This is a genomic window from Mycobacterium sp. FW102-FHT13B02 (assembly GCF_058790275.1).
This window is the reverse complement of sequence record NZ_JBYTCM010000004.1, coordinates 402031-459264: the sequence shown is the minus strand read 5'-3', so window position 1 is coordinate 459264 and position 57234 is coordinate 402031. Positions and strand designations below refer to the sequence as shown.

Genomic DNA, 57234 nt, shown 5'->3' with positions numbered 1-57234 from the left:
ACCCCGGCCTGATCGGAGGCAGCGATGATCGCGTCGATACGTTGCTCCATCTTCGGTTTCGACAGCCGACCCCACGCCACGATTTTCGCGGCCAGGTCCGCGTCGACCTGTTGGGCGACGTCGTCGTCGATGATCAGGTCGGTGCGCGAGGCGATCATCGCGACCATCACCGCATCGATCAGGCCCTCGGCATAGACCGCTGCCACTTTCGGCAGGCGGGTGCGCAGCGTCACCGCGCGGTCCACCTGCGCCTGCGCGCGTTTGCGGGACACCCCGAGCGCGGCGGCCACTTCCACGATCAGTCCGGCATACCCGTCGATCGCCCAATACCGCTTTTCCACATCATCATCGGGAGCCCGCAGCGCCCACAGATCACCGATCGCCGCCAGCCGGCGCGCGCCGGCCGCGTTCTCCTCACAAGTGGCGAGGGTGATCGCGTCGACCGCCGCGGTCGCGGCGTGGGGATCACTATTTGATTCGAACATACTTGCGACGTTACCCCTGCCCACCGACGAGAAATCCATCACAGCAAGAGCCCGGCATCGGCGACGGTTAGAGTGCCTAAGCAGAAGGGCCGCAGCAGGATTGGCGCCACGCGGCACTGTGGGGCGGGGATCGTCGTCGCTTAGCCCGACTGGCCGAAAGTGGCAGATGAGTAATTAGAAGAACTAACCGTCGAGGCTCCGAATGCGTCGGGGAGCACGACCGGCGGCGTCTCAACACGCGCACGGCGGTTAGATCAACTAAGCGCCGACGATGGGGGACGACAGACCCACCGGCCGAACGCTAATCTCCCACCATGAGCTACGCCGACCAAACAGCCTGGCGCACAATCCAACAGCACCTGCCCGCTGAATACCGGATCAAGCCCGGTATGGAGCCGACCGAGGAATGGTGGGACTGGCAGGGGCACCACATCCACCTGGATACGTACCGCAACCCGGACGCGCCGGTGAAGGTCGTCCTGTTCCACGGCGTCGGCACCAACGGTCGGCAGATGAGCACCATCGCCGGCGCTCCCCTCGCCAGGCGCGGATACGAGACCATCGCCGTCGACATGCCGGGCTACGGGGTCACCGAGGTCGCGCCGGGCGCGCTGGTCACCTACGACGACTGGGTCGCCGCCGGAGTCGATCTCGTTGCAGCCGAACGCAAACGCGACGACCGCCCGATCCTGCTGTACGGCCTCAGCGCCGGCGGGATGCTGACTTACCACGTCGCCGCGATCAGCCCGCACGTCGCGGGCATCGTGGGGATGACGTTCCTGGATCAGCGTAATCCCCAGGTCCAGGTCGAGACGGCGCTCAACCCCACCATGGGTCGGCTCGGCGGACCGATGATGAGCCGCGTCGCCCGGACACCACTGCGCCGCATGCGCATCCCGATGTGGGCGGTGAGCAAGATGCACACCCTGGTCAATGACAAGACGGCGCTGCGGGCCTGTCTCGCCGACCGCACCTCGGCCGGGAACTGGGTCACGATGGCGTTCCTCGCCTCGTACATGGCCTACCAGCCGGCCGTCGAACCCGAGGACTTCACCACCTGCCCGGTGCTGCTGACCCAACCCGGCGCCGACCGGTGGACACCGCAGCATCTCAGCGACCCGTTCCTGGACCGGATCACCAAGGTGCCGGTCACGAAGAAGGTGCTCGACGGCGCCGGCCACTACCCGCTCGAGCAGCCGGGCCTGGATCAGATGGTCGACGCCATCGACGAGTTCGCTCAGACCCTCGCCACCCGGTAAGCCGGGCCTGCGAAACCCGGCATGGACACGGCGTCGCGGATTTAGAGTCAGGTACACCCGCCGGACCGGCAAAGGAGTGCCCATGACAACCACCGCTCCCATCGACGTCCTGGTCGTCGGCGCCGGGATTTCCGGCATCGGAATGGCATATCACCTCAAGACTTTTCGGCCCGGTACGTCGTTCGTGGTTGTGGAGGGACGAGACGCGATCGGCGGCACCTGGAGCCTGCATCAGTATCCGGGCATCCGGTCCGACTCGGACATGCCGACCTTCGGCTTCGGCTTCAAGCCGTGGACGCACCGCAAGTCCATCGCCGACGGGCACATCATCCTGGACTATCTGCAGCAGACCGTGGAGGAGAACGGCCTCGCCGGCCACATCCGATTCGGCTACCACGTGGAATCGGCGAATTTCGATTCCCAGCAAGCACTTTGGACCGTCACCACCACCCACGAGGGCCAGACCGAGACGTTCACGTCACGCTTTCTGTTCCTCGGCACCGGGTACTACGACTACGAGAATCCGTATCTGCCCGACTTTCCGGGTCGCGAGGATTTCGAGGGTCCGGTGATCCACCCCCAACTGTGGCCGAAGGATCTGGACTACGCCGGCAAGAACGTCGTCGTCATCGGCAGTGGCGCCACTGCCGTCACACTCATCCCGAACATGGCCGACAAGGCCGCGCACGTCACCATGCTGCAGCGCTCCCCGAGCTACGTTTTCTCGATACCGGCGTCCGACCCGATCGCCAACGTGCTCAACAAGGTGCTCGGCCATGAGCGGGCATACAAGATCGTGCGGCGCAAGAACATCGCGCTGAACCGCGGGCTGTTCAAGATGTGCATGCGCTACCCGAAAGTGATGCGAAAACTGTTGATCGCCAACGTGGCTCGGCAGCTGCCCAAGAACTTCGATGTCGACACGCACTTCACCCCCAAGTACAACCCGTGGCAGCAGCGCCTGGCCATGGTCCCCGACGGCGACCTGTTCAAGATGGTCGCGTCCGGCAAAGCCTCGATCGTCACCGACCACATCGAACGGTTCACCAAGCGCGGCATCCTGCTGAAATCCGGGCAGGAACTGGCCGCCGACATCATCATCTCGGCGACCGGCCTGAACATGACGCCGTTCGGCAAGATCGCCCTGAGCGTCGACGGGCACCTGCTGCATCTCCCCGACCTCACCGTCTACAAGGCGATGATGCTCTCCGGCGTGCCCAATTTCGCATTCGCGGTCGGCTACACCAACATCGCCTGGACGTTGAAGGTCGATCTGGTGTGCGAGCACTTCTGCCGGATGCTCGACTACATGGACGAGCATGGCTACGACAAGGTGGTGCCCGTCCTGGAAGACGGGACCATGGAACGAGTTCCGTTGCTGGACATGACCTCCGGGTACGTCCAACGGGCCGTCGCCAAGTTCCCGCGCGGCGGCACCTATGGCCCGTGGGCGTTCAAGCATGCCTACGAAATGGATCAGGAACGGTTGCGCAACGGGCCCATCGAGGACCCCGCACTGGTCTTCACGCCCGCCGCCGCCCCGCTATCCGTGGCCTGACCGAAGGAGCGATCATGAAAACCGACTTCTTTTTCATCAGCCACGGCGAGCGTTGCGCCGCTTGGCATCTGACCGCCGAGAGTGACGCGCTGGCCGGTCAGACCGGCCGGCCGTGCGTGGTCATGGCCCACGGCTTCGGTGGGACCCGCGACTCGGGCCTGATGGCGTTTGCGGAGCCGTTCGCCGCCGCCGGGATGGATGTGGTGGTGTTCGACTACCGCGGCTTCGGCGATTCGGAAGGCGAACCACGCCAATACATCTCGGTGAAGAAGCAACGTCAGGACTACCACGCCGCCATCGACGTCGCCCGGAACCTGCCGGGCGTCGACCGCGACCGCATCGCGTTGTGGGGCACCTCGTATTCGGGAGGGCACGTCATCGCTGTCGCCGCCGAAGACCAGAGGGTGGCCGCAGTGGTGTCGCTGTGCCCCGCTACCGACGGCCTGGCCGCGCTGGTACAGGCGTATCACGAGGCCGGGGCCGGGCCGCTGGCCCGCATGGTCGCGCACGGAGTGCTCGATGCCGCGGGAGCGTGCCTCGGCCGCCGCCCGCACAACCTGCCACTGACCGGGCACCATGGTGACACCGCGGTGCTCACCACGCCCGGCGCCGAAGAGGCGTATGTGGCCATGGCCGGCCCGACCTGGCGCAACGAATTCACCGCCCGCACGCTGCTGGAGATCGCGTTCAACCGACCCACCGTGCACGCCAGTCAGCTGGAATGCCCGCTACTCGTCCAGATCGGCACCAACGACCTCATCGCGCCGCCGGACGCCGCACGCCGCGCCGCCAAAAAGGCGGGGTATCTGGCCCATTTGTGCGAATATCCCGCCGACCACTTCGACTTCTACGACGGGCCTGTCCACGAGGCGGCCCTCGCCGATGAAATCACCTTCCTGACCCGCGTCCTCGATCCGGTCCGGTCGACCGACGTGCATCTGCGGTCGACGCACCCACCGACACCCAGGCTGGCGGTCAAACTGCCGTGGTGAACGGATCCGCTTGGCATGATCTGCACCGAGTGTTGATCGAAAGGGCGGGCTGAATGTTCGACAGGGTTGTGGCGACGACTCGCAACTGGCTGGAAGTGGCCCGCTACGGCGGACTCGAGACTGGCGAAGAGCCGTCGCCGTACGACGTCGTCGCACAGGGCCGGATCCACAAGCTGCGGCGGTACCGCACCAGCGGTGAGAAGGGCCGCCCTCAGGTGCTGCTGGTGCCGCCGCTGATGCTGACGGCCGACGTGTTCGACGTGTCTCCGCAGGCCAGCGGCGTGCGTACGCTCATCGCGCACGGTATCGACCCATGGGTCATCGACTTCGGCTCGCCGGAGAAGGAAGCCGGCGGCCTGGAGCGCAACCTGGCTGATCACGTGCTGGCAGTGGACGCGGCCATCGACGAGATGTGTGCCCTCACCGGCGGCGACGTGCACCTGGCCGGCTATTCGCAGGGCGGCATGTTCTGCTACCAGGCCTCGGCGTACCGGCGCAGCGTCGGCATCGCCAGCGTCATCACCTTCGGCAGCCCGGTGGACCTGAGCAAAACCGCACCGATGGGTGTCCCCGCAGAAATCGCCATTCCCGGCATGGGATTCGTCATGGAGAACGTCCTGCGGGGCCGGTCCGTGCCGGGCTGGGCGACCCGGCTGGGGTTCCAGCTACTCGACCCCGTGAAAGCAGTGACGGGCCAGCTGCAGTTCCTGTTCGCGCTGCACGACCGCGACGCCCTGTTGCCCCGCGAAGGGCAGCGCCGCTACCTGATGAACGACGGCTGGGTGGCGTGGCCCGGCCCGGCGCTCGTCGAGTTCCTGCAGCAGTTCCTGGTGCACAACCGGATGTTGACGGGCGGATTCAGCATCGCCGGACGGCCGGTGACGCTCGCCGACATCACCTCGCCGATCTTGGCGTTCGTCGGAGATGTCGACGAAATCGCCCCGCCCGCCTCGGTACGCGGAATCCTGGGCGCTGCGCCGCGTGCGGAGATCTTCGAAAGCACCTTGCACGCAGGGCATTTCGGGCTGGTTGTGGGCAGTACCGCGACGTCGCACACCTGGCCGCTGGTGGCCGACTGGATGCGGTTTGCCGAGGGCAAGGGCCCGCAGCCGGAGCACGTCACCAAGGTCGACGCAATGACCACCGCCGCCGAACCGGCGCCGGCGGGGCCGGGTGAGGGCGTCCAGGCACTGATCGATGCCGGCCGCATGGTCGCCGGCTCCGTCGCACGTTCGGTCGGTGACGTCCGCGGCATGTTCGGCACGGTGTCGCGCCAGATGCCCCGGCTGGCGCGCATCCGGAGACTGGACGCGAGCACGCGAATCTCGTTGGCGCTCTTGTTCGATGAGCAGGCCCAGCAGGCGCCCAACGACGTCAGCTTCATGTACGAGGACCGCAGCTACACCTACGGCGAGAACAAGGTGCGCATCGATGCGGTGGTCCGCGGTCTGCTCGCCGCGGGCGTGCGTGCCGGTGAACACGTCGGTGTGTTGATGGGTACGCGTCCGTCGGCACTGGCGGTAGTAACGGCGCTCAACCGCATCGGCGCGGTGGCCGTGATGCTGCGCCCCGGCGCCGACACCGCGCGCGAGGTCGAGCTCGGCAAGGTCAACCGCGTCATCGCCGATCCCGAACATTCCGAGGCCGACTTCGCCGGCCGACCGCTGCACACCTTCCTGCTCGACACGCCCTACCTCAACCGGGACCGCACCCTGACCGCGCTGGAGATCGGCGAGACCAACGCCGTGCGCATCCCCGACTGGTACCGCCCCAACCCGGGTCGTGCCGGGGAGCTCGCGTTCATCTTCTTCGGCGGCCCGGACGACGACCCCCGCCCCATCCGAGTCACCAACGGCCGCTTCGGTTTGTCGGCGTACGGCACCGCGACGTCGGCGACGCTGAACAACTCCGACACCGTCTACAGCATCAACCCGATCTACCACACCTCCGGCCTGCTGACGGGCATCGGCGGAGCGGTCGCGGGTGGCAGCCGACTGGCGATGGCCACCGACCTGGACCCGACGACATTCTGGACGGAAGTACGCCGGTACGGCGTGACCATCGTCTGCTACACCTGGGCGCAGCTGCGGCCGCTGGTCAACGCCGCCCCGCAGCCCGCCGAGCGCAACCACTCGGTCCGGTTGTTCGTCGGCTCCGGTATGCCTCGCGGCCTGTGGCGCCGGGTCCTCGACCGGTTCGCCCCGGCCGGCGTCCTCGACTTCTGGTCCACCAGTGAGGGCGAGGCCATCCTGGCCAACGTCAACCCGGCCAAGCCAGGATCGCTGGGCCGGCCCCTGCCGGGCAGTGCCACCGTCGAGGTCGTGCGGTGGGATCCGGAAGCGCAGCAGGTTGTTTCGGGTGCGGACGGTTACGCGATCCGCTGTGCCGACGACGAGACGGGCCTCCTGTTGGTGAAGATCAGTTCCGCGACCACCGCGTCCGCGCCGCCGCTGCGCAATCTGTTCGAGGCCGGTGATGCCTGGTTCTCCAGCGGCAGCCTCGTCAGCCGGGACAGTGACGGCGACTACTGGCTGATCGACTCCGTCGACACTCAGATCCACACCGCCGGCGGGATCGTGGCCTCGTTGCCGATCACCGCAGCCCTCGGGAAACTGCCCAACGTCGACCTGGTGCACACGTACGGAGTCGCATCCGACGACCACGAGGTGGCTGTCGCGGCCCTGTCACTGCTCGATGGGCAGGACATCTCCGCCACCGACCTGGACGAGGCGCTCGCGAACCTACCTGCCGAGGAGCGGCCCGCATTCGTCCGCGTTGTCGATGAGCTGCCCATGACACCGTGGCACCGCCCCGTCGCCGGCCCGTTGCGCCACGATCCGCTGCCGCCCCCGGGCCGCTACTTCACCCGTATGGACGACGGCAGTTACCAGAAAAGCTGAGACAAGCCTGACGGATCTGTCAATAATTTGTCGCAGGGTCGGGCCTACGGAAGTTGGAGACATGAAGAAGTCCGCAGCTGCAGTGCTGTTCCTGTTGGCGTCCGCGGCCGTGCCGGCCGTCAGTACGCCTGTCACCCACGCTGATGTGTGCGCCAACGTCGGCGGTCGGCACGTCAGCGCCGGTGGCTGTACCAACGTCGCCGGTGACGCCGCGGTGGCCGCGGCCGTCGCAGCGCCGGAGGACGCGGCCGCCCAGGCCGCCTCGGGCCGGCCGCCGTGCTACACCCCGGCCGGGGTGCCCTACTACACGCCGGGCGACTTGCCGTGTAACTGAAGGCCTTTAGGGTGAGTCCATGCACAAGTCCCTGCAGCGGGCCGCCGTCATCGCCGCGGCTGCCTTGGCGCCCATGGCACTCACCGCGGCGATCGCCCCTGCCGTGAGTCACGCGGACTGCGACAACGGCACCTGGTGGGACCCGGTGCAGAACCGGTGCCAGGCCCCGCTGGTGCAGAACTGCCCCGGCGGCTGGTGGGACCCGAACATCAACAGCTGCCGTCCTCCGGTCTCGACGACGCCGCTCGACTGTCGTGACGGCGCGTGGTGGGACCCGATCAACAACATCTGCCGTCCGCCGGTACTGCCTCCGCAGTAACCTGTTAGCCGATGAACCACCATCGGCTGATCGCCCTCGTCGCTGTCTCCGTCGCGCTGCTCGCCGGCTGCGACGGCACCACCCCCGGAAGTCCGAAGTCGGGGCTGCCCAGCGGAGAATCACCGTCGGCAAGCACACCGACACCGAGCTCGAAGGCCATCCGCCCCGTCCCGGTCAGCCCGATCCCGGTCCCCAGCGCCGTGCCGCCCACCGCGCAGGCCCTCGCTCCGCAGAACGGCTACGTCTTCATCGCGACCAAGTCCGGCCAGACCCGGTGCCAGCTCAGCAAGGCCGAGGTCGACTGCGAGTCGGCCTTCACCAACGCGCCGAAGCTCAACGGGGAGTCGGCCAACGGCGTCCGGGTCACGGCAGCTGGCGAATTGTCGTGGGTGGTGGGCAATCTCGGGGCCATCCCGACGGTGACCATCGACTACCAGACCTATTCGGCGGTGGGCTGGACCATCCTCGCCGGAGCCGAAGGCACCCGCTTCACCAACGCCGGCACCGGCCACGGGATGTTCGTCTCGACGGCGAGTGTCAAGGCGTTCTGATCACTAGGCTGGGCGGCATGGACTTCCGGGTATTCGTCGAACCGCAGCAGGGTGCCACCTACGCCGACCAGCTCGCCGTCGCGCAGGCCGCCGAGAGACTCGGCTACTCGGCCTTCTTTCGATCCGACCACTACCTGGCCATGGCCGGCGACGGGCTGCCCGGCCCGACCGACTCCTGGGTGACGCTCGGTGGCATCGCGCGCGAGACCAGCACCATCCGGCTCGGCACCATGGTCACCTCGGCGACGTTCCGGCATCCCGGCCCGCTCGCCATCGCCGTCGCACAGGTCGACGAAATGAGCGGTGGCCGTGTGGAATTGGGCCTCGGCGCCGGCTGGTTCGCCGAAGAGCACGAGGCCTACGCCATCCCGTTCCCGCCGCTGGGCGAACGCTTCGACCGGCTGGACGAGCAGCTGCAGATCATCACCGGCTTCTGGGACACCCCGGTCGGAGAGCACTTCGACTTCGACGGCAAGCACTACACCGTGAAGAATTCCCCGGCGCTGCCCAAACCGGCGCAGGCCCACCCGCCGGTGATCATCGGTGGCGGCGGCGCCAAGCGGACCCCGGCGCTGGCCGCCCGGTTCGCCTCGGAGTTCAACATTCCGTTCGTCGACATCGACACCCTCACCACCCAGTTCGGCCGGGTCCGGGCCGCCGTGGCCGAAGCCGGCCGGGCACCCGAAAGCATCACGTACTCGGCGGCTTTCGTGCTGTGCGCGGGCAAAGACGACGCGGAGATCGCCCGCCGAGCCGGCGCCATCGGCCGCGAGGTCGACGAGATGCGCGGCAACTCCCCCACCGTCGGCACTCCGGCGGAGATCGTCGACAAGCTGGCGCCGTTCGTCGCGGCCGGTGTCGAGCGCATTTACCTGCAGGTGCTGGACATGTCCGACCTCGACCACATCGCCTTCTTCAGCACGGAAGTCATTCCGCAGCTACGCTGACCGGCCATGACCGAGCGGCCGTGGCATGAGCGCACTCCGCACGTCGTCGGCGCCAGCATCGCCGCGCTCATCGCCATCGGCCTGCTGTACTTCGCCGGCGCGTGGCTGACGCGGCACTACAACCAGCCGCAGCCGGCACCCGTGCCCGTCATCATCGATAGCTCGACCACCCCGGGCACGGCGGCGAGCACAACGACGAGTTCAGCGACCACCAGCTCGTCGACAACGCCGCCGTCCACTACCGACATCGACCTGCCGCCCGCCACGGACACCACGACGACGTCGACCGAAACGTCGATCACCCAGTCACGGCAGAGTCACACGACCACCGACCCGCGCTGGCCCTACCCGTTCACGTCGAGGCCGCACACCACGGTATTGCCGCAGCCGCAGCACTAGTGCGTGAAGAACTCGATCATCAGCACCTGGAGCTCACCGACGCAGCCACCGAGGATGGCACCGATGGCGACCATCAACGGCTCGTCGTCCTTGAACACCGGCCGCAGAATCGACTCGTACTCTTCGTTGGAGAGCTGATTCATCTTGTCGATGATGGTCTGCTCGAGGTCGATCTTGCTCATGGCATAGTCCTGGGCGTCCAGCAGCGTGGCCGGCAGCCGCTCGACGACGAGTTCGACGACCTTGTCCTTCAGCGCGTTGTACTTCGCCGTGCCGACCGCGAACTTCACGACCGTGCCCGTCCACCCACCGACTTCGCTGTCGATCGCGAGTTCGACCTCGCGGGCGACCATGGAGAACAGCTTGTCCGCACCCGGGCCCTTGAGAATCCCGTCGAACAGGATGTCCGGCGCGAACAGGTCTTCGGACAAGATACGGGCGTAATCCGCGGTGATCTTCTCGCGCTGCGCATGTAGCAGCCCCTGGAACTTGATGAAGCCCAGGAACTTCGTCGGCTTGATGGGCCGGAACAGCATGTTCAACGCGATGTAGTCACTGACCAGGCCGATACCGAAACCGAAGGCCGGCATGATCCACGGCAGTTTGAAGATGGCCCACACGAACATCTGGGCGGTACCGATGATCAGGCCGAAGTAGATGCCGCTGCGCCGGACGAACGCCATGGCGTCGTCGGACAGGCCGCGCATCAGCTTGTTGAGCTTCTCCTTGTTGCGCACCAGCGTGGTGACAGAGAGGAACTGCAGGTCGACGAACCGGCTCAGGTCCGCCTGCATCTCGTTCAGCATCTTCTCGGTGATGCGCGGCGCCTGGGAGTGGATGCGGTTCAGGATCGCCTGCCGCCCGGCCTCGGGCAGGGAATCCCACAGACCCGGGCGGATCTCCTCGGCGACGTCGCGCGCGATGTCGTTGATCGACGCCGCCAGCGGTTCACGCAGCACCTCGACGGCCTCCTTGGCGTCGATCCGGGAGACCAGTTCCTCGGGCTTGAGCAGATTCGAGGTGAGCAACTCGATCGTGGTCGAGCCGACCTTGCCGGCGCGCCGCGGAATGATGCCCTGCCAGCCGATGGGCCCGATGCCCTTGAACTCCAGCGGCCGATAGATCATCTCCATCGCGACGATCTTGGTGCTCCAGCCGACGAACGCGGCCACCAGCGGCATGGAGAAGTAGATGATCCAGTGGGCACGGAAGTCAGTGAGGATCTCGGTCAAAGACATCAGTGCCACCCGTTCTGGTCGTCCTCCGCGGTAGCGGCGGCCCACAGCGACCGGCCCAGCGGCGACAGCGTCAGGGTCAGCTTCTCCACCTTTGCGGGCAGCGGGCCTTTCGACGCGGCCTTGATCGCACTGAGCACGATGGTCTCAGCCATCAACACCTCGTACTCGGTTTTCAGCGCGGAATCCTCCGGACCGATCTCCACGAGGCGCAGTGCCAGCAAATGCCCGACGTACTGCGGCGTCATCTGTGGCAGCGCGACGTTCGCGGTCCGGCCCACCAGGGCCGCGTTCTCCAGGACTGCCTTGCGGGTTCGGTCGAACACGTTGACCAGAGGAGAGACCGAGCCGTCGGACAGCGCGCCGACGATGCGGGCCTCGTCGGCGACCAGCTGATCCAACAGATGGTGGTACAACTCGGTCTGGCTGCCGGCGGTGTTCTGGTCGAGCGCCCGGTTCAGCAGCTGGCTCATCTTGGAGTTGAGCGAGTCGTCGGTGGCCGCCGGCTTGGTGCTCGAAGGCGTCGACACATACGTATCAGCTGCCGAGACGTCGTCTTCGGTGTCTTCCGGTTCAAGTTCGTTGAGGCCTTTGCGCAGGGCGCCGACGATCTGCTGCTCGGTCCAGCTATACACATCCAGGCCGAGACGAGCAGCGTCGACCGCGCGTCCTACCAGTCCGAAGGGGTCAAACGATTGAGCCACCCGCAAACGGTAGCCGCGCAGGGTACCGCTTGGCCAACGATCACGAATATCTCACCTTCCTTGCGCCGCATAGTCGGCCACCAACGCCTCGGCACTACGCACAGCGGCCCGACAGGCGCGTGCGGTAAAGGGATCGTTCAGCGGATGATCGGCCCGTCGGCGCCACCGCTGCACCGCCGCGAAGGCTGCCCGCGGACCGTCATACGGCGCATCGTTGCTCAGCCCCAGCCGGCTCGCCGCGTCGGTGCCCGAACCGCCGATGATGCGGCGCAGCGAAGCCATTTCATCGTCGTTCAATGTGGTTGGCCGGGAACGTAATTGACCGAGTAAGCGCAATTCTTCGAACGCGTGCGTGTCGGCCAGCAGCGGGTCGATGTCCGCCAGGATGAACGGAGTCGCGTAGATGGGATTGTCCTCCACGAAGCGGCGCAGCGAGCGCAACGCGGTGTGCGCCTTGAGCATGTCGGCGCGCTGCGCGAACTGCTGGTCGATGACGTCGCGCAGGGCCACCAGCCCACTGCGGTCCAGGAGCTCGTCGGCCAGCCCCACCGAGTCGGTGACACCGGCGCGCAGGACCGCGATGGCGATCCGGATCCCGAACATGCCGAACCGGTCCAGCAGCCCGGCTCGCGTGATGGCGTCCACCGGCAGCGAATCATCTTGCCGGGCAAAGCGATCCGCCGACAACATGGCCTTGGTCAGCGCGGCGGCAGCGTCGCCGTCCAGGGCGGCCAGTTTCTGCAGCGCCGCGAACTCACTCTGCTGTAGCGTGCGCGCGGTCAGCGCCAGCAATCCCGATACCGGGACGACAGCCTGACACACGCCAGTGCGGTCCAGTTCCGTGGTGAACCGGGTGGCCACCTCGCGGGCCGACATCATCGCGTCGATGCGTCCGGCCCCGATCTCGTCGGCCCGCGACGCGACCCCGATCACGCCCAGGGCGCCCGAGCCGCTGCCGACGAGTTCCCCGATCTGCTTGAGCAGCGCGATGTCTGGCGCATTGAGGGTGCGCAGCAGGAACACGACGGCGTCCACCCGAGGGACCCCGTCGCGCGGCACCAACAGTTGCAGGGTCCGGTCGGAGACGTCACGCGACAGTGAGGACGTGCCCGGCGTGTCGATGATGGTCATCTGTTCCAATTCGGCAGCGGGCCACTGCACGTCGAGGTCGACGATGTCCCCCACGTTGGCCGCGCCCTGCGCGCCGGAGTACCGCGCGAGGTCGAACGTCAGGCCGCCATCGCGGGTGATCGGCACGTCGGTGCGGCGGCCGTCGCGGTGGTTGGCCGTCACGCGCGGTGTCAGACCGTGCCGGAACCAGGTGACCAGGCGGGTGGCCTCGGTGGCGTCGGTGGGCGCAATCTCCTCGCCCACAAGCGCATTCACCAACGTCGACTTGCCGGCCTTGAGCGTGCCGGCCAACGCGATGCGGATCGGCTGGTCCAGCCGACGGGCGATCCAGTCCAGTTCGGCCAGGGCCTGCGGGCGGTGCTGGTAGATGGGGTCGGACCGATAGGCCGACATGACGCCGCCCAGGATGGCGCGGACGCGTGCGCTGGTACTCACCGCGCGAGTGCCGGAGTCAGCTTCACCGCGTTGTCGATGACCTGACGCAGAATGTTCAACTGCCGCTCCAGTTCCCGCACCCGGTTGTCGCGTTCACCCGCTTCGATCTGCGCTGCGGCAAGGGTTGCCTGCAGCGATTCGTTGAGCGATCGCGTGGTCTGGTTGGCGATTTCGCGGTAATGATCCCGCAAGTGGCGCTGGATGTTTCGCAGCCGGTCCCGCGACTCCTTGCCGACGGCGAACGACACGTCGTCGACGAACCGGCGGACGTTCATCTTCGCCTCGCCCCGCACGCGCAGCATGCGATTCTCCATGTCTTCCTTGTAGGCCTTGCGGCCCAGTACCAGTCCGGCACCCAGTGACAGCGGGTTGAACATACCCAGCCCGGCGAACGAGGTCAGCATGCCGAACATCAGCACACCGCCGTAGGACCCGCGCATCCCGGTGATCACCTTGTGCCCGGCCCTGATCGGCTCGGACTCGAGCCGCGCCACGGGGTTGAAGTCGCCCAGGCCGGCGCCCATGTCGCGGGCCCTGACCTCGGCCAGTTCCACCGAATCCAGCCCGGCCTGGACGAAGGTGCGGGCCACCTCGGCGGCCAGCGCCTCGGCGCGCTGGTGGGCCCAGACGAAGTTGTCGCCGACCGCGGTGGCGACCACGTTCTCCAACTCTGCGCCGATCTCGGCCCAGTGCTGGGTCGGGTCGCAGCCGTCGATGATGCGCTCGGTGTGCGCGGTGATGTTGCGGAACCGGTTGCGCAGGTCGTGGTCGACGTCGGCGGTCAGGTCGGCGATGCCGTCGTTCAGCACCTGCTGCCACAATGCGGTCTGCTGCAACGCGTTCTGGGCGTCGTCCTTCTTCTGCTCCAGCTCCGCCTTGATGCGCTCGATCTTGTCGGGGTCGTTGATCGCGGCCAACTCCGTGGACACGGCGAGGGTGAGATGTTCTGCGGCCGCGTGGATTTCGGTGACGACCTCGTCCTTGATCCGGTCGTTCTCGCGACTGAGCACCTTGTCGGTGAGGAACTTGATGATCGCGGGGAAGTTGGATTCGTCGTTGAGTTCCTTGTCGTTCAGCGCCAGCGCGTGGGTGCGCAGCGCCGACGACACGGGCACCACGGGCACGTTCAGCCGCGCGCGCTGCAGATGTGCGGTATTGGCCGCGACGATCTCCCGCCAGTGCGGGTATAGGTCGGTCTTGGTGGCGACAATCGTTGCCACCGGGCAGATTTCGAGGGCCTGCCGGATGAACGTCAGCTCGGGCGCGGTGAACTCCTGGCTGGTGTCGCTGATCATCAGGAGGGCGTCTGCGTCGGGCAGCAGCCCTAGGGTGGCCGACAGGTGGGGCTGGCCCAGCCCGCCGACGCCCGGGGTGTCGACGAAGGTGAGTCCGCCCTTGAGCATGGGGCTCGGCGCCGCCACCTCGACGCGCAGCACCCGACGGCCCTGGGCCTGCGGGGCCTGCCGCAGATCGGCCGACAGTTGGTTGGGTGGGATGGCCACGACGCTCGGCTCCAGCGCACCATCGGTCGGCGCCAGCACGAGTTCCGCAGCCGCCGCGTCGCCGTAGTGGACGACGGTGGTCAGCACGGTGCTCTCGTCATCCCCGACGCGGGCCACGGGCATGTTCAGCAACGAGTTCAGCAACTGGCTCTTGCCTTGCTTGAGCTGCCCGGCGATCACGACCCGGATTTGCGGATCGCTGATCCGCGTCTTGGCCGCCAGCAACCGCTGCGCCAGGTCATCGCGGTCATTGAGGCCCGCGATCCGGCTGGTGTGGTCGATCAACTCGACGATCACCGCGACCGGCCGCGGATTCGCCTCGTTGGGTTGCGTCACTGGACTCTCCTCGACTGCATGCTCGATAACCAACGGTATGCGCAAACATCCGGCGGGGCCTGCAAGAGGCCCCGCCGGACGGTTTGTCGCGATCGATCAGTGCATGTGCGGATCGATGTGGGTGGTGTGGCTCATGTCGGTGGTGGTGTGGGTTTCGACGGGTGCATAGGTGTTCATGCTGGCCTCGTGCACCGAGCTGTCGGCGACCGTGCTGTGCACCGAGTTGTCGGAGCTCAGATCGGTGTGGGTGGTGTTCCCGCTGCCGATGTTGGTGTGGGTGCTGTTGCCGCTACCGATGCTGGTGTTGGCAGTGTTCCCGCTGTTCAGGCTCGTGTTCACGGTCGAGGAGTGCGACGAGTCGTCGATCACGCTGCTGTTGCCGCTGCCCAGGTCGTGGCCGACCGTGGTCTGGTTGCCACCGACGTGCGTCGACGAGGTGTTGCCGTCGTTGATGACGATGTTGCCACCGCTACCACCGCTGCCGCCGCTGGCGTGACCGCCACCGATCAGGCCGCCGCCGGCACTGGCGCCGCCGCCGTTGCCACCACCGGTGTTGACGTCGTTGACCACCGGGCCGGAGTTGCCCTGGATGATGTGGCCGCCGGCCGTCTGCGAGTTGTCGGTCGCGTGGTTGCCGGTCCCGACGATCACCGGGGAGTGGCTGCCGGTGAGGATGTCGCCGTTGGTGACGGTGTTGCCGTCGCCCTGCACGGCACCCTTGCCGCTGGCGATGTCACCGTGGTTGTTGCCGGCGATGTTCACGCCGCCGTCGCCCTGCTGGACGTGGCTGCCGCCGAGGGTGATGTCACCGAAGCCCAGGTTGAAGGCACCCTGCTGGGCATTGGCGCCGGCGTGCTGGTCGGGGCTCAGGACCGGGATGCTGTTGCCGCTGGCCACCGGCACGTTGTTGTTGCTCGCGAAGTCGGTGTTGGGAGCGAAGGTCGGCTGCGAGACGAAGCCGGTCTGCGGGGAGAACGGCGAGGACATGCTGTAGTAGTCCGAGACCGCGTTCTGCAGGCCGACGACCGGGTCGCCGCCACCGAGCACGACGCCGGCGGGCACCGCGCTGGCGGCCACCGAAGCCAGCTGTGCGGAGGTGACACCGGCGAGGCCGGCGTCGCGCATGGTCTGCTCGGGGTTCGCGACGAACGAGCTCGCGACGGTGGGGAAGCGGAACAGGTCGATGATGAATTCGATCAGGCTGGTCATTGGAGTCCCTTTCTTTGGGGTCTTGCTCTTGTGAAGTTCGGGTCGCCTTCGCGTCTGTCCGGCGAACTGACAACAACGTTAGGGGCCGGCAAGAACCCTGCAAACGGGGCGACCACCCCTACCCCCAACGGAACATAGTGGGGTCCCACAGCTCCCCCTATTAGGGGATTAGGGGATTACTAGGGTGTTTGCTGAGGACGGGATGAGAGAACGCAAAACGCCGGTGGCCATGGCGGCCACCGGCGTTTGTCGGGTGTGCGGTGCTCAGCTGAAGAAGTCGAAGCCCTGATGGTGCTCGAGCGGGTCCGCGGTATCGACGGGATGCCAGTCGAATGCACCCGGATCCGAGAGGTGCCCGGCGTCGACGACCGGGATGTCGTTGTGCAGGCCCAGATCGTCGGACACGGCCAGGTCCGGCACGGCGGTGTGCACCGGAAGGTCCGGTGCACTGGCGAATCCACCCAGGTCAGGATCGGAAATCACGTGCGGGGACACGACCGTCGGCACGTGGGTGTTGACGGCATCGAAGGCGTCGAAGGCCGCCGTGGCGGCACCACTGGTCCAGACGTTGACGCCGGGATCGTCGAATCCGGCGGTCGGCACGCCACCGGCCGCGGCGGACACCGTCCCCAGGGATTCGGACACCACCGGGATGAGGTGCGCGACGTCCGCTGTGGTGACCCCGGTGAGGTTGGCGTCGGCGATGGCACCGGCGGGGTCGGCGGCGTAGTGAGCTGCCACGTCGGGATCACGGACCACCGACATGACAAAATCCAGTAGCGGATTTGCCACGGCACCTACTCCCTTCTGGATACGCCTCGATAACTATTTCGATGCTATCGCCGATATAGCCCCCAGAGATCGGTGCTGACCCCAGTACCCGACACCTGCCATTAGGGGCACGCCCATTAGGGATTCACCAATCGTTAGGGGATTGTGTCCCACCCCTAGGCCGCCAGCACATAGGGTGGCCTGAGCTTGGCAGCGCATCGAAGGAGTGGACGTTTATGAGCAACGAGCTCGGTTTGTCGATCGGCCAGACCAACCTGGTGGCCGTGCCGGCCGGGCGACCGCCGGTGAGCCGTCGCGCCATCCTGTCCCTGTACCCGGATCGGCCCGCCGAAGTCGGCATCCCCGCGCAGCCCGGCGGCCTGGTGCTGACCGGTTTCGTGGAGCGCGTCGGCGACCCCATTCCCCTGATCGCCCCGGACGGTTCGGCGCATCGCGGCGAGGCCGTCCTGGCCGAGGCTCTCGATGCCATGGCCCGGACCGTGGGCGGCGGCAGCCCCATCGTCATCGCCGCCCCCGCCCATTGGGGGATGTCGACCATCGGCGCACTCACCGCCGCCCTGCGCGGCAAGCCCGGCCTGGCGGCCGCACCGGTGGTCTCCGACGCGGCCGCAGCGCTGGCCGGCCTCAAAGCCGGGCCCGGGCTACCTGACCACGGCGTGGTGGCGCTCTGCGATTTCGGTGGTAGCGGCACCAGCGTCACCCTCGCCGACGCCGCGACCCTGAGCCAGATCGGCGAGACGGTGCGCTACCCGGAGTTCTCCGGCGACTTGGTGGACCAGGCGCTGCTGAACCACGTCATCGCCGGCATCACCGAGTCCGCCGACGCGGACCCGGCCGGCACGGCGGCGGTCGGCTCACTGTCCCAGCTGCGTGACCAGTGCCGGCAGGCCAAAGAGCGGTTGTCGTCGGAGACGGCGACGTCGGTCAACGCCAACCTGCCCGGTTTCGCGTCGGCGCTGCGCATCACCCGCCCAGAGCTGGAACGACTGCTGGAGCCGGCCCTCGCCGGGCTGGTCGCCGTCGTCCAGGACACCCTGCAGCGCAACCAGATTCCCGCCGGCGTCCTGACGGCCCTGGCGACCGCCGGCGGCGGCGCCTCGATTCCGATTGTCACCCAACGACTTTCAGAGCACTTCCGGGTTCCGGTGGTGACCTCGCCGCAGCCCGCCCTCACCGCGGCCGGCGGCGCACCGTTTGTCGACCAGAGCACCATGAGCGCCGACGCCCCGACGGGAATGGCGCCCACGATGGGCTGGGCGGCCGGCCCCGCGGGCTGGGCGGGCGGCCCCGCCACCATGGCTGCTCCGGTGCCGCCGGCGGACGCGAACCCGTCCTCGACCGTCGGGCCGTCGCTGGCCTGGTCTGACGACGAGGAACCCGGTGCCGCCGTCGGCGCGGACTACCCCGCGGATTTCGCGACGGGCTACGCCGAGGCAGCGCCTTTCGGCGAGACCACGGCCCGGCCGGCGATGGACTTCGCCCACGAAGAAGAGGACAACCTGCCCGACGTGGCGCCGCTGCCCTGGTACCGGCGCCCACCGCTGCTCTTCGGCGCTGCCGCGGCGGCGTTCCTGGTTGCCGGTGGCAGCTGGGCCGCGGTCGGGCTCACCAGCAACGACACCCAGTCGGGTCCGGTGACGGTCGACGTCACCACCACCATCACCGGCCCTGACGGCTCCATCACCACGAGCACCTACAAGGCCACGAAGTCCGTTGTGACGCAGACGAATCCGAATGGCCAGGTGGAGACGTCGACGGTGACCAACCCGGTCACCACTACGCCACCGCCGACGACCACGACGACCACCGATCCGTCGACCACCAGCTCGACGACGACCACCACAACCACCACCGACACCACGACCACCACCACGACGACCACTCCGTCGACGACGACCACCACAACCACGACGCCACCGACCACCACCACCCCGCCGACGACGACAACCCAACCGCCGACGACGACGCAGCCGCCCACCACCACGCAGCCGCCGCCGACCACGACGCAACAGCAGCCGACCACCAAACCGAGCAGCCAGACGCCGACGGCTCAGCCGACGACGCAGGCCCCCACCACGCAGGCCACGGCGCAGCAGCCGCCCAAGACGGCCTCCGCGGCGGTCGAAACCGGGTCTGCCCCGTCGGCATCGGTGGTCACCGCGTCGGTGCCCATCACCGCACAACCCTCGGCATCGACCAGCCAATGACCGCGGCAGCCGGCACATCGCTGGTGCTCGGCGGAATCGGCAGCGGCAAGACCACCGCGCTGGAAGCGGTGCGAAAGACGTTGCGGGCCAATGGAACCGCGATGCTGGCCCGGGTACCGAAGCCCGGTGAAGCGCCGGACGCGGCTATCGTCATCGACGATGCCCAGCTGCTCTCGCCGGCCGAATTGGACGTCCTGACCGAGCTGGCCGGAGATCCGGGCCGCACCGTCGTGGTCAGCGCCGAGCCGTTGGCGCACGAGCGTGCGCTCAATGCCCTCACCACCACGTTGAGCCGGCAACATCCGCCGATTCAGCTGGCGCCCATGACACCTCGCGAGATCCACGAGGCGCTGGCCCGGGCCGGCGTCGCCGGCAATCAGGTACCCGGACTGCTCGCCGCTACCGGGGGCATCCCGCTGCTGGTGTACTCGGCGCTGTCCGCCCTGGCCTCGGGCGGCGATCCGACCCGGGCCGCTTCGGTCGCGTTGAGCGAGCGGTTGCGCCGGCTGGACGAGCACCTGTTGGACACGTTGTTGTTGTGTTCGCTCAGCCCGGAACTGGGGCCCGACGACATCGCCGCCGCCCTGCAGCTGCCAGGCGACGCCGCGGCCGTACTGATGGACCGGGCCCGCGCCAGTGGCCTGTTGTCCGCCTCGCTGCACCCGCGGTTCACCGACACGCTGCACCGGTGCCTCACCCAACTGGTCGGCGCCGCGCGGCATCGCGAGACCGAATCCCGGCTGCTGCGTTCGCAAATCGAATCAGCCACGCTGTCAACCGAATTGGCGCTGAAGCTGGCCGAGCATGGCACGGTCGACGACCTGCTGGCGGCCGAGCTGATCCAGCGTGCCGCGCCCGCCGAGCCCCGACAGGCCGCCCGGCTGTACCGCGCCGCGGCCCGCGCCGGCACCGCCCCGGCGGATGTGCACCTCGCCGACGCCCTGGCAGTCACCGGTGACTGTGCCACCGCGGGCACCCTGGCAGACGAACTGCTCACCGCCGAGGACGCCGACGTCCGGGCCCAGGCAGTGCGCATCGCGGCCAGTGTCGCCATGCACGACGGCGCCGCCGCCCACGCCGCGGATCTGTTCCGGTGGCTCGGTCCCAATCCCGATCCGTTCGTCGCCGCCGCGGGTGCCGTGGTGGGGGTCGCCACGGCCGACGCGGAGCTGGCCCGCACGTGCCTGCAGGCCGAGAACTCCATGCCGCCAACGTCTTCCGCGCGTGCGGCCCGTGGCATGGCAGAGGGCATGCTGCTGACGCTCGACCAGCCGTTCGGGGTGGCGATGGCGCGGCTGACGCAGGCCGTCGGCTCCACCAACGGTGTTCACGCGGTCTCGCCCGACAGCCCCGCCGCGCTGCTGAGCCTGGTCGCGCTGCACGGCGGCGACGCCGTCCGCGCCCGCAGCGTCATCGGCCGAGCCGTCCGAACCGGCGCCAACCAGGGCTTCTCCCATCTGCGTCACCGGCTGCTGCTCGGCTGGATCCGGATGCTCGACGGCCAACTCGATTCCGCGGTCCCGTCATTGAGCCCAACAGAGGCCGCGGACCTGCACCGCCGCGACGCGTTGTGGTTCACCGCGCTGCAGACCGCCGTCGCACGGCGCAGCGGCGATACCGGCGCCCTGCAGAAACATTGGTATGCGGCCATGGAGGTGCTGGCCGAGTACTCCCTGGACCTGTTCGCACTCCTGCCGCTGGGTGAGTTGTGGGTGGCCGCGGCTCGGTTGCAGCAGATCGATCAGTTGCGTCAGCCCCTCGCCGAGGCCTTCGGGCTGCTGCGGGCCACCGGCAATCCGGCGCTGTGGGCCGTTCCGCTTCATTGGGCGGGCGTGCACGCCGGAATTCTGGCCAACGCGCCCGAGGCCGTCGCGCCGCACGGGCAGGCCCTGGCCGCCGCCAGCCGGGCCGAGGGGGCGCACGGCGCGTACGCCACCGCGCTGGCCGGCGCCGGTCGCGCCTGGCTCCGGGTCCTGGCCGACGGCGTCGATGCCGCGGAGGTGACGGCGGCCGCCCGCGGGCTGGCCCGGTTCGGGTTGACGTGGGATGCGACGCGACTGGCAAGTCAGGCGGCGCTGCATTCGGCCGACGGCAAGATCTCGGGTGCCATGTTGCAGCTGGCGCGCGACCTCAAGCAGGACGCGGCCCTCGAGGCCGCGGCCGATCCCATCGAGCTCGCAGCCCCGGCTATTCCTCGTCAGGGCGCAGATGTGCGCAACACCACACCCCCGCCCGCCTCGGGTGACGCTCGGGCCACTTCCGCCGCAACACCGGCCTGGACGCGGCTGTCCGACCGGGAACGCGAGGTCGCCGAACTGGTGCTGCAAGGCATGCCCTATCGCGATATCGGCGCCCGGCTGCTGATCTCAGCGAAGACCGTCGAACACCATGTCGCCCGCATTCGCCGCAGGTTGGGGGCCGAATCACGGTCGGAGATGCTGTCGATGCTGCGCGCGCTGCTCGTCGAGAAAGCCTGACCCACTCCCTATATAAGGAAGCGCGGCACACATGCCCGGGAAGGCGGGATTCGCGGCAAAAAGTGGACCCCGTAGCCGCAGCTCAAGTTAGGACAGCCTTGCTAGCGTGCGTTCTGGCCAGGATGCGACTATGAGCAGGCATCTAGCTTAAGTTACTGGCTAGTAACCTCAATAAGTTACCGGCCGGTAGCTACATAACTGGGAGAGGCGCGGTGGAGAATCTCGAACACACGCTCGACGTGGCCAGGCTGGTCATCGGGCTGTTGGCAACGGTCATCGTCCTGGGGTTCGCCGCCAAGCGCGTCCTGTGGCTGACCAAGCTGATCAGCTCCGGGCAGAAGCTCGGCGACGAACGTGGCCGCAAGGACGATCTGGCCCGCCGCTTCCTGAACCAGAACAAGGAAGTCTTCGCCCAGTCGAAGCTGCTGAAGTGGTCGATCCCCGGTATCGCGCACTTCTTCACCATGTGGGGCTTCTTCGTCCTCGCCTCGGTCTACCTGGAAGCCTATGGCGTCCTGTTCAACCCGAAGTTCGCCATCCCGTTCGTCGGACACTGGGCCGTCCTGGGCTTCCTGCAGGACTTCTTCGCCCTGGCCGTGCTGGCCGGCATCATCGTCTTCGCGATCATCCGGCTGACCAAGAACCCCGACAACATCGGGCGTGAGTCGCGGTTCTACGGCTCGCACAACGGTGGCGCGTGGGAGATCCTCATCATGATCTTCCTGGTCATCCTGACCTACGCAATCTTCCGCGGTGCCGCCGTCAACGTTCTCGGCGAGCACTTCCCGTACCAGAACGGCGCGTTCTTCTCCGACGGCATGGCCGCGCTGCTGGCTCCGCTGGGCCACACCGCCAACGTCTGGATCGAGACCATCGCGCTGCTGGCGCACATCGGTGTCATGCTGGTCTTCCTGCTGATCGTGCTGCACTCCAAGCACCTGCACATCGGTCTGGCCCCCATCAACGTCACCTTCAAGCGGCTGCCCGATGGCCTGGGCCCGCTGCTGCCGATGGAGTACCAGGGCGAGCCGATCGACTTCGACGACCCCGCGGAGGACGCGGTGTTCGGCCGCGGCCGTATCGAGGACTTCACCTGGAAGGCCAACCTCGACATGGCGACCTGCACCGAGTGTGGTCGTTGCCAGTCGCAGTGCCCGGCGTGGAACACCGGAAAACCGTTGTCCCCCAAGCTCGTCATGATGAACCTGCGCGATCACCTGTTCGCCAAGGCGCCGTACATCATCGAGGGCAAGCCGATGCCGGAAGAGGGCTCGGTCGACTTCGCCGCGCTCGGCACCAGCCTGCACGGGCACGGTGTGCCCGAGGACGGCTTCGCCCGTATCGAGGGTTCGGGCCCCGAGCAGGCGCTGCGCCCGCTGGTCGGGACCGCTGAGCAGGGCGGCGTGATCGACCCCGACGTGCTGTGGTCCTGCACCAACTGCGGTGCCTGTGTCGAGCAGTGCCCGGTGGACATCGAGCACATCGACCACATCGTCGACATGCGCCGCTACCAGGTCATGGTCGAGTCCGAGTTCCCCGGCGAGCTGGGCGTGCTGTTCAAGAACCTGGAACTCAAGGGCAACCCCTGGGGCCAGAACGCCAAGGAGCGCACCACCTGGATCGACGAACTGGACTTCGACATCCCGGTCTACGGCCAGGACGTCGAGAGCTTCGACGGCTTCGAGTACCTGTTCTGGGTCGGCTGCGCCGGTGCCTACGAGGACCGCGCCAAGAAGACCACCAAGGCCGTCGCCGAGCTGCTCGCCACCGCGGGCGTGAAGTTCCTGGTGCTGGGCACCGGCGAGACCTGTACCGGTGACTCGGCCCGCCGCGCCGGTAACGAGTTCCTGTTCCAGCAGCTCGCCGCGCAGAACGTCGAGACCATCAACGAGCTGTTCGAGGGCGTCGATGCCGCCAAGCGCAAGATCGTCGTCACCTGCCCGCACTGCTTCAACACGATCGGTCGCGAGTACCCGCAGCTGGGCGCCAACTACACCGTCGTGCACCACACGCAGCTGCTGAACCGCCTGGTGCGGGACAAGAAGCTGATCCCCGTGTCGTCGGCCAGCCAAGAGGTCACCTACCACGACCCCTGCTTCCTCGGCCGGCACAACAAGGAGTACGAGGCCCCGCGTGAGCTGGTCGGCGCTGCCGGTGCCGTCCTCACCGAGATGCCCCGCCACGCTGACCGTGGCCTCTGCTGTGGTGCCGGTGGTGCCCGCATGTGGATGGAAGAGCACATCGGCAAGCGCATCAACACCGAGCGTGCCGAAGAGGCCGTCGACACCGGTGCCTCGGCGATCGCGACCGGCTGCCCGTTCTGCCGCGTGATGATGAGCGACGGCGTCGACGACGTGGCCGCCACCCGCAGCATCGAGAAGACCGAGGTGCTCGACGTCGCTCAGCTGCTGCTGAACTCGCTGGACACCAGCACGGTCACCCTGCCCGAAAAGGGCACGGCGGCAAAGGCTTCCGCAGCACTGGCCGAGAAGAAGGCCGCCCAGAAAGCCAAGGAAGCCCCCAAGCCCGCTCCGGCACCGGCTGCTCCTGCCGCTGAGGCCGCTCCGGCCGCCGAGGCACCTGCGGCTGCCGCTCCGTCCGCTGCCAAGCCGGTCACCGGCCTGGGCATGGCTGCCAAGCGTCCGGGTGCGAAGAAGGCTGCGGCTCCGGCCGCCGCCGCTCCGGCTGCCGAGGCACCTGCTGCCGAGGCTCCGGCCGCACCGGCCAAGGGCCTGGGTCTGGCCGCGGGCGCCAAGCGTCCGGGTGCCAAGAAGGCTGCTGCTCCGGCAGCGGCCCCGGCCGCCGAGGCTGCTCCCGCGGCTGAGGCACCCGCTGCCGAGGCTCCGGCCGCACCCGCGGCACCGGTGAAGGGCCTGGGTCTGGCCGCGGGCGCCAAGCGTCCGGGCGCCAAGAAGGCTGCTGCTCCGGCAGCGGCGGCTCCGGCAGCTGAGGCACCTGCTGCCGAGGCTCCGGCCGCTCCTGCCGCTCCCGCCGCCCCGGCGGCGGAGGCCAAGCCGGAACCGCCGGTCGTCGGACTGGGCATGAAGCCGGGCGCACGGCGCCCCGGTAAGCGGTAACCCGAAGTACACCGCAATGGCCAGCTACGACCCGCCTCAGGAGCGTCGTAGCTGGCCATTGGCATATGTGGCCCTGATCGCAGATGGGCAAAAGAATTCGACACCGATGAGAGCATGGAAACCGTGACCACCCACCAGGTACCCGCTGACCGCACATGGCACGGCGGCCATCCGCGTAATCAGCGGACGTTTGCGCAGTCGACCAAACTGCAGGACGTCCTCTACGAGATCCGTGGCCCGATACACGAGCAGGCTTCGCGGCTCGAGGCCGAGGGCCACCGGATCCTCAAGCTCAACATCGGTAACCCGGCGCCGTTCGGCTTCGAGGCACCGGACGTGATCATGCGCGACATGATCGCCGCCCTCCCCTACGCGCAGGGCTACTCGGACTCCAAGGGCATCGTGTCCGCGCGCCGTGCGGTGGTCACCCGCTACGAGCTCGTCGAGGGCTTCCCCCGGTTCGACGTCGACGACGTGTTCCTGGGCAACGGCGTCTCCGAGCTCATCACCATGACGCTGCAGGCGCTGCTCGACAACGGCGACCAGGTACTGATCCCGGCACCGGACTACCCGCTGTGGACGGCGTCGACCGCGCTGGCCGGCGGCACCCCGGTGCACTACCTGTGTGACGAGACGCAGGGCTGGAACCCGGACATCGCCGACCTGGAATCGAAGATCACCGACCGCACCAAGGCGATCGTCGTGATCAACCCGAACAACCCCACCGGCGCGGTGTACAGCCGCGAGACGCTGGAGTCCATCGCAAATCTGGCCCGCAAGCACCAGTTGCTGCTGCTGGCCGACGAGATCTACGACAAGATCCTCTACGACGACGCCAAGCACATCCCCATGGCGACGGTGGCGCCCGACATGCTGTGCCTGACGTTCAACGGCCTCTCCAAGGCCTACCGCGTCGCCGGCTACCGGTCCGGCTGGCTGGCCATCACCGGCCCCAAGGAGCACGCCTCCAGCTTCCTCGAGGGCATCAGCCTGCTGTCGAACATGCGGCTGTGCCCGAATGTGCCTGCGCAGCATGCCATTCAGGTGGCGCTCGGTGGACACCAGAGCATCGAGGACCTGATCCTGCCCGGCGGCCGCCTGCTCGAGCAGCGCGATGTCGCATGGCAGAAGCTGAACGAGATTCCCGGGGTGTCGTGCGTCAAGCCCGCGGGGGCGTTGTACGCGTTCCCGCGACTGGACCCCGAGGTCCACGAGATCCGGGACGACGAGCAATTGGTGCTCGACCTGCTGCTGCAGGAGAAGATCCTGCTCACCCAGGGCACTGGATTCAATTGGCCCACACCGGATCACCTGCGCATCGTGACGCTGCCGTGGGCCCGGGACCTGGCCAAGGCCATCGAGCGGCTGGGCAACTTCCTGGCGAGCTACCGCCAGTAGTCCCGCTATGAACGAACCCTCAGCCTGGCCCCTAGGCTGACTCGGGTGGCGCACTCGCATACCCACTCGCACAGTTCCGGCCCGGCGCCGTTGAGCCCCCTGGCAGCGAAGATCGTCGTCGGGCTCCTGGCGGTGATCGGGCTGGCCACCGTGATCGGCGCCGTGGTCCTATGGCCGCATGGCAAGGCCGTCGACATCCCGCTGCCGTTCCAGAACGCTCACGGCGGCGCCGTCAGCACCGAAGCCGGGCACGTGGTGTCGACTGGGAAGAACAACTGCGGCAGCCCGTCGGTCGGCGCGGTACTGACCTCGGCGCCGGTCACCGCACCGCCCGGTGGGGGGACGTGCGTGCAGTCGTTGATCGGGATCGACTCCGGCCCGAACTCCGGCGCCAACACCCTGCTGGAGTTCAGCACCGGCCCGGGCCAGCCGCATCTGGCCGCCGGTGATCACATCCGGGTGACGCGCCAGGTCGACGACTCCGGCACCACCACCTATGCCTTTTTCGACTTCGAGCGCACCTGGCCGCTGATCGCGTTGGCCGCCGTCTTCGCCGTGGTGGTCGTCGCGGTGGCACGCTGGCGCGGCCTGCGGGCCCTGGTCGGCATTGCCGTCGCGTTCATGGTGCTGACGATGTTCCTGCTGCCCGCCCTGCGCGACGGCGGCCCGGCCATCCCGGTGGCCCTCGTCGCGTCGTCGGTGATCCTGTACGCCGTGATCTACCTGGCGCACGGGGTCAGCCTGCGGACCAGCGCCGCCCTGCTCGGTACGTTGAGCTCACTGCTGCTGTCTGCGGTGTTGTCTTGGGCGGCAATTGAATTGGCGCACCTGACCGGGCTGTCGGAAGACCAGAACAACGAGATCGCGGCCTACATGGGGTCGGTCTCGATCACCGGTCTGCTGCTCGCCGGCTTCATCATCGGCTCCCTGGGTGTGCTCAACGACGTCACCGTCACGCAGGCGTCGACAGCCTTCGAACTGGCCGAACACGGCGCGTCCCGGCGGGCCATCTTCACCGGCGCCATGCGGGTGGGACGGGACCACATCGCCAGCACCGTCTACACGCTGGTGCTGGCCTACGCGGGCAGCGCGCTCCCACTGCTGCTGTTGTTCAGCGTGGCCAACCGGTCGCTGGGCGATGTGCTGACGAGCGAGAGCGTGGCCATCGAGATCGCGCGGTCAGCGGTCGGCGGCATCGCGCTGGCGCTGTCCGTTCCGCTCACCACCGCCATCGCGGCGGTGTTGGCTACACCGCGACACGCTGCGGATTGACCCCGCTCCCCTCACATGTTCGATCTGAAGCCGTCAACTTTCCTTGACGGTCAAGGAAAGTTGACGGCTCCCGGCGAGAGTTGTGCAGAGAGACAGCCGGTCAACCGGACGCCCGGTCGCGGAACTACACCGCGTCCGACTCGATGAGCTCCGTCGCCGCCAGTGCCGACGCCAGGTCGTCGTGCCGGAAGGCCGAGGTGACGTGGTCGTGGACCACCCGGAAAGCCGTCGCGATCTGACGGTCGGCGCCGCCGCCGGTGATGGTCTGCTCGACCACCACGACGCCGTCGTGCACGTACATCCGGCCGGCCGTGGCCTTCTCGTCGAGGTCGGTCGCCCAGGCCCGCAACGCATTCCGCCCCTGGGTGGCCCCGTTCGGGTCACCGATCTCGATATCGCCGCTGGACAGCTTGTCGAGCGTGTCCAGGTCCCTGTCGTTGAGGGCGTCGATCCACGCCAGGACCGTCGCGATCTCGGAAGTCGTCATGATTAGACGCTACTTCATCGTCGGCGGGCGAGCCTCAGAATGCCGAGTGATCCACCCAGCGCTGCCACACAGCCGCGTCGCCGATCACCTCCAGGCCGGCCTCCTCGACCGTCTGGCGGCGCGTGACCGCCAGGAGCAGCCCCGAGACCGGACCACGCACTGCCGCATCACCTTTGGCGTGCTGGTGCGACCAGTTCAGGCCGTCCTCGTCGTTGACCACCAGCCACTCGCCGGTCGGGCCCAGCTCGGATTCCGCGGCGTGCAGGTGCAGCGACCGTCCGCGCTCGAGCGGCGGATTAGCCGCCGCGGCCATCAGCACCACCCGTTCCAGCGTCTCGGTCACCCCGTCGGCCGCCAACTCCGGATCGAGGATGAACGGGAGGCCCAGCGCCAGAACAGCATCGGCGCGGTGGACCGTCTGCTCGTGGAGCCGGCGCCGGATCCACCACCCGGCCGGCCTCGGCCCGAGGAATGTCCACACCTTCGCGTCCGACCCGACGTGCTCGACGGCGTCGATCAGGGCCAGGGCAGAGGCGTTCAGCCAGTCGATGGCGGCGTCGAGGTCCTCGGGTGGTTTCCCGTCGCGCACCGTGCGGGGATCGAGTGGCTCTTTCATGTGGTCGGCGACGATCTGCGCGCACCATCGGTTGCCACGTCCGACGTGCTTGAGCAGTTGCTTGAGTGTCCACCCCGGGCAGGTGGGTACCTCGGTATCGAGATCAGCGGTGCGAATGATGTTGCCGAAGGCGGCGGTTTCCTCGATCAGGGCTGTGCGCAAGGCCATTTCACGACGGTACCGCTGCGCGCGCCTGCCCGAGTGCGATCGGCAATGCCGCCCAACCGCGCAGCACCCTGGTATCGCGCCGCGTGCCGGGCCCTGCGAGCTGCGCCTCGGGGAACCGCTCGAAGAACGTCCGCAACCCCACTTCGCCCTCTGACCGGGCCAGCGCGGCGCCGAGGCAGAAGTGCCGTCCACCGGAGAACGAATGGTGCTTGCCCGCGTTGTCGCGGGTGACGTCGAAGCGGTGCGGATCGGGGAAGACGGCCGGGTCCCGATTGGCGCCGGCGAGGTACAGAATGACGGGCTGGCCGGCCAACACGTGGTAGCCGGCGATGTCGACGTCGACCTTCGCGATACGTGCCGAGAGCTGAACCGGCGAATCCAGCCGCAAGATCTCCTCGACCGCATTGGGCCACAGGTCGGGCTGCGCCAACACCAGCGCCAGTTGATCGGGGTGCTGCAGCAGCATTCGGATGCCATTGCCCAGCAGGTTCACCGTGGTCTCGAAGCCCGCCGCCAACACCAGCCCGGCCGTGGCGCGCAGCTCTTCGTCGTTGAGCCGGGCACCACCGTCGCTGGCGGCGATCAGCTGGCTCATGAGGTCGTCGCCGGGGTTGTCCCGCAGCGCGCGGATGTGGTCGCTGAGCCAGGTGTTGAACCCGTCCAAGCCGTGTTCCACGCTGAGGTACTGCTGCCACGTCAGCCCGATGTCCAGGCTGGGCGCGGCCAGTTCACCGAATTCCAGGATGCGCGGCCGGTCGTGCTCGGGCACCCCGAGGATGTCGGCGATCACGGTGACCGGCAGCTGCGAGCAGTAGCTCTCTACGACGTCGACGGTGGCACCCGCCGCCAGCTCGTCGATGAGCTGCGTTGCGGCCTGCTGCACCCGTTCGCGCAATGCCGCCACGGCCCGCGTGGTGAACACCGCGGACACGGTCTTGCGGTAGCGCGTGTGCTGCTCTCCGTCGACCGACAGCAGCGACGGCGGCAGGAGCGGATGCAACCGGCCTTTGACGGTGGTCTTGCCCTCCAGCCAGCCGAGGGCACCGGGCAGGGCGCCGCCGATCTGGGTGACCGTGAAATCGTCGGACCGCAGAATCTGATGCACCAGAGCGTGATCCGCGGTCATCCACGCCGCGCGGCCGCGGTACATCCGGCCGCGGCTGCGCAGCTCGTCGGCGAATGCGCCCGGGTCCGCCCGAACCGCGGGGTCAGCGATGAGAGTCCCCTGCAGGTCACCGTGACGCGCGCCGTAGCGGGCCAGCTGGCGGATGACGGCGTGCAGCGCGAACCAGTTGAGACGTTGGCGCATGGTCATGAAGCCGAGCTTAAGCACGCCCCATGGCGCCGGGCTACATACTGCAGTCGTAAATCAGGCGGTCAGATTGCGCCCCAGCGCGTGCACCCGCCAGCCCGCGCCCTGCCACTTCGCGACGTCGAGGCAATTGCGGCCGTCGACAATCACTTTCGCGCGCACGGTCGCCGCCAGCTGCTCGGGGTCCAGGTCCAGGAACTCCTGCCATTCGGTCAGGACCAGCACGGCGTCGGCGCGGTCGCACGCCTCGATGACGGACGTGGAGTAGTTCAGCGTCGGGAAGACCCGTCGCGAATTGTCCATGGCCTTGGGGTCGTAGACGTTGACGGCAGCGCCGTTGAGCTGCAGCATGCCCGCCACGTTCAGGGCGGGCGAGTCGCGCACGTCGTCGGACTCGGGCTTGAACGCCGCACCCAGCACCGCGATGTTGGCGCCCAGCAGCGTGCCGCGGCACGCCTTGGTGGTCAGTTCCACCATCCGGGTGCGCCGGCGCATGTTGATGCTGTCCACTTCGCGCAGGAACGTCAGCGCGGGGTCGGCGCCCAGCTCTCCGGCTCGGGCCATGAAGGCGCGGATGTCCTTGGGCAGGCAGCCACCGCCAAACCCCAAGCCCGCGTTGAGGAATCGCCGGCCGATGCGAGGGTCGTGGCCCAGCGCGTCGGCCAGCACGGTGACGTCGGCGTTGGCCGCTTCGCACACCTCGGCGATGGCGTTGATGAACGAAATCTTGGTGGCCAGAAAAGCGTTGGCGGAGACCTTGACCAGTTCCGCGGTCTGCAGGTCGGTGAGCAGGAACGGCACGCCCCGTTCCAGGATTCGCGCGTACAGCTCACGCACCGCCGCTTCGGCGCGCTTCGATTCGGCTTGCACACCAAGCACGATGCGGTCCGGGTGCAGCGTGTCCTTGACAGCGAAGCCTTCGCGCAGGAACTCGGGGTTCCAGGCCACCTCGACGTCGACGCCGACCGGCGCCAGCTCGCGGGCCCGCGCCCCGAGCTCGGCGGCGGTGCCGACCGGAACGGTGGACTTGCCGACGATCACCGCGGACCGGCGTAGCCGCGGCACCAGAGTGTCGATGACGGACTGCACGTGCCGCAGGTCGGCGGCGTACTCCCCCTTTTTCTGCGGGGTACCCACACCGAGGAAATGCACATCACCGAACTCGGCAGCCTCGTCGTAGTCGGTGGTGAAATGCAGCCGCCCGGCCTCGATGTTGTCGCGCAACAGCTTTCGCAGCCCGGGCTCATAGAACGGGATGTCACCGGACGCCAGCTTCGCGATCTTGCCGGGGTCGATGTCGACGCCGAGGACCTCATGGCCGAGCTCCGCCATACCGGCGGCATGCGTCGCCCCGAGGTAGCCGGTACCGAACACGGTGCATCTCATACTGCCTTGATAGGCAGCCCCGATGAGCGCGGCGCTACGCGACACTGAGCGTCAAGCCAACGGCAGGTGACAAACAGTCTCCTGCCGCAGCCGTCAGCTCGGTGCGCAGAAAATGAGGAAGCAGTTCGGCTGCTTCGGCTTCGGCTTCGGCTTCTTTCCGTTGCCGTTCCCGGGATAGTCGCCGGGGTAACCGCTCGAGCCGCCCGGGTACTGGTTGCCGGGGTAGCCGTTGCCCGGGTAGTTACCCGGGTAACCGTCGTCGCCGGATCCACGGCCGCCGCGACTCGGGTAGTCCGGGTAGCTGTTGCCCGGATCGGTCGGCACCCACTGCGGCTGGCGCGGACGCGGTGCCCACGGGTTCCAGGCGGGCGGCTGCGGAGCGGGAAACGCGATAACGGGCGGCGGCAGCACCACCGGCGCCGGGGCGGGCGCCGCCGGCGGCGGGTCGACGGGCGCGGCCGGCACATCAGGCATCGAGACCGGGACCGGAGCCGGCGCCGGGGCTTCCGGAGCCGGGGCCGGAGCGGCGGGCGCGGGCACGTGGACCTGCGGCGCGGATTCCTTGACCACCTGCGGCGCTTCGACCTGGCGCGGGGCGGGAGCCTGCACTTCCGGAGCCGGGGCGGGTACCGCGGCGGCGGGCGCGGGCGGCGGGACAGCCGCCGGCGGAGGTACGGGTGCGGCAATCGGAGCACTGGGCACGATCGCGGCCTGCGCGGGTGCGGGCCGTTGATCAACCGTGGGGCGGATGCTCACCGCCAGCGAAATAGCAAGGGCCACAACACCGACGACGAAGATGGAGGTGAGCGCGCTACCGACCAGCAGGAAGGGCTTGCGGCCCTGGTCGGCGACCACCGGGGCGTCGCCGAGCTCGTCGAAACCGAACTCATCGGCCGTCAGCAGCGGGGCCGCGAGCGGAGCCGCGGCGGCGACACCCCCCGGCGCGGCCGAGTAGGCCAGGCCGGCGGTCGCAGCGTCGAACATCGGCGCACTGGCCGAAGCGAGCGCCGCACCACGGGCCAGTGCCAAGTCGGCGTCGCCCGGGGCGTTGACCGGGATGTCGAGCAGCTCGGCCAGGTGTGCCTGCACCGCGGTGACGTCGACGCCGGAGCCGACGACGAACATGCCCTGCGGCGGGGCCTCCGCACCGGAGACCGCCGCGGCCATCTCACCGAGTACGGCCATGGCGTCGGTGCTGTGCAGACTGCGGCTGAGCACTTTCGAGATGGCGCCGTCAGGGTCGACAACTGACATGGTCGCGGTGTCGCGGTCGACGAACAGCAGACCGGTGCTCGAGTAGCCGACCGCCTGGCCGGCGGCCTGCGCCAGCGACCCGGCGGCGTGCAGCTCGGAGACCATCATGACGTCCTTGACGCCGGCGGCGTCCAACGCGTCGCGCAGCTGCGCGGCAGCGTCGTGGTCAGTCCAGGCGACACCCACCGATTTGAGGTGGTGGCCGCCCTCCTCGGCGCTCTCCCGAGTACCCAGGATGGCGCTGACAACCTGCTCGACCGGCGTTGCTGAACCGTCCGCCGTCTGTGTTTCGAAAATATCGTGGTCGACGATTTCACCGTCGGCCTTATCGCCCTCAACCAGCGCCATACGTACCGTGGTTGGCGTCATAGACACACCCAGAACGATGTCCACTGACCCTCCAATAGTGTTCGCTACGCTATCTAGGCCGACACCGAGAATCCCCCGTCGTGCAGGCCACAACTAGAAACTTCATCGTGCACAGCGGGGGAGTCGTTACCGATTCCCCCGGCTCAATGGGCGCGATGCAGTTCTGGCCGCGGCGCTGGCTGACAGAGTCCCGCCAATGCCGGTATTTCAACCCTACCCGGCTTCGGCGTAGATGACCTAAGCAGTTTTTAGGCGTCCTCGGCGTCCGGGCGCGGCTGCTTCAAGAGGTCGGTCAATGAGCTGGAACCGGACGGCCGGCGGTGGCCCAGGTGGCCGTGCACGCCCTCCGCGTAGGCGGTTTCGGCATGCTGGGTGAAGTCGACGCCGGCGGTTTCGTCTTCGGCGCTGACCCGGAAACCCATCACCTTGTCGATGATCTTGCCCAGGACAAAGGTGGCGGTGAAGGCGTACGCCGCGACCACGGCCATGGCCAGCAACTGCTTGCCCAGCTGGGTGAATCCGCCGCCGTAGAACAGGCCACGGGCGCCACCGGTCATGACGTCGGTGGCCAGCAGGCCGATCAGCACGACGCCGACCACGCCGCCGACGAAGTGCACGCCCACGACGTCCAGCGAGTCGTCGTAGTTGAGCTTGAACTTCAGGCCGACCGCGAACGAGCAGACCACGCCGGCGGCCAGGCCGACGATGAGCGCGCCCAGCGTGTTGACGGTGCCGCACGACGGGGTGATCGCGACCAGGCCGGCCACGACGCCTGACGCCGCACCGAACGTCGTCGGCTTGCCATCACGCACTTGCTCGACCGTGAGCCAGCCGAGCATGCCCAGACAGCCGGCGACCAGGGTGTTCAGGAAGATCGCCGCGGCGGTGCCGTTGGCGGCCAGCGCCGAGCCGGCGTTGAAGCCGAACCAGCCGAACCACAGCAAGCCGACGCCGAGCAGCACGAACGGCAGGTTGTGCGGACGCATGGCGTCCTGCTTGAAGCCGATGCGCGGGCCCAACACGATGGCCAGCGCCAGCGCCGAGGCGCCCGACGCGATTTCGACGACCAGGCCGCCCGCGTAGTCCAGCGCGCCCATCTTGGCGAGCCAGCCGTCCGGGCCCCAGACCCAGTGCGCGATGACGCTGTAGACCGCGATGGCCCAGATCGGGACGAACACCATCCACGCCGAGAACTTAGCGCGGTCGGCGATGGCGCCGCTGATCAGGGCTGCGGTGATGATCGCGAAGGTCAGCTGGAAGGTCGCGAACAACAGCTCCGGCACGGTGCCGTGGGTGGTGCTGGGGGTGATGCCGAGCATGCCGAAGTGTTCGAGGTTGCCGAGGAAGCCGTCGCCGTTCGAGAAGGACAGCGTGTACCCAAGCAGCAGCCACGCCACCGTGACCAGCGGAATCGAGATGAAGCTCATCATGATCATGTTGAGCACGCCGGTCGTGCGGACCATGCCGCCGTAGAAAATGGCCAGACCCGGGGTCATCAACAGGACCAGGGCGGTGCTGGCGAGCAGCCAGGCTGTGGCGGCGGGATCGATGCCTTGCACGTGGGACTCCTTCAACAATCTTGACGAGGATGTATCGGCGGCGTTTCCAGCTCGCGGCGACTGCGTTTCCGACGTGTTACACCAGCCTCACACGGGGCTTTCGAGTGGCGCTGAGATGGCAGGTGTTGTAGATGAGGCCTGTTTCGCGTGAAACAACGCGCGGTTCAAAAGTGGCTGTTCCGGGTATTCGGCGCGCATGTCGAAGCGCACAACTGCAGCTGCTGCCCTGCTCACCGCACCCGTTTTCGTGCTGGCTGCGTGCAATTCCAATCGGAACACGCCGTCGAGCTCGACGCCGCCCACAACGTGGACCCAGGCCAATCCGGCCGCAATGAACGTCGTGCTCAAGACGTCCGACGGGCGACCCGTCGCCAACGCCTCGATCGACTTCTCGGACGGCTACGCGACAGTCACCGTCGAGACCACCGGCGGCGGCATCCTCGCCCCCGGGAGCCACGGCATGCACATCCACTCCGTGGGCAAGTGCGAGGGCGACTTCACCTCTGCCGGCGGCCATCTGCAGGTCGCCGGGCACACCGGGCATCCCTCGAGCGGTGACCTGACGCCGTTGAACGTGCGCGGCGACGGGACGGGCAAGGTGGTGGCGACCACCGATGCGTTCACCGAAGCGGCCCTGAAGGGCCCCGAAGGCAGCGCCTTGATCATCCACCAGGGCCCGGACAACTTCGCCAACATCCCGCCGCGGTACACCCACGACGGCACGCCGGGCCCCGACGCCGAGACCCTGGCAACCGGCGACGCGGGCGGACGGGTGGCGTGTGCGGTTCTGGCGCCTGCCGGCTCTACTTCTTCGTCTGCGTCGACTTCCACGTCGACCGCGACCGTCACCGAGACGACGGGTGTGCCGGTGGCGCCGCCGGTGACCTCGACGACCTCTTCTTCGACGTCGACTTCTACTACTCCGTCGACGACGACCACGACTTCAACGACAGTGCCGACGACGACCACCACCACGACCACGATGCCCACCAGCCCGGTCGGGCCGATGAACCCGATGCCGGGTGGCTGAGCTGCGGGTTTTCCCGTTGAGCCTGTAATGCGGGCGCAAAAGTGCGAGTAGTGAGTGTCCTAGTTTCAGGGTCAACGGCAGTGGGCCGTTCGTGAGCGTTGACCCTGCATTCACGGCGTGGCATGCCGGGTAGCTGGCGTTGAGTGTGCTTCTGCGCAGACCCGCACTCGGAAAAGTTCTGCGTACGCGCACAACCAACGCGGGCTATGGCTTGGTGAAGTTCAGGTACGACCGCGAGGGCGTCGGGCCGCGCTGGCCCTGGTACTTGGAGCCGACCTTGTCGCTGCCGTAGGGGTGCTCGGCCGGGCTGGTCAGGCGGAGCAGGCACAGCTGCCCGATCTTCATGCCGGGCCACAGGGTGATCGGCAGGTTGGCTACGTTCGACAGCTCCAGCGTGATGTGGCCCGAGAAGCCCGGGTCGATGAATCCCGCGGTCGAGTGCGTCAGCAGGCCTAGGCGGCCCAGTGACGACTTGCCTTCCAGCCGGCCCGCCAGATCGTGTGGGAGCGTGCAGGTTTCGAGTGTCGAGCCCAGCACGAATTCGCCGGGATGCAGGACGAAGGGCTCGCCTTCGTCGGGCTCGACCAGAGTGGTCAGCTCGTCCTGCTGCTGCGCCGGGTCGATGTGCGTGTAGCGGGTGTTGTTGAAAACCCGGAACAGGCTGTCCAGCCGGACGTCGACGCTGGAGGGCTGCACCATGGCGTCATCGAACGGATCGATGCCGAGGCGCCCAGCAGCGATTTCGGCCCGGAGATCGCGATCGGAGAGGAGCACGTGGGGAGCCTATCGGGCCGGGTTGATATCCTGCAGCGGCACCATGCCGATGTAGTTCAATGGCAGAACATCAGCTTCCCAAGCTGAATACGCGGGTTCGATTCCCGTCATCGGCTCCACGCCTACCAGGGCATACGCCGTTCGAACCTGTTCGAATGGACCCATCAGGGTCACACAGGGTCACAACTCACTTGGAACTCTTGTTCGGACGGTCCAAAACGTCGCCCGCGGACTTCAGCGCATCTGCCTGGCTGTGCGCGTACACACGCAGCGTCAGCGTCGGGTCTGAGTGCCCGATCCATGCCGCGATAACCGCGACCGGTACCCCGTCTAGGTGCATCAGCGTGGCTGCGGTGTGCCTGGCACCGTGCAGCTTGATGTGCCGTACGCCGGCCGCCTTCACGGCCTCGGCCCAATATCGCGACAGGACGGCCGGGTTGTACGGCTCCCCCGCCTCGTTGCACACCACGTAGTCGCCGGTCCCGTAGTGCTCGCCGATGGCCAGGCGCTCGGTCGTCTGGCGTTTCTTCGCGGCGCGCAGCACTTTGGTCAGCCGGTCAGGCAAGGGCAGCTCGCGTCGGGACGCCACCGACTTGGGATCGTTCTCGACGGTGACACCGCCGGCAGACACCCGATTGTTGACGATCGCCAGAGTCCTGGCCGTCAGGTCGATATCCGACCAGCGCAGGCCCGCGATCTCGCCACGGCGTAGGCCATACAGTGCGAGCTCCCACGCATGACCGAGCCGAGTGGTGCCGAAGTGCTTCCGGAGCCTGCCGACTTCCGCCGCGGTGAACGTGTCGACGTCCTTGTGAGCGGCCGATACACGGGCCACGCTAGCGGCCACGTTGGTGGTGACGATCTTCTGAGTGAGCGCGTCGGCCAGCACCTGGTCGATGCTGCTGATTGTCTTGTTGACCGCGATCGGTGACCACGGTCGTCGGGTCCGGCCCTTGGCGGTCTTCGTGCCGCCGGCAAGGAGATCGGTTACCAGCTTGTCGACGTGCGCTTTAGCGAGCTTCTGCGCCGGCAGGTTGCCGTGCCGCTCACGCAACGGCGCGAGGTCGTACTCCAGCTTCGATAGCGAAGATTCACGCAGATTGTGCCGTCCCGCAACGTAATTCGCACAAAGCTCCTCGACGGTGAGTTTCGAGGGTGACACGTACGTGCCGGTTGCGGCCTTGTTCTGCAACTCGGCGAGTACACGCCTCGCATCGGCCTCCGTCCGGCAATGACGCTTGGCCTGCTGCCGGGCACCCGTCTCTGGATGTGCTCCGACATCGACCTTAATCCTGTACCGCACAACAGTTTTCCCGGTCGAGCGGTCGACCACCTCGACTTTCTTGATCTGCGGAGGAAGCTGCTGCCTAGACATCGTTAGCCACACCAAGTTCGCGGCGCTTGTCGTCGATCTGACGCTGGTAGCTCTCGATTAATTCGCGTTGCGTATCCGAGAGCTTCCCGTCTCGACCCGTGCGGGAGATACTTGCCTGCCGCACCTGAAGATCGTCAATTTCGCGCCACAGTCTCAGCAATCTCGTGTTGTTTCGCCATTCCTCACGGCGTTGCGCTTCAATCTTTGCCCCACTACCCGGACCCGGTTGATGCGCCGAAAACCATTGAGCCGCTTTGAAACCCGTTGTTTCAGTTCCTGGCAGCACTTCGACAAGGTTCTCCAATTCATCGCTTGGATTGGGGTACACCAGCGCAACGGGGGACGTATTCAACGCCGCGGCCAGCCGGAGCAGGAGGCCAAGACGCGGGATCCCACGTCCCACCTCATAGTTGGCAATGGCGTTGCGTGATACCCCAAGCATCGTCGCAAGTTCGCCCTGGCTGATCCCCAGCCGGTCCCGTGCATCAGCGATGCCTTTGCCAATGCCGGCAGCCAATACCGCCTCCCATGGGTTATCACGCTCCCACTGCGTCAGAGTCCGGTCCGGTGCCATAGCCAACACGCTACGGGAGTTTTTGTGTGTGTCCGTGTGCAGAGTGTCGGTGTGTCGTGTAGCGTGTTGCACAGTGTGCAGTAGTTCGATTTATGCACATCAGAACACACAGGAGGCGCTATGAACGATTGGCAAGCCACAGCCGCGAAGCTGGGCGGGGTCAGCCGCTCGCTGGTTTTCCAACTATGGAAGACCGGCGAGCTGGCTTCGGTACGCGTGGGTCGCAGGCGTTTCAGCACCGACAGGCAGATAGCGGAATACGTTGCTCGCCTCGAAGGGGCGGCCTGACGTGCGGGAGCTGCCGCAGGCCGACCACTGCGATCTGGGGTTAGTCGAGGACGACCACACCCCGGATATGCGAAAGGCGCCGGTTGCCGCCGACGCCCTTCGAACCGATCACCGAGCAGTCACCACAACCACCAAGGAGATCCGATAACCATGATGACAGATCACCCGGCCCAGCCGGTAGACGACCATCTTCCCGGCGCCGGGAACGTTTCGACCATGTGCACGAGCTGCACGGTGCCCACCGACGGGTCCGAGGTGTGCGCGTTCTGTGCGACCTACACCCCGCCGAACACGGTGGCTCAGCGGCTCGATGTCGCGGTCAACAGGACCAACCTGCTGCGCCACGACCTCAACGAGGAGCTGCAAGCGTTGAGCGCTGATGCGCCGTTGTTCGCGGTCACCGATCTCGTTGCCGCACTTGGCCATCTGCGCCAAGCCTCCCGCCTGCTGGACAAGGCCTCCGACAACCTCGAAGCCGACGCCACGGCGGTGAAGCGATGAGCGCCAATAAGCCTGCTTCCCGGCAGAACTCGGAACTGACTGTATTCGACATCCTGGGCGGCGACCCCAAGACCGACCTGCACTGCTTCCCAGGTGGAACAAACCCCGGCACATCACTGTGTGGACTAACCGGCGACTGGTGGCCAGCTACGCGCAGCTCAGGCGGTAAGGGGTCTAGCAGGCGCTGCCCGGTATGCGCGTACTTCGTCGCAATCGACGAGGAGGTGACCCGATGAGCGTAGACACCGGAATCGATGCGAAGGCGTTCGACAACATCGTTAGCGCTTGGGACGAGGCCGTTCAATGCGAAATGGCAACCCGCGCCGGGCACCAATGCAAACGTCCGGCGACCTGGTACGCCCGCCTGCATGACTGCGAGGACGCCCTGATGTGCGGCCAACATTGGGCAGCCTATAGGCGATCCAACGAGGGTCGCCTGCCGCTCTGCCCCGTGTGCAATCGGTTGTTTTCGAGCGTCGACGTCGCAATCGCGGCGACGCGGTTGTGAAGGCAATGCAGCTGCCGCCTAACTCGACGATGGAGACCCGCGCCGATAGCGGCGCGGGTTCTCCGCAGTCCCACGAAGTCTCCTGCGCCGCGGTCTATCAACGTCTGCGACCGCTACTCGGCGAACCCGGGCCGACACTCGGCACTCCGGCCTGGCTGCAGCTCGACGACACCGACCCGGCGGCCTGGCGATCTGTGCTGTGGGCCGCCCTGCAGTGGGCCGTCACTCAGGACGCCCGACAGGAACACCTCGCGGCTGCATCGAGAGCGATTGCCTCAGCCGAGAACTGGTCCACTCTCGCCCAGCGCGTACAGAACGGCCGCGGCGACTCGTACATACCCCGAAGGAGAACCGCATGACAGACGAATTCTTCTCAGCCACCGAACAACTCGCCCTCATCCATAAATGGGCACGCGCACGCTATGCCGCACCATGGGCAGTATTGGGCGCCGTCCTGCTTCGCGTTGCAGCGAGCACAGGCCCACACGTCCAGCTGCCCGGCGTCATCGGTGGCCGAGCCTCACTGAACCTCGGGGCCATGTTCGTTGCCCCATCCGGCGGAGGCAAAGGCGTCTCCGACAAGGTCGCTCGCCTCGCGTGGCCCGCAGCGATCATCGAACGCCCCGTGGGATCCGGCGAAGGCATCTCCGCACTGTTCACACCACCGAAAAAAGAAGGCGTAGAACCGATCACCCGCGCCATTCTGTCCGTACCCGAGGTCGACACTCTCACCGGCCTCGCAGCCCGCCAAGGGAACATCTTGCTGGCGCAGCTCAAAGGCGCCTTGATGGGTGAGCTCATCGGCCAGTCGAATGCCTCAGAGGCCACCACACGGGTTGTGCAGCCACACACCTACCGCTGCTGCCTCTCCATCGGTGCTCAACCCGGGCACGCTCAGGTGATCTTCAATGACGCCACCGGCGGCTCGCCGCAACGGTTCCTCTGGTTCCCAACCACCGACCCCGACATGCCTGCCACCGCGATTGCCGACCCCGAGCCGCTGAACACGCGGCTGCCGGCATGGTCGCTGATGTCAGACGACGTCGTGGAGATTCAGTATGCGACCGACGAGATACGCGCGACCATCATCGAAGCGCACCTAGCACGCCAGCGCGGACAAGGCGACGCCCTCGACGGTCACGCACTACTCACTCGCTGCAAGGTGGCTGCGGCGGTCGCAATCCTGCACCACCGGATGGTCGTCTCGGAGCAGGACTGGGAGCTGTCCGGCGTCGTCATGACCAAATCCGATCAGACGCGCGCATGGATGATCGAGCAAGCCAAAGTAGCGGCACGGGCAAGGGTTCGAGAGCGGGCCATCGCCCGCGCTGAAGGCGACAGGGTCTACGACAGCCGCCTGCTCGACGGCGTGAAGAACAGCATCCTGCGGACCCTTGAACGCGATGGAGAGCAAGCCGGCAATGTGCTGCGCAGTCGCATGGGCAAGCGGGATCGGCGCGACATGTTCGACCAGGCAATCGCGTTGCTGGAATACGAGGGCCTCGTGGTAGCCATAGCAGTTGACCGGGGCTCTCGATATCGACTCGCGGGGGTTCAGGGTGAACCGTCGGTTCAGGGTACATATCCGCAGGTTAAGCAGGGTGAACCTGAAGTTCAGGGTGAACCAGAAGGTACTGTTACAGCGCTAAATTCGCGGCGGTCGTATACCAAGAGCGACGGCAGGCAGTCTTGCCGAGACTGGCTCACCAGCTACCTCGACGAGCAATTACGTGGCGGCGTACAGCTGCGCGAATCGTCGGCCGTCTATGACGCAGGAGAAGCTGCGGGATACAGCAAGTCCGCCATCGCCGGCGCCATCAGCAGCGCCAAGGACCGCGGCCGAGTCCGCGTGTACTCCACCGAAGGTCGCAATGTGACCTTCTGCATCGACCCCGCCATGCCCGTCAATTACAAGACGGTTGAGCAGCGCATCGATGACTACCTAGACCGCCTGGGTCCCGGTGCTCAGCAGGTCGACCAGGATCATTTCTACGCGTTCGCCACTGCGGCTGGCATGGATCCCGAAACTGCCAGAAAGACACTGGTCCGGTCAGACCGAATCGAGTCGATACCAGCGCGCGGCGACTCCAAGAGCGAGCGCATATGGCTCATAGTCCGGGCTGACGGGGAATCGGCATGAGCCGCCGTCGAGGCCGGCCGATATGGGCCGCATACGCCGACACCAACGCCTTGTCGGTCCCATGCACGAACTGCCAAGCCGAACAGGGCATCTGGTGCACCAAGCCAGACGGCCGGGTCAGCAAGGTGCCATGTGTCGCCCGGATCGCAGCAGCCGACATCGCACCGGCCGATGAACGCAGGTCCGCAATAGATTTCAGCCAGCCACGCCACCCACACCAGGACGATGGCTAGCCCGCCGGACGGCATGATCGCGCTGCCGGCCGCCTTAGTCGTGTCCGCTGGTCACGTCGCTGCCGAACTCATCCGCCGCTGCCACACAGCCGGTCAGCCCGTCCCGGCTGGCGTGCTGAGCACAATGAACGCATTAACTGAAGCTATTGCCGTGGGCGGCAACAACATTGGACATATCACAAGCCAAGAGACACCCTGGATGTCGATAGCCGAGTTTGCGAATGCCACCGGAATACCAAGGCGAACAATCCGGTACCGAGCAGCCGCAGGGCTAATCGCAGGCGCACAGAAAGTAGGACGAGAATGGGTGATCCCATCAACCGCGAGGACGTAATCGCCGCACTACGCGGCATGAACGATGTCGACCGCGCCGTTGCCTACGCAGAAGCGAACGCCCGCCGCTCGGAGGACGCACGCGACGATCTCCGTGCCGAGTTCGCTAAGCACCTCGGCGACGACCGCGCCGACGCGTACACCGCCAACGTCCGCGCGGACGCCTTCCTCACAGACGGAACTGTCGACGTCGCGAAGGTCAAGCAACACGTCAGCGCACTATTCGGAACCGTCACCCCCGCAACGCAATACGGCCAGGCAAGCGGACCCGTCGGCGGCCCTCAACCCGGCGACACCGGCCGCGCAGAAGCAGCCAAACGGTTCGGCGGGGAGTTCACGCCAAGTCCTATCGGTCAACCAGCCGCCCAGCGCGGCGCCGCAGGTGCAGCCGCAGCCGCCAAACGCTTCGGCACCACCACGAACAAAGGGAACAAATGACGCGATCCATTGGCGACTCCGGTGAAGCCGCCATCATCCTGCAGAACGCCGCCGAAAACCCGTTCTACGCGACGGCCATCCGGACGCCAGAGCACCTACAGGCCGTCGAGCTCCGCGACGCTGCACTCGCCTGGCGCGGCGAACTTGAAGCAGCACCAACACCAGCACCCCCGACGTCCGCTGACGGCATCGCCGACTACCTTGCCGCCATCTCCGCGGCGGCCGACGCCCAACGCGACATAGATCAGCAATACACCGCGCTGACGACGGTCGCCAACGCCGCCGACAGCCATATCGCCGGCGCCGTCAACCTGCTGCCCGATCGTGTGCTGACATCCCTAGCTGCCGACCTCGCAAACCTCATGGCTTCCGCGACGAAGATCGTGGCGCAGCTCGACGGCGCCACGACCGCCGACCAGGCCATCACCGCCGGCAAAACGAAGCCCTGGTCACAGCTGCCCGCGCTGCGCGCCGACTACGACGCGATCCGCGACGCACAACGAATGGTCCTGGGCTACAAGTGGACACAAAATCAATCCCACTACTTAGACGACCCCATCGCGACCCCGTTGGTGCTCAAAAACATCGACGCCGTTATGCCCTCTTGGCTCGACCCCGACACCACCAGCACCACCCTGGCGGCCGCACCACCCGACCCCCGCCCATGGCCAGCCGACTCTGTGCAGCAACTCATTTGGATGGTCACCAGCAACGCCGAAATCTGGCTGCCCACCACGAAGCAATTCCAGCAATGGATCATCGAGCACCGCGCCCGCATAGACAACTTCGAACCGAAGAGCTGGCAGCAGATGCAGAAGAAACCGAAGACCGACCAGCGGCCTCCGGTCGCCTGGCAATCCACCGCAACCGCATCTAACTGAAAGGCCAAACATGTCCACCTTTGACGACTACCAAGCCAACCCCGCCTCGGTACCGCCACTCACCCGAGCAGTATGCGACGGTTTTCCGCGCGACACCGCCGGCTTCGTACACGGTCCGACTTTGGGCGACACAGCCTTTCGTGCGCTGTTGGACGCGCTCGCCGCAATGGAGCAGAAGCAAATCAGCCACGGTTGGTGAACCCGAAACTAGGTGCGGCGGCGTCAATCCAAAGCTGTTCAGGGCAAAGGGCATTCAGGACCACGACCCATATCGTGAGAGACGTACCTGCGCCGCCGCACCAACCACCACCCGAGAGCGGGGCCACATGACCAACATCATCGACCAACACCCGCAACGCTTCGGCTGGCGATGGTGGCGACTCGACGACACCGGCACACGACTCTTGTCCCCAATCCACAAGGGTGCCATGAACTTCGGCCGCAGCTTCGCCCAAGCAGACTGCACGCACACCAGCGATCCGTTCGCACTCGCCACCGACTGCAGCTGCGGTATCTACTTTTACCCCCACCATCGCGTTGTCGCAGGCCCTGACGAATTCGCGGAAAGCATGCGCAGAAGGACCAGGACCAGCCCCTCGCACGTCGTCTTAACCTTCGGCGTCGCTGTCGGCGCCGTTTTCTCTGACCCAGTCATCCCCGACATCGCCAGCCGCACAAGGAGATGGCGCATCCTCGCGATGGCGCTGCCCACAAAATCCGCCACGGCCGGCGAACTGCAACAGCGCTACGGCGTCAACGTCCACCAAGGCCGACCATTCACCGCCGAAACAGTGCACTACATCGAGGCCGTCGCACGAGCCGAACTCCGCAACCACACCGCAGACCAGTACTTCGACTCGCTACGACACGAACCAGTCTGGGCCACCGAGGACCACATCCTCGACACCCACCCCACCCAGTTCGGCTGGCGCATATGGCACCTCCAGCTCCACAACGGCCGACTCGCATCCCCGTTCTTCCGCGACTGGCGCACAGTCAACAAGACCTACTTCACGCGCTCGCTCGCGTTGAAGTCCTACTTCCAGAATGGGCGACGCTGCTTCGAAGCCGAATGCGCCCACGGCAATACGCTGCCGTCGCCCAACTGCCACTGCGGCATCACCTACGCGCCCAGTGCCTACTACCTAATGAGCGTCGCGATCGCCGCAGCCGACACACCCAACATCGCCGAAGCCGGATACCTCAACGTGCCATGGGCCTACACGTTCGGCTTCACCAGCGAACCTGGCCTCGGCTGCGACATCAACACCGGACCCAGCCTCCGCGCCAAGCGCTACACACCACTAACGATCCTCATCCCCACCGTAGGAAAACCACTCGCAGAGCAGCCACTCGCCGACATGGTGAAGACACGCCACGGCAACGTCGACCTTCGGCTCTTCCGCGCCGGCCGCGCCAGCCACAGACGCGACGACGTCATCGAAGAGCTCTACAACACCGAGCGTCACATGCGCGCACAGCTGGCCGGCACAGACCCACACACGTTCTTCAACGACGGGAGCAGCACCTGATGCCACGCGCACCACGACCATGCCCAAAACCACACTGCGACAACCTGATCACAGACACGAAGTACTGCGACGAACACACCGAAGCATGGTCAGGCACCACAACCGGCCAAGGCTCAACGTGGGCATGGCGCAAAGTCCGCGCAGCCGTCCTCGAGCGAGATCGCCACCGCTGCCAACTCCAATACGACTGCTGCACAGGCACAGCCACCGAGGTCGACCACATCGACCCCATCGCCGAAACCGGAGGCAACCGCTCGGTCATCCCACCAGTCAGCCGACTGCAATCAGTCTGCGCGCCCTGCCACACCCGGCGCACACAGAACCAAGCACGCGCCGGACGGTCACGATGGAAACGTCAACCAGAACCACACCCAGGCCTCCGCTGACCAATCCAATCCCAACGCGAGACTGACACCCCATGGGTACCACCCCCGCCCCCGCCCGCGACCGGCCACCGAGACGCACTGTGGATCGGGGTGGCTGCACGCATGCGCGCAGGTTTCGCGTTACGGCTACCGGCGGCACATTTTCGGGTTTTTCGGGGCCGCTGGAAGGGGTGGTGAATGGCTAAGTTGACGTGTTCGAACTGCGGAAATCCGTTCCTGGGCCGCGCAGGCTCGAAGTACTGTTCGCCGGCGTGCAAGCAGCGTGCGCACCGGCGTAACCGTAACGCCCAGACCGTCACCGTTACGGTTCCCGCCGTGGAAGGGTCGCATTTCAAACGCGACCCTTCCAGTCATTCCGCGGAGGCTGTGGCGCTGCTGGCAGCGTTAGACGCCGAGCTGGCCGACAACTCCGAAAGCCTCGGTTTGTCGGTCGACGAGCCGTTGATCTGGTCGGCTGCGGAGTCTGAGGTGCTGGAGATGGTGGCGACGTGTGTGGACCGGCGGGTCGATCTGTGGGCCCGGTATCTCGGCTCGGATGAGAGCAGAGTCCGCGTGAAGTTGTCGGCCGAGCTGCGGCTGCTCGAGATGAACATCGCGCGGTTGCTCAGGTCGATCAGCACTAGCCTGCCGGCGCCGCCGTCGGCAGTGACGGTGAAGGCGCAGCGGGCGGCGAATACGCGGTGGCGCAAGGGGACTGGTGCCTAGGGTCAGCCGGCCGGCGGGTGGTCGAGGCCGTGGCGGTTATCGGGTGCCAGGGGTGTACGCCTCGCTGCTGGAGCGCGAGCTGCGGCAGGTTGAGAAGCACGACCCGCGGGGGTGTCGGCCGACAGCGGACGGCATGGGCTGCTTCTGCCGACCGCGGCGCCTGCTCGAGGCGTTGGAGGCCGGCCAGCCGGTGTTGGTGCCGCGGTGGTTCATCCGCCGGGATCAGGCGGTGTTGCCGTGGCCGGCGTCGGTGCGGTCCGTGGAGGTGTCCACGGATGATGTTGTGCGGCCATCGAATTCTGCCGTGAGCTATCCGGGGCGCGCCGTTAGCGAGTAGTTTGTCCGTTGCGGGGGGATCGTCTTGGGAATTCCCCCACGAGGGAGAAGCGATGTTCCGCACGCTCAAGATGTCGATCGGCGCCGCTGCTGCTGCGGTCGCTGCTATCGCCGTGGCGGCCCCGGCGCATGCCGACAATATCGACTTCGGCACTGACCAGGCCGCGTGCAAAGCCGCAGCGCAACAGGCCAACGCGTCTGGTAACGCCAGCGCGTTCTGTTTCCAGACCGGCCCGGGCCACTACGCCCTGTACTACACCCGGCGCTGACACGAACGAAGATCGGGGGATTTACCCGGTCGTGAGGCCGTTGAACTTTTGCTGCGCGGTCCACGCGGTGCCGTAGGTGCCGTGCCCGTCGCCGGCGAGCACTTCCGCATGCTGATTGTCGGCGCGGGCCGCGATATCGGCGCGCCTGCACGCGGCCGCCAACTGATTAGCCGCATACCTGTCGTAGAGGTCACGTCCATACCGGAACACCAACACCAACCCCACCACAGTCGCGATCAGCTTCCAGTGCAGGCCAACGAAACCGACCAGAAATAACATGCTGACCATGATCCGAATGTACGCCGCTTGTACGACGGATCGCTGCCGCTAACTAGCAGTCGTTGCCAGCCTGCAACAGGACGTGTTTGAGGCGCGGCGCAGGTCGTGCTTCAACGTTGTAGCCGGGGTTTTGGTCGGCCCAGGCGATCTCGTAGCAGTCGCGGTAGCCGGCGGCGGCATCGGCAGTACTGCCCTGGTGCATCTGCACCCACCCGTCGAGTGTGCTGGTGCAATGCACTAGGTCGACGTTGCCGATCTCGACCGCTGAGTCGGGTGGCCCCGTCGAACCATCGGAATATGCCGGGTGGCGATATCGGTGCCACTCAATGAGGTCACGATCAGTTTTCAGGTCGCAGGACTGTTTGGTGATCGTCGACAGAGTGCCGGGCGCGGCTGCCGCGCCCGGCTGAACCCCATACGCAGTGAGTATGAAGATGGCTGCACCGCACCCGCTAATCCGCCACATCAGTCGAATTTGGCCGTCGCTGCGGCGACGCAGCCGATATGTATGCCTCGGTCTGCTGCATCTTGCGGGGTGTAGGTGACGCCGTTGGGGATGTGCCGCTTCACGTACAGGTAGTCCTCACGTATCTGGATCGGCTTGTCACAGAGCATGCAATTCATCGGGGTGACCTAGCCTTTCGGCGGGTAAGGGTCGTTGCCTGGCGCTATGGTGCTGGAGTCGCGGATCTGGCCTTCGCGGTTGTGGATTCGGAGTTCGCCGCCCCCGTCGTTATGGAGAATTTGTCGGGCGCGGTCGACGGCTTCGGCTTGGGTGTCGTAGTGGGCACTGGCACGGGATGCGCCAGGCTTTTCGACGTCCCACCCGCCTTTCGGGTTCGGGACGACGTTGCGCTGATTCGGTTTGTCGGCCATGTGGCAAATGCTGCCACCCCTTGGCCGACGCCATGGTCAATATCGGCGAGGTGGGCCAGGCGCGGGGTAGCTTCATTGGCGCGGGGCCGCAGCCATAGCTGTTGCGTACTCCAAAGTACTGCCGCTGCGGTCCCGTCCCACCTGGGTCTTTCCTGGCCCACATGACGCTGTGCGCTTCGCGTGAATCCCGCCACGCCGCGCGTGATTTATCCGCTGAGCGGGTAAATCTGTCGTACGGCGCGTGTAATACTGACGTTGTAGATAGCAGCGAACGGACTGACCGGGCTGATTGTTAGAGGGGCAGAAGGCCATGGCGAACGTTCACGATGTAGCCGCATACATACTCGGCAAGGCCGGGCCAATGACGGCCATGAAGTTGCAGAAACTCGTCTACTACTCGCAGGCGTGGCACTTGGTGTTCGACGGATTCCCGCTCTTCAGCTCCAGGATTGAGGCGTGGGCCAACGGCCCCGTTGTCCGAGACCTGTATCGGGCGCATCGCGGGCGCTACAGCCTCGACGCAGGCGACATCGGCGGCAATCCAGCGGCGCTGTCGCCGTCCGAACGCGGCACGATTGACGCGGTTCTCAGTGCCTACGACCACTTGGACGCGACGCAACTCAGCGTCTTGTCGCACTCCGAACCGCCGTGGCGAGATGCCCGGGCCGGACTGCGTGATGGGCAGCGGGGCGAGGCTGAGATTGACACCGCCTCGATGCTCGAGTACTTCGAGGCGAAGCATCGAGGCCAGCAGTAGAAGTTGTGTAGCGCGAAGGAAATCCCGACCCAGCCTGAGCCCAAATCGGCGGCAATCGCGAAATCCATTGGGCGGCAGGCCCCGTTACCTGTCGGCAACCCGAATGCGTGTTTGCGATTCAGGTTCAACCGATTCGACGACAAAGGCCCAGGCAAGCTCCTGGATCTAAGTCAGTCGAAGAACAAGAGCAAGACGCTACTGACCACGCTTCTCACTCGCCTCGGAAATCTTGAGTCGCAGACGGCTGCCGAGGTATTCCGTCCTGGCGAAGACGTCGGCGTGATCTACAAAGTCGAGGACCTTCCCACTGCGGAATCACGACGTCGGCTTGAGGATTTGGAGCTGGACGACATCACGGAGCTTGCGCGGATATCGGTCGGCAATCTCGCACGGCTTTATGGGTTGCTCTCGGACGATAGAACGGAGTTCTTCGCGCTGTGGTGGGATCACTCCCACAAAATCTGGCCGTCGAGGAAGTGGGAGTAGCCCCGCAGCTCCTGGTCGAATCGTCGCGATGTCTCTCAGATGGGGATTAGACGTATGTCGATGCCGTTCGGTTCCATCGAACGTATGATCGAACAGTGGGTGACCTGCCGGCAATAAGCGATACCGGCCGACACCCGGCGACCGACTTCCGCCGGGTCGACCCACCACGCACCGTGCAGATCGACCTCGCCACCCTGTTCCCACGCCAGCCACACCACCGTGAGCAGTACCAGCCCGGCGGCCTACAGCTCCATCTGGTCGTCACAGGCCAGCTCACACGCTGGGCGCGCTGTGTCAAGGGTCAGTGGTGGGGGCTCGTGACCTACCCCGTGGTGTTCGGGACGCAGCAGAAGACGGTCACCCACTGGGTACCGGGATGGGTGCTGAAAGCGGTCGGGTGCGGGCCGGTATCGACATGAATAGTCGCTGTACGAATTGGCGTGAACTCGCTGTGTACACCTACCGAGCGGCACTACGCTGCGCGGCATGACTGCTGCACCGCCGCCACCGAACGTCGCCCCCGGTTGGTATCCAGACCCCAGCGGTGCGCCGATCATCCGGTACTTCGACGGCTACCAATGGACCGCGAACACCGCGCCAGCATCAGCGCCCCTCGCCGGCGAACGCCGGTTCACCATTCACTACGGTTTCGCGCTGCTCGCGCTCTTCTCACTTCTCGGCACCGTCATTCCTTGCATCGGTCTGTTCTCCACCGCAGGCGACCCCGATGCGGGTGGCGTTGGCGTCGGGATGGGCGTCATGTGGGCACTGTGGGGCGGCATGTGGACCATCGTCTGGGCGGCGTTCGCCATCAATCACACGCTGAAATCGCGCCGCTGACGGGCAGCCCCGCGGGTCACATCAGGGTCACAAGGCAGCACCATTCACCTGCACTCGCCCACACCACCACATACCCATCTTCCGAGGTCAGTGGACCGCAGCGACGCACAGGCACTCAGCCAAACGACTCCGACCGTATTCCCAAGCTGAATACGCGGGTTCGATTCCCGTCATCGGCTCCATGAAGAGCAGCAGAACGCTGTTCGAACTGTTCGATTACCCAGCCCCGGGTCACGAATTGTCACAACCCGGTTCAAGGTCTCACCCGCAGACTTGAGCGCTTCGCCCTGAAGATGCGCATACAGCCTCATTGTCAGGCTTGCATCTTTGTGGCCGATCGAGGCCGCGATCACGGCGACGGACACCCCATAGATGCATCAGCATCGCGCACATGTGGCCGGCCGCGTGCAGCAGGATGTGTCTGGCCTCGGCGTCTTCAACGGCATCGCGCCAGTACAGGGACACCACTGCCACAGAAAGTCATGGCGCCACCGCCTGATGTCGGCGGTTCTTGTCCTTTGACGGTCGTCGCGTATGACGATACCTCTGTGACGACTCCTCAAGGCTGGTATCCAGATCCGCAGGAACGCGGCGTGCTGCGCTACTGGGACGGCGCACATTGGACTAGCTCTACCTCAACGGGCGCGGCGGCCCCAAGCTCCGATCCCACACCGGTGCAACCGGCCCCGCCAGAGCCGCCCGTTGAATCGATGCATCCGGACAAGATCCCGGTCTTCGGGGCAAGGAAACTTGCCGAACAGCTGCAGCATGAGAACCACGAGCTTCGGCAAGAAGTCCAAGAGCTGCGGCGGCAGAATCAGGAGCTTAACGCTGTCATCGACCGGATGGGTGCGATGACGCTTCTCGACGTTCAAGCTGAAACCCAACGCCTCACGACCGCCCTGGACCGGCTGCGCACTGACAAAACCCACCTTGAGTCGGCGCTCAACACCGAAAAAATCGCGCTGGAGAAGGAAATCCAGCAGGTCCGTTCGGAACTCGTCGAAACGCAGGGTCTTGTCCAAATGCAAGACGTCGGCCTATACCAGTATCACCATCCAGCTGAGTCATCGGTCGCGTTGCGCGAAGAATTGGAGCGTGTCCGCGGACGAATCAAGGAATACGTCCGTTCCAAGGCGGCGATCTCCGCGAACTACAACTTCACCTTCAACAACTCTGCCGCGCAGGGACGCAGGTTTGTCGACGAAATGTCGCGAATCATGTTGCGAGCGTATAACGCCGAGGCGGAGAACTGCGTCAAGACTGTTAAGGCCGGCAACCTACTTGCCGCGCAAGCCCGGCTCGAGAAGGCAGTCGCACAAATCGAGAAACAGGGCAGGATGATCGACCTCCGCGTAACGCCCTCCTATCACGAATTTCGGCTGCTTGAACTTCGACTAGCCGCGGATTTTCAGATGCAACTTCAACAAGAAAAGGAAGCCGAAAGAGAGCATCGTGCCGAACTACGCGAACAACAAAGAGCCCAACAGGAGCTGGAAGCAGAGCGGCAAAGGTTACTGAAGGAACACGCCCACTACTCAAACGTCGTGGCCAAGCTTGACGCCAGCGGCGACTCAGCCGGCGCTGAACGGGTACGCGAGAAGCTCGCCGACGTCCAGCACGCCATCGAGCACGTTGACTACCGTGCGGCCAACATCCGTGCTGGCTATGTGTACGTCATCTCAAATATCGGATCTTTCGGACGAAACATGGTGAAAATCGGTCTGACACGACGCCTAGACCCGCTGGACCGTGTGCGCGAGCTAGGCGATGCCTCCGTGCCATTCCTGTTCGATGTCCACGCGCTGTTCTTCTCCGATGACGCCGTGACAGTTGAGCGGAAGCTACATCAGGCGTTGGAATCGAAGCGGGTGAACAAGATGCGGCCCCGACGTGAGTTCTACTACGCCTCACCCGAAGAAGTTCTGCCGCTCCTGCAATCCACTGTGGGGGAAGTCGTTGAGTACACCGTGACACCCGCTGCTGAGGAATACCGCTTCAGCCTCGGAACACCGGATACAACGCTGTAGGAGGCTTGAGCGACATCCTCACGCGTAGCGCACTCGGTGCACCGTTTCCTTACCCGTTACGGGCTGACCAAACTGCGATGGGTAGATCGGCTCACCGGACGCGTTCGGGTGCACACACGCGCAAGCGCGTATCAATGTGATCCTGTGCCTCGCAACGCCTGATTCACGCACGTGCGCTTCGGCGCACGCATCGAATCCAAGCTGAATACGCGGGTTCGATTCCCGTCATCGGCTCCACGAAGGTTGAACTCCCGCCACAACGGATACTTTGGGCGCCATGGACGTGCACGCGATCGGCAAGGGCCTGGGAACGTTGGACCGTGAGGTCTTCGAGGCGGTCGCCGGGTCACCAAGCCCCTTGCTAGACGGCGTCATGCCCGGCTTGACCAGAGCGGCAGACCATTCGAAGTTGTGGTTCGCCCTCGCCGCCGCCATGGGAGCGCTGGGCAGCCAGTCTGTGCGGCGGGGCGCGGCGCGCGGCGTCGTCAGTCTGGCGGTGACCAGCCTGGTGACGAATCAGCTGGCCAAACGGATCTGGCGGCGACCGCGGCCAGACCGCAGCCTGATACCGCTCATCCGGCAGACGAAGCGCGTCCCCACCTCGAATTCCCTGCCGTCCGGCCACTCCGCGAGCGCCGCGGCCTTCGCCGTGGGCGTCGGCCTGGAGTCCCCGGCGGCCGGTCTGCCGCTGGCGCTGCTCGCCGGGATGGTCGGGCTGTCCCGGGTGGCCACCGGGGCGCACTATCCCGGCGATGTGTTCGCCGGATTCGGCATCGGCGCCGCGATCGCAGTGCTGGGCGCACGCATCGTCCCGACCATTCCCGCCACCACGCTGCCGACGTCGGATCCGTTACGGTTCCACACCGAGCGCCGACCGGAGGGCGAGGGCGTGGCATTGGTGATCAACCCGCGTTCCGGCGACGGGACGGGCGCGCGAATCCTTGAAGAGTCTCGAAAAGCCTTGCCGCGTATGGAAATCGTCGAACTCGACGACGACGATGACATCGAGGCCGTGCTGCGGGAAACGGCGGCACGCACGGAGGTGCTCGCGGTAGGTGGCGGCGACGGGACGGTGGCAGGCGCGGCGGCGATCGCCGTCGAGGTGGGTGTCCCCCTGGCGGTGTTCCCCGGTGGCACCTTCAACCACTTCGCCAAGGACATCGGCTGCGATTCGGTGGCCCGCACCGTCCAGTCGATCAAGGACGGCTCCGCGGCGTACGTCGACCTGGTGTGCCTCAATGAGGAACGCATGGTGATCAACACCGCCAGCATCGGCGCCTACCCGAACTACGTGCGGATGCGCGAGAAACTGGAACGCCGGATGGGCAAGCGCCTGGCCGGGATGTGCGCGCTGTATCTGACGCTGCGCCGGGAAGCTCCGGTGCGAATCCGCTACGACGACAAGGCCCTTGAGACCGAATTGTTCTTCCTGGGGAATTCGACGTACTTCCCGTCCGGGTTCGCCCCGTCGGTACGGCCGCGTCTGGATGACGGTCTGATCGACGTGCGAATCCTGGAAACCGGGCGGCGGTTCAGCCGGTTGCGCATCGCGACGGCCGTCGCGCTGGGTCGGCTCGAACGCAGCCCGCTCTACCACGAACTGCAGGTGCCGCAGTTCCGGTTCGTCGCCGTCGACGGCCCGACCACCGTCGCGCACGACGGTGAGGTGGGCGAGCAGTTGAGCGAGGCCAGCTTCACCGTGCGGTATCGGGCGCTACCGGTATTTCGTCCGCTGACCTAGGGCCGCATCTCGTAGGCACCGTCGTAGGACGCGACCTGCGCCCAGACTCGATCGAAACGAGCCGCATCGGTGACGGGCTTGCGGATGGCCGACAACGCCCACTCCTGTTGTGCCACCGTCGAGCTCGGTTTGCCGTGCAGCGCAACCGCATACGATGAGAAGTCACGGATCTGGAAGTCGAAGATCTGGTCCAGCAGGTCGTGGTCGAGCCCGATCAGTTCAGCCTGCTCGAGGATCAACTGCCCGTAGACGACGAGCGTGAACAAGTGCCCAACAACCAGGACGAAGTCGAGGTCGCGTTGCTGGTCGGCATCGGGTGCCGCCGACATCAACAGGTCCTTGAACGCCAGCACCTGTTCGAAGAAGCGGGCCACATTCGGGATCTCGAGGTTCCGTTCGTACACCGGCGCCCAATCGGCGAACTGAACCTTGGATGCGCCGCGCGCAGGCCCCTGCGCCCAGAAGAAGACGTCGTCGGCCGCGTCATCGCGGCGGCCGATCGGCGGATAGCTCGCCGGGTTGAACATGTAATTCGGCATGAATTTCAGGATCTGCGCGACGTTTACGTGCACGGTGCCCTCCAGCCGGGGCAGGGCACCGATCAGGCGGTTCACCTCGCTGAAGTAGGTGTTCTTCTCGAACCCTTTGGCGGCCAACACATCCCATAGCAGGGTGATGACTCGTTCGCCCTCGGAGGTGACCTTGGACTTGGTCACGGGGTTGAAGAGCAGGTAGCGACGGTCCTCGAGGCCGGCACTGCGGAAGTAGTCGATGGCGCGATCGCTGAACAGCTTCATCGCGATCAGCCGGGCGTAGACGTCGACGAACGAGGCGCGCACGTGCGGGAAGTCGGTGACCGGGTTGCCGTAGAGAATCCGGTTGTTTGCGTGCGTGATGGCCTCGTAGAAGGCGTGCTCACACATCCCGATGGAGCCGCTGCACAAGTTGAACTTGCCGACGTTGACAGTGTTCAGGGCCGCCGAGAACGCCTCCGGCCCGGTGCACAGGATGTCCTCCTCATGCACCGGATAGTCGTTGAGCCGGAACGTGCTGACGAACATCTGCCCGTGTACCACATTGTCGATCAGCTGGTAGTTCTCGTGACCGCTGTCCGCGACGAACCACACGTAGCCGTCGGGTCCGTCGACGTCGGTGCGACGCGAGAACACCGACACCATGCCCGCCACGTTGCCGTTACCGATGTAGTACTTCTCCCCCGACGCCCGGAACACCACGCCCTCGTCGGACGTCGGCGTCAGCAGCATGTCGGTGTTGTAGATATCGGCGCCATGCTCACGTTCGGACAGCGCAAAGGCCATGACCCCGCCGGCTTCGAGCTGCGCGGCGGCTCGTTCCTTGGCCTTGATGTTGTCGCTCTGCCAGATCGGGCCGAGCCCGAGGATGGTGACCTGTTCGGCGTACCAGTACGCCAGCCCGTAGAAGCCGAGGATCTCGCTCAGCACGGCATTACGCGACGTGTCCCAGCGTTTGTTCGGATCACCGTCCGCGAACTCCGAGGGCGTCAGGAACGTCGCGAAAACGCGCTCCCGCTTGATGAATTCGAGAAAGTCGGCGACCCACGTCGCATCCAAATCGTCCTGCAGCAGCCGCGCTTTGCCGCGCTCCTCAAACCATGCGATCAGCGCCCGCAGCTGGCGCCGCGTCTCCGGATCGAATTTCTGAGGGTCGAAGTCGTGCGGGTTGAGCAGCAATCCGGAGTTCGGCATGGGGCTCTCCTTCGGCGCGGGTGTGGCACCGAATCTAGCGCCCGGACGCTCGGAAAACGGCAGATTGCGTGTCCTTATTCGAGCGCCACACCGAGCTCCTCGGCGAACACCCTGATCATGTGTTGCACGCCAATCTCGTTGCGGCCGATGATCATGTGGCCGTGCTGGCCGTGCCTGACGCCTTCCCCGCACTGGGGCAACATGGCGAAGTCCTCGTCGACGACCGCGGCGTGGACGTTGTCGTACACCTGGTCGTAGACGGCGCGAATCGCGTCGTCGGTGGCCGGCACGCGGCCCATCCAGCTGTGCCGCACCGAGCATCGGGTCGGTTCCCCGGCCGGCAGGATGTCGATGATCTCCACACCGACCGGGCTGTTCGCCAGGATGAGATTGGGATAAATCCAGTAGATGACGCCCATGTTCTGGTGCGGATCCCACGAGCCAGACGGGTCGTCGGCAAGGTTGGCGACCCAGTTGAAGGGAAAGCCGATGCGATGGTGCTTGCCATACTCGTCGTACACCCCGGTGTTGGGCAGGGTGTTCTGTCCAATCACGCTCTCGCCGTGGACAAATGGAAAGTGGTATCCCTCAGCGAACGCTTCCAGGGCACCCTTCCACGACACTTGGGACTGGAACTCCTTCTCCGTGTGATAGCCGTATGAGGCGTAGTTCATCAGCTCGAGTTCTGGGCCGATGGACCCGAGGTGGCTATCAACATCGATGGCAGCGCCGGCGGTCAGCACGGCCCAGATGAAGCCATGGCGCTCCTCACTCGGCAGCTCAACGAGTCCGTAGTCGGCCTTGTTCATCGAATCGAACCCCGCCTTGCCGGGAACGGTGAACAGTTCGCCCGTGTTCTTGTAGCTCCACGCGTGGTACGGGCACGTGAACCGTGCGGCGTTACCGGCCCCGCAGGCCGGCTTCGCGCCGCGGTGGCGGCAGTAGTTGAGGAACACGTGACTGACGCCGTCACGATCGCGGGTCACCAATAGCGAATCACCGAGCACCGAGCGCACGACGTAGTCGTTGACGTTGGGCATCTGTACCGACGGCACGATCGCAAGGGGCACGCGGCGCAGCACCTGCGACTCCTCGATCTCAGTGATTTTCGGGTCGCGGTAGTAGTGCAACGGAACCCGCAGTTCACGGTCGGCCATGTCCGTCGTCTTGTCGACCGAGTGACGCACGGCGCGCCTGGTCAGTTCCTCGTCCTGATTGCTGACCGGTCCTTCGGCGATCGCCGTCATCACTGACCTCATTTCACGTTCGGGTATAGCCGGACCATACATCAGACGCCCGATGTATGGTCAAGAGTCGGTGGCGTTCGCCGAAGCACAACGGGATGAAAGTATGCGGTGATGCGCAGGCACGGCTGGTCTGGTGACATCCCCGTCGACGACGAGGAGGCGATTCGGCGCATTGTCAGCGCGGCCCGCGCATCGATCGACGCGCGCGGTTCGGTGAGCGTGTCCGACGTCGCCACGGAACTCGGGATTACCCGGCAGACGGTGTATCGCTATTTTCC

Annotated in this window: 56 protein-coding genes and 1 tRNA gene (1 of these 57 only partly in view); 35 read left to right on the top strand and 22 right to left on the bottom strand. The window is 66.1% G+C overall.

The window, feature by feature from the left end; translation table 11 throughout:
* Positions 1-485 (bottom strand): DUF222 domain-containing protein (locus AC3WTE_RS10210; protein ID WP_492437331.1); only part of this gene is annotated, 485 nt, incomplete at its 3' end.
* Positions 486-799: 314 nt separating this feature from the next.
* Between AC3WTE_RS10210 and AC3WTE_RS10205 the strand changes: the two genes are divergently transcribed.
* The 9 genes from AC3WTE_RS10205 (at position 800) to AC3WTE_RS10165 (ending at position 9744) form a co-directional block, all read left to right on the top strand.
* A complete protein-coding gene (locus tag AC3WTE_RS10205; protein WP_492437330.1) occupies positions 800-1744 on the top strand; it encodes an alpha/beta hydrolase in 945 nt (314 codons plus the stop codon).
* 82 nt (positions 1745-1826) lie between these two features.
* Positions 1827-3302 (top strand): flavin-containing monooxygenase, encoded by a 1476-nt coding sequence (locus tag AC3WTE_RS10200; RefSeq protein WP_492437329.1) that lies wholly within the window; start codon positions 1827-1829, stop codon positions 3300-3302.
* Positions 3303-3316: 14 nt separating this feature from the next.
* Complete coding sequence (locus tag AC3WTE_RS10195) at positions 3317-4294, top strand: alpha/beta hydrolase (protein ID WP_492437328.1); 978 nt, start codon at positions 3317-3319, stop codon at positions 4292-4294.
* A gap of 53 nt (positions 4295-4347) precedes the next feature.
* Positions 4348-7194 (top strand): AMP-binding protein, encoded by a 2847-nt coding sequence (locus AC3WTE_RS10190; RefSeq protein ID WP_492437327.1) that lies wholly within the window; start codon positions 4348-4350, stop codon positions 7192-7194.
* A gap of 61 nt (positions 7195-7255) precedes the next feature.
* The gene (locus AC3WTE_RS10185; protein WP_492437326.1) at positions 7256-7528 is read left to right on the top strand and encodes a hypothetical protein; all 273 of its coding nucleotides are present in this window, start codon (positions 7256-7258) and stop codon (positions 7526-7528) included.
* A 19-nt stretch (positions 7529-7547) separates the two neighbouring features.
* Positions 7548-7847, top strand: a complete 300-nt coding sequence (locus AC3WTE_RS10180; protein ID WP_492437325.1) for a hypothetical protein — start codon at positions 7548-7550, stop codon at positions 7845-7847.
* Positions 7848-7858: 11 nt separating this feature from the next.
* Complete coding sequence (locus tag AC3WTE_RS10175; protein WP_492437324.1) at positions 7859-8398, top strand: hypothetical protein; 540 nt, start codon at positions 7859-7861, stop codon at positions 8396-8398.
* Positions 8399-8415: 17 nt separating this feature from the next.
* A complete protein-coding gene (locus AC3WTE_RS10170) occupies positions 8416-9345 on the top strand; it encodes an LLM class F420-dependent oxidoreductase (protein ID WP_492437323.1) in 930 nt (309 codons plus the stop codon).
* A 6-nt stretch (positions 9346-9351) separates the two neighbouring features.
* A complete protein-coding gene (locus tag AC3WTE_RS10165; protein ID WP_492437322.1) occupies positions 9352-9744 on the top strand; it encodes a hypothetical protein in 393 nt (130 codons plus the stop codon).
* Here the strand turns inward: AC3WTE_RS10165 and AC3WTE_RS10160 are convergent.
* The 6 genes from AC3WTE_RS10160 to AC3WTE_RS10135 all read right to left on the bottom strand — a co-directional run bounded on the left by AC3WTE_RS10160 (position 9741) and on the right by AC3WTE_RS10135 (position 17088).
* On the bottom strand, positions 9741-10982 hold the full coding sequence (locus AC3WTE_RS10160) for a DUF445 domain-containing protein (protein ID WP_459368046.1): 1242 nt from the start codon (positions 10980-10982) through the stop codon (positions 9741-9743). The genes AC3WTE_RS10165 and AC3WTE_RS10160 overlap by 4 nt on opposite strands.
* Positions 10982-11683: an Abi-alpha family protein gene (locus AC3WTE_RS10155; protein ID WP_492437321.1), complete on the bottom strand. Its 702-nt coding sequence runs from the start codon at positions 11681-11683 to the stop codon at positions 10982-10984. The genes AC3WTE_RS10160 and AC3WTE_RS10155 overlap by 1 nt, the downstream gene beginning before the upstream one ends.
* Positions 11684-11734: 51 nt before the next feature.
* A complete protein-coding gene (locus AC3WTE_RS10150) occupies positions 11735-13249 on the bottom strand; it encodes a dynamin family protein (RefSeq protein ID WP_492437320.1) in 1515 nt (504 codons plus the stop codon).
* Positions 13246-15087 carry a dynamin family protein gene (locus AC3WTE_RS10145; RefSeq protein ID WP_492437319.1) on the bottom strand — a complete coding sequence of 614 codons (1842 nt, stop codon included), beginning with the start codon at positions 15085-15087 and terminating at the stop codon, positions 13246-13248. The genes AC3WTE_RS10150 and AC3WTE_RS10145 overlap by 4 nt, the downstream gene beginning before the upstream one ends.
* A gap of 96 nt (positions 15088-15183) precedes the next feature.
* The gene (locus AC3WTE_RS10140; RefSeq protein ID WP_459368042.1) at positions 15184-16296 is read right to left on the bottom strand and encodes an IniB N-terminal domain-containing protein; all 1113 of its coding nucleotides are present in this window, start codon (positions 16294-16296) and stop codon (positions 15184-15186) included.
* Positions 16297-16560: 264 nt separating this feature from the next.
* A complete protein-coding gene (locus AC3WTE_RS10135) occupies positions 16561-17088 on the bottom strand; it encodes an Rv0340 family IniB-related protein (RefSeq protein ID WP_492437318.1) in 528 nt (175 codons plus the stop codon).
* 215 nt (positions 17089-17303) lie between these two features.
* On the opposite strand from AC3WTE_RS10135, the gene AC3WTE_RS10130 reads away from it, so the two are divergent.
* From AC3WTE_RS10130 to AC3WTE_RS10110, 5 genes are all read left to right on the top strand, one after another.
* Positions 17304-19295, top strand: coding sequence for an Hsp70 family protein (locus tag AC3WTE_RS10130; protein WP_492437317.1), 1992 nt, complete (start codon positions 17304-17306; stop codon positions 19293-19295).
* Positions 19292-21772, top strand: coding sequence for an isoniazid response ATPase/transcriptional regulator IniR (gene iniR, locus AC3WTE_RS10125; protein ID WP_492437316.1), 2481 nt, complete (start codon positions 19292-19294; stop codon positions 21770-21772). The genes AC3WTE_RS10130 and iniR overlap by 4 nt, the downstream gene beginning before the upstream one ends.
* A 212-nt stretch (positions 21773-21984) precedes the next feature.
* Entirely contained in the window at positions 21985-24849 is a 2865-nt protein-coding gene (locus tag AC3WTE_RS10120) for a heterodisulfide reductase-related iron-sulfur binding cluster (RefSeq protein ID WP_492437315.1), read from the top strand.
* 114 nt (positions 24850-24963) lie between these two features.
* Positions 24964-26247, top strand: coding sequence for a pyridoxal phosphate-dependent aminotransferase (locus tag AC3WTE_RS10115; RefSeq protein WP_459368037.1), 1284 nt, complete (start codon positions 24964-24966; stop codon positions 26245-26247).
* A 45-nt stretch (positions 26248-26292) separates the two neighbouring features.
* Positions 26293-27519: a YibE/F family protein gene (locus AC3WTE_RS10110; RefSeq protein WP_492437314.1), complete on the top strand. Its 1227-nt coding sequence runs from the start codon at positions 26293-26295 to the stop codon at positions 27517-27519.
* 124 nt (positions 27520-27643) lie between these two features.
* Here the strand turns inward: AC3WTE_RS10110 and AC3WTE_RS10105 are convergent, their stop codons facing one another.
* The 6 genes from AC3WTE_RS10105 to AC3WTE_RS10080 form a co-directional block, all read right to left on the bottom strand.
* Positions 27644-28006: a nuclear transport factor 2 family protein gene (locus AC3WTE_RS10105; protein WP_492437313.1), complete on the bottom strand. Its 363-nt coding sequence runs from the start codon at positions 28004-28006 to the stop codon at positions 27644-27646.
* A gap of 34 nt (positions 28007-28040) precedes the next feature.
* Positions 28041-28790 (bottom strand): maleylpyruvate isomerase family mycothiol-dependent enzyme, encoded by a 750-nt coding sequence (locus tag AC3WTE_RS10100; RefSeq protein ID WP_492437312.1) that lies wholly within the window; start codon positions 28788-28790, stop codon positions 28041-28043.
* 1 nt (position 28791) lies between these two features.
* Positions 28792-30099, bottom strand: coding sequence for a cytochrome P450 (locus tag AC3WTE_RS10095; protein ID WP_492437363.1), 1308 nt, complete (start codon positions 30097-30099; stop codon positions 28792-28794).
* A 60-nt stretch (positions 30100-30159) separates the two neighbouring features.
* Positions 30160-31488 carry a UDP-glucose dehydrogenase family protein gene (locus tag AC3WTE_RS10090; protein WP_492437311.1) on the bottom strand — a complete coding sequence of 443 codons (1329 nt, stop codon included), beginning with the start codon at positions 31486-31488 and terminating at the stop codon, positions 30160-30162.
* Between the two features lie 93 nt (positions 31489-31581).
* Entirely contained in the window at positions 31582-33135 is a 1554-nt protein-coding gene (locus AC3WTE_RS10085) for a DUF7159 family protein (RefSeq protein ID WP_492437310.1), read from the bottom strand.
* Between the two features lie 224 nt (positions 33136-33359).
* Positions 33360-34670 carry an ammonium transporter gene (locus AC3WTE_RS10080; RefSeq protein ID WP_459368029.1) on the bottom strand — a complete coding sequence of 437 codons (1311 nt, stop codon included), beginning with the start codon at positions 34668-34670 and terminating at the stop codon, positions 33360-33362.
* 196 nt (positions 34671-34866) lie between these two features.
* Between AC3WTE_RS10080 and AC3WTE_RS10075 the strand changes: the two genes are divergently transcribed.
* A complete protein-coding gene (locus AC3WTE_RS10075) occupies positions 34867-35700 on the top strand; it encodes a superoxide dismutase family protein (protein WP_492437309.1) in 834 nt (277 codons plus the stop codon).
* A gap of 204 nt (positions 35701-35904) precedes the next feature.
* Here the strand turns inward: AC3WTE_RS10075 and dcd are convergent, their stop codons facing one another.
* Positions 35905-36474: a dCTP deaminase gene (dcd, locus tag AC3WTE_RS10070; protein WP_492437308.1), complete on the bottom strand. Its 570-nt coding sequence runs from the start codon at positions 36472-36474 to the stop codon at positions 35905-35907.
* A gap of 45 nt (positions 36475-36519) precedes the next feature.
* Here dcd and AC3WTE_RS10065 point away from each other — a divergent pair.
* Positions 36520-36593: transfer RNA gene (locus tag AC3WTE_RS10065), tRNA-Gly, on the top strand.
* A 68-nt stretch (positions 36594-36661) separates the two neighbouring features.
* Here the strand turns inward: AC3WTE_RS10065 and AC3WTE_RS10060 are convergent.
* Together AC3WTE_RS10060 and AC3WTE_RS10055 are read right to left on the bottom strand one after the other, a co-directional pair.
* On the bottom strand, positions 36662-37849 hold the full coding sequence (locus AC3WTE_RS10060) for a tyrosine-type recombinase/integrase (RefSeq protein ID WP_492437307.1): 1188 nt from the start codon (positions 37847-37849) through the stop codon (positions 36662-36664).
* Positions 37842-38423, bottom strand: a complete 582-nt coding sequence (locus AC3WTE_RS10055; RefSeq protein ID WP_492437306.1) for a helix-turn-helix transcriptional regulator — start codon at positions 38421-38423, stop codon at positions 37842-37844. The genes AC3WTE_RS10060 and AC3WTE_RS10055 overlap by 8 nt, the downstream gene beginning before the upstream one ends.
* Positions 38424-38543: 120 nt before the next feature.
* Between AC3WTE_RS10055 and AC3WTE_RS10050 the strand changes: the two genes are divergently transcribed.
* From AC3WTE_RS10050 to AC3WTE_RS09995, 12 genes are all read left to right on the top strand, one after another.
* On the top strand, positions 38544-38711 hold the full coding sequence (locus AC3WTE_RS10050) for a hypothetical protein (RefSeq protein ID WP_492437305.1): 168 nt from the start codon (positions 38544-38546) through the stop codon (positions 38709-38711).
* Positions 38712-38861: 150 nt separating this feature from the next.
* Complete coding sequence (locus AC3WTE_RS10045; RefSeq protein ID WP_492437304.1) at positions 38862-39212, top strand: hypothetical protein; 351 nt, start codon at positions 38862-38864, stop codon at positions 39210-39212.
* A gap of 232 nt (positions 39213-39444) precedes the next feature.
* A complete protein-coding gene (locus tag AC3WTE_RS10040) occupies positions 39445-39720 on the top strand; it encodes a hypothetical protein (protein WP_492437303.1) in 276 nt (91 codons plus the stop codon).
* A 5-nt stretch (positions 39721-39725) separates the two neighbouring features.
* Positions 39726-40079, top strand: a complete 354-nt coding sequence (locus tag AC3WTE_RS10035) for a DUF2742 domain-containing protein (RefSeq protein ID WP_492437302.1) — start codon at positions 39726-39728, stop codon at positions 40077-40079.
* 179 nt (positions 40080-40258) lie between these two features.
* Positions 40259-41860, top strand: coding sequence for a hypothetical protein (locus AC3WTE_RS10030; RefSeq protein WP_492437301.1), 1602 nt, complete (start codon positions 40259-40261; stop codon positions 41858-41860).
* On the top strand, positions 41857-42093 hold the full coding sequence (locus AC3WTE_RS10025; RefSeq protein ID WP_492437300.1) for a zinc finger domain-containing protein: 237 nt from the start codon (positions 41857-41859) through the stop codon (positions 42091-42093). The genes AC3WTE_RS10030 and AC3WTE_RS10025 overlap by 4 nt, the downstream gene beginning before the upstream one ends.
* Positions 42094-42396: 303 nt before the next feature.
* Entirely contained in the window at positions 42397-42864 is a 468-nt protein-coding gene (locus AC3WTE_RS10020; protein WP_492437299.1) for a hypothetical protein, read from the top strand.
* Positions 42861-43745 (top strand): hypothetical protein, encoded by an 885-nt coding sequence (locus AC3WTE_RS10015; RefSeq protein ID WP_492437298.1) that lies wholly within the window; start codon positions 42861-42863, stop codon positions 43743-43745. Before AC3WTE_RS10020 ends, AC3WTE_RS10015 begins: the two co-directional genes overlap by 4 nt.
* Before the next feature lie 326 nt (positions 43746-44071).
* Entirely contained in the window at positions 44072-45277 is a 1206-nt protein-coding gene (locus tag AC3WTE_RS10010; RefSeq protein ID WP_492437297.1) for a hypothetical protein, read from the top strand.
* Complete coding sequence (locus tag AC3WTE_RS10005) at positions 45277-45663, top strand: HNH endonuclease (RefSeq protein WP_492437296.1); 387 nt, start codon at positions 45277-45279, stop codon at positions 45661-45663. The genes AC3WTE_RS10010 and AC3WTE_RS10005 overlap by 1 nt, the downstream gene beginning before the upstream one ends.
* A 177-nt stretch (positions 45664-45840) precedes the next feature.
* Positions 45841-46368, top strand: coding sequence for a hypothetical protein (locus AC3WTE_RS10000; RefSeq protein WP_492437295.1), 528 nt, complete (start codon positions 45841-45843; stop codon positions 46366-46368).
* A 389-nt stretch (positions 46369-46757) separates the two neighbouring features.
* Entirely contained in the window at positions 46758-46973 is a 216-nt protein-coding gene (locus tag AC3WTE_RS09995) for a hypothetical protein (protein WP_492437294.1), read from the top strand.
* Between the two features lie 21 nt (positions 46974-46994).
* On the opposite strand, the gene AC3WTE_RS09990 is transcribed toward AC3WTE_RS09995, so the two are convergent.
* The 4 genes from AC3WTE_RS09990 to AC3WTE_RS09975 are packed head-to-tail and all read right to left on the bottom strand — an operon-like array spanning position 46995 to position 48128.
* Positions 46995-47261, bottom strand: a complete 267-nt coding sequence (locus tag AC3WTE_RS09990) for a hypothetical protein (protein ID WP_492437293.1) — start codon at positions 47259-47261, stop codon at positions 46995-46997.
* A gap of 43 nt (positions 47262-47304) precedes the next feature.
* Positions 47305-47718 (bottom strand): hypothetical protein, encoded by a 414-nt coding sequence (locus AC3WTE_RS09985; protein ID WP_492437292.1) that lies wholly within the window; start codon positions 47716-47718, stop codon positions 47305-47307.
* The gene (locus tag AC3WTE_RS09980) at positions 47718-47867 is read right to left on the bottom strand and encodes a hypothetical protein (RefSeq protein ID WP_492437291.1); all 150 of its coding nucleotides are present in this window, start codon (positions 47865-47867) and stop codon (positions 47718-47720) included. The genes AC3WTE_RS09985 and AC3WTE_RS09980 overlap by 1 nt, the downstream gene beginning before the upstream one ends.
* Positions 47868-47885: 18 nt before the next feature.
* The gene (locus AC3WTE_RS09975; protein WP_492437290.1) at positions 47886-48128 is read right to left on the bottom strand and encodes a DUF2188 domain-containing protein; all 243 of its coding nucleotides are present in this window, start codon (positions 48126-48128) and stop codon (positions 47886-47888) included.
* Positions 48129-48489: 361 nt separating this feature from the next.
* Between AC3WTE_RS09975 and AC3WTE_RS09970 the strand changes: the two genes are divergently transcribed.
* From AC3WTE_RS09970 to AC3WTE_RS09945, 6 genes are all read left to right on the top strand, one after another.
* A complete protein-coding gene (locus AC3WTE_RS09970) occupies positions 48490-48885 on the top strand; it encodes a Panacea domain-containing protein (protein ID WP_492437289.1) in 396 nt (131 codons plus the stop codon).
* Between the two features lie 3 nt (positions 48886-48888).
* Positions 48889-49371 carry a hypothetical protein gene (locus AC3WTE_RS09965; protein ID WP_492437288.1) on the top strand — a complete coding sequence of 161 codons (483 nt, stop codon included), beginning with the start codon at positions 48889-48891 and terminating at the stop codon, positions 49369-49371.
* 95 nt (positions 49372-49466) lie between these two features.
* Positions 49467-49790 carry a hypothetical protein gene (locus AC3WTE_RS09960; RefSeq protein ID WP_492437287.1) on the top strand — a complete coding sequence of 108 codons (324 nt, stop codon included), beginning with the start codon at positions 49467-49469 and terminating at the stop codon, positions 49788-49790.
* Between the two features lie 67 nt (positions 49791-49857).
* Positions 49858-50211 carry a DUF2510 domain-containing protein gene (locus tag AC3WTE_RS09955; RefSeq protein ID WP_492437286.1) on the top strand — a complete coding sequence of 118 codons (354 nt, stop codon included), beginning with the start codon at positions 49858-49860 and terminating at the stop codon, positions 50209-50211.
* Between the two features lie 548 nt (positions 50212-50759).
* Positions 50760-52241 (top strand): SNIPE associated domain-containing protein, encoded by a 1482-nt coding sequence (locus AC3WTE_RS09950; RefSeq protein ID WP_492437285.1) that lies wholly within the window; start codon positions 50760-50762, stop codon positions 52239-52241.
* A gap of 277 nt (positions 52242-52518) precedes the next feature.
* Positions 52519-53982: a bifunctional phosphatase PAP2/diacylglycerol kinase family protein gene (locus AC3WTE_RS09945; protein ID WP_492437284.1), complete on the top strand. Its 1464-nt coding sequence runs from the start codon at positions 52519-52521 to the stop codon at positions 53980-53982.
* On the opposite strand, the gene AC3WTE_RS09940 is transcribed toward AC3WTE_RS09945, so the two are convergent.
* Both AC3WTE_RS09940 and AC3WTE_RS09935 read right to left on the bottom strand, forming a co-directional pair.
* Positions 53979-55709: an acyl-CoA dehydrogenase family protein gene (locus AC3WTE_RS09940; RefSeq protein WP_492437282.1), complete on the bottom strand. Its 1731-nt coding sequence runs from the start codon at positions 55707-55709 to the stop codon at positions 53979-53981. The genes AC3WTE_RS09945 and AC3WTE_RS09940 overlap by 4 nt on opposite strands.
* Before the next feature lie 74 nt (positions 55710-55783).
* A complete protein-coding gene (locus AC3WTE_RS09935) occupies positions 55784-56956 on the bottom strand; it encodes an aromatic ring-hydroxylating oxygenase subunit alpha (protein ID WP_492437280.1) in 1173 nt (390 codons plus the stop codon).
* A gap of 111 nt (positions 56957-57067) precedes the next feature.
* On the opposite strand from AC3WTE_RS09935, the gene AC3WTE_RS09930 reads away from it, so the two are divergent.
* Positions 57068-57234, top strand: the beginning of a protein-coding gene (locus AC3WTE_RS09930; protein ID WP_492437278.1) for a TetR/AcrR family transcriptional regulator. The gene runs 463 nt beyond the window's last position; the window shows 167 of its 630 coding nt (coding positions 1-167); its start codon is at positions 57068-57070; its stop codon lies off the right edge, out of view.

Coding starts and splice junctions, on each gene's coding strand:
- AC3WTE_RS10205 (WP_492437330.1), top strand. CDS start 800: ATGAGCTACGCCGACCAAACAGCCTGGCGCACAATCCAACAGCACCTG.
- AC3WTE_RS10200 (WP_492437329.1), top strand. CDS start 1,827: ATGACAACCACCGCTCCCATCGACGTCCTGGTCGTCGGCGCCGGGATT.
- AC3WTE_RS10195 (WP_492437328.1), top strand. CDS start 3,317: ATGAAAACCGACTTCTTTTTCATCAGCCACGGCGAGCGTTGCGCCGCT.
- AC3WTE_RS10190 (WP_492437327.1), top strand. CDS start 4,348: ATGTTCGACAGGGTTGTGGCGACGACTCGCAACTGGCTGGAAGTGGCC.
- AC3WTE_RS10185 (WP_492437326.1), top strand. CDS start 7,256: ATGAAGAAGTCCGCAGCTGCAGTGCTGTTCCTGTTGGCGTCCGCGGCC.
- AC3WTE_RS10180 (WP_492437325.1), top strand. CDS start 7,548: ATGCACAAGTCCCTGCAGCGGGCCGCCGTCATCGCCGCGGCTGCCTTG.
- AC3WTE_RS10175 (WP_492437324.1), top strand. CDS start 7,859: ATGAACCACCATCGGCTGATCGCCCTCGTCGCTGTCTCCGTCGCGCTG.
- AC3WTE_RS10170 (WP_492437323.1), top strand. CDS start 8,416: ATGGACTTCCGGGTATTCGTCGAACCGCAGCAGGGTGCCACCTACGCC.
- AC3WTE_RS10165 (WP_492437322.1), top strand. CDS start 9,352: ATGACCGAGCGGCCGTGGCATGAGCGCACTCCGCACGTCGTCGGCGCC.
- AC3WTE_RS10160 (WP_459368046.1), bottom strand. CDS start 10,982: ATGTCTTTGACCGAGATCCTCACTGACTTCCGTGCCCACTGGATCATC.
- AC3WTE_RS10140 (WP_459368042.1), bottom strand. CDS start 16,296: ATGACCAGCCTGATCGAATTCATCATCGACCTGTTCCGCTTCCCCACC.
- AC3WTE_RS10130 (WP_492437317.1), top strand. CDS start 17,304: ATGAGCAACGAGCTCGGTTTGTCGATCGGCCAGACCAACCTGGTGGCC.
- iniR (WP_492437316.1), top strand. CDS start 19,292: ATGACCGCGGCAGCCGGCACATCGCTGGTGCTCGGCGGAATCGGCAGC.
- AC3WTE_RS10115 (WP_459368037.1), top strand. CDS start 24,964: ATGGAAACCGTGACCACCCACCAGGTACCCGCTGACCGCACATGGCAC.
- AC3WTE_RS10105 (WP_492437313.1), bottom strand. CDS start 28,006: ATGACGACTTCCGAGATCGCGACGGTCCTGGCGTGGATCGACGCCCTC.
- AC3WTE_RS10100 (WP_492437312.1), bottom strand. CDS start 28,790: ATGGCCTTGCGCACAGCCCTGATCGAGGAAACCGCCGCCTTCGGCAAC.
- AC3WTE_RS10095 (WP_492437363.1), bottom strand. CDS start 30,099: ATGCGCCAACGTCTCAACTGGTTCGCGCTGCACGCCGTCATCCGCCAG.
- AC3WTE_RS10090 (WP_492437311.1), bottom strand. CDS start 31,488: ATGAGATGCACCGTGTTCGGTACCGGCTACCTCGGGGCGACGCATGCC.
- AC3WTE_RS10075 (WP_492437309.1), top strand. CDS start 34,867: ATGTCGAAGCGCACAACTGCAGCTGCTGCCCTGCTCACCGCACCCGTT.
- AC3WTE_RS10060 (WP_492437307.1), bottom strand. CDS start 37,849: ATGTCTAGGCAGCAGCTTCCTCCGCAGATCAAGAAAGTCGAGGTGGTC.
- AC3WTE_RS10055 (WP_492437306.1), bottom strand. CDS start 38,423: ATGGCACCGGACCGGACTCTGACGCAGTGGGAGCGTGATAACCCATGG.
- AC3WTE_RS10050 (WP_492437305.1), top strand. CDS start 38,544: ATGAACGATTGGCAAGCCACAGCCGCGAAGCTGGGCGGGGTCAGCCGC.
- AC3WTE_RS10045 (WP_492437304.1), top strand. CDS start 38,862: ATGATGACAGATCACCCGGCCCAGCCGGTAGACGACCATCTTCCCGGC.
- AC3WTE_RS10040 (WP_492437303.1), top strand. CDS start 39,445: ATGAGCGTAGACACCGGAATCGATGCGAAGGCGTTCGACAACATCGTT.
- AC3WTE_RS10035 (WP_492437302.1), top strand. CDS start 39,726: ATGCAGCTGCCGCCTAACTCGACGATGGAGACCCGCGCCGATAGCGGC.
- AC3WTE_RS10030 (WP_492437301.1), top strand. CDS start 40,259: ATGTTCGTTGCCCCATCCGGCGGAGGCAAAGGCGTCTCCGACAAGGTC.
- AC3WTE_RS10025 (WP_492437300.1), top strand. CDS start 41,857: ATGAGCCGCCGTCGAGGCCGGCCGATATGGGCCGCATACGCCGACACC.
- AC3WTE_RS10020 (WP_492437299.1), top strand. CDS start 42,397: ATGGGTGATCCCATCAACCGCGAGGACGTAATCGCCGCACTACGCGGC.
- AC3WTE_RS10015 (WP_492437298.1), top strand. CDS start 42,861: ATGACGCGATCCATTGGCGACTCCGGTGAAGCCGCCATCATCCTGCAG.
- AC3WTE_RS10010 (WP_492437297.1), top strand. CDS start 44,072: ATGACCAACATCATCGACCAACACCCGCAACGCTTCGGCTGGCGATGG.
- AC3WTE_RS10005 (WP_492437296.1), top strand. CDS start 45,277: ATGCCACGCGCACCACGACCATGCCCAAAACCACACTGCGACAACCTG.
- AC3WTE_RS10000 (WP_492437295.1), top strand. CDS start 45,841: ATGGCTAAGTTGACGTGTTCGAACTGCGGAAATCCGTTCCTGGGCCGC.
- AC3WTE_RS09995 (WP_492437294.1), top strand. CDS start 46,758: ATGTTCCGCACGCTCAAGATGTCGATCGGCGCCGCTGCTGCTGCGGTC.
- AC3WTE_RS09990 (WP_492437293.1), bottom strand. CDS start 47,261: ATGGTCAGCATGTTATTTCTGGTCGGTTTCGTTGGCCTGCACTGGAAG.
- AC3WTE_RS09985 (WP_492437292.1), bottom strand. CDS start 47,718: ATGTGGCGGATTAGCGGGTGCGGTGCAGCCATCTTCATACTCACTGCG.
- AC3WTE_RS09980 (WP_492437291.1), bottom strand. CDS start 47,867: ATGCTCTGTGACAAGCCGATCCAGATACGTGAGGACTACCTGTACGTG.
- AC3WTE_RS09975 (WP_492437290.1), bottom strand. CDS start 48,128: ATGGCCGACAAACCGAATCAGCGCAACGTCGTCCCGAACCCGAAAGGC.
- AC3WTE_RS09970 (WP_492437289.1), top strand. CDS start 48,490: ATGACGGCCATGAAGTTGCAGAAACTCGTCTACTACTCGCAGGCGTGG.
- AC3WTE_RS09955 (WP_492437286.1), top strand. CDS start 49,858: ATGACTGCTGCACCGCCGCCACCGAACGTCGCCCCCGGTTGGTATCCA.
- AC3WTE_RS09945 (WP_492437284.1), top strand. CDS start 52,519: ATGGACGTGCACGCGATCGGCAAGGGCCTGGGAACGTTGGACCGTGAG.
- AC3WTE_RS09940 (WP_492437282.1), bottom strand. CDS start 55,709: ATGCCGAACTCCGGATTGCTGCTCAACCCGCACGACTTCGACCCTCAG.
- AC3WTE_RS09935 (WP_492437280.1), bottom strand. CDS start 56,956: ATGACGGCGATCGCCGAAGGACCGGTCAGCAATCAGGACGAGGAACTG.